Consider the following 53792-nt stretch of genomic DNA (forward strand, 5'->3'; position numbering starts at 1 on the left):
CGGATGGTGCGATGGTGTCCCAGCCGCGGGGATCGCCGTCGGCGATATGATCGTCACCTTCCCAAGGACGGTTTGCACTGCCCTTGCGGCCGGCATGGCCGATCTGGATCCCCGCGACCGCGCCGGCCTTTTCGATACCGGCGACGATCGGCGCAAAGGCCTCTGCCTGGTCATCATTCCAAAGACCGGTGCAGCCCGGCGTGATCCGGCCCTCCGGGGAGACGGCGGTGGCTTCGACGTTGACGAGGCCGGCGCCGCCGCGCGCCAAGCTTGTGAGATGGACGCTGTGCCAGTCGTTGGGAAGGCCATCGATCGCGGAATATTGGCACATGGGGGAAATTGCGATCCGGTTTCGGAGCGTCACGCCTTTCAGCGTGTATTGGTCGAATAAGCTGGGCAAGGGGATCTCCTTAAGATGAATATCGATCTCCCGCACGGCTCCTCCGACGCCGGCCGGCGCAGGCGTTACTCCGTGCGGTCGATCCCTCGGATACTTAGACGGCGCGGTAACGGGGCGCAGGTTCACCGGTCTGCGTCGCGGCGAAGAGCGCGGATCGGGCTTCGTCGAACTTATCCCATAGAGTGGCGTCGGCAACGGATGGCAGCGTAATGTCTTCGCCCTTGTCGAAACCGGCCAGGGCCGCATCGACCAGGTTTTCGGATGTCATAACCGTCGCCTGCTTGAGCGATGCCAGCGGCACGCCTGACAAATCCCAGAGTTCGGTCGCCGTGGCTGCCGGCATGACGAGTTGCAGACGGACATTGGTCTCAGCCAGTTCCTGCTGCAGGCCCCGGCTGAAATTCATCACATAGCCCTTGGTGCCGCTGTAGATCGCGCTGATGGGCAGGGCGTGGAAGGACAGGACGGAAGCGACATTGATGATCGCGCCGTCGTTGCGGTCGAGGAATGCGGGCAGAATGGCACGCGTCAGGCGCGAGAGCGCGGTGACGTTGAGTGCGATCATCGCTGCCGCGTCTTCCTCCGAGGTCTGGGCCACCGGAGCCAGCGTTGAGTTGCCGGCGTTATTGACGAGGAGCGTGATCGCCGAATTCGCCTTCAGCATATTTTCGACACGGGTCACGTCGGCATCTTTCGTGAGGTCTGCTTCCACGACCTCGACTGTCGTGCCGTGGGCAGCGTCCAGTTTGGCCGAGAGCGCCTTCAGACGATCGGCGCGCCGGGCTACGAGGATGAGGTCATAGCCCCGTTCGGCAAGGCGTTGGGCGTACACAGCGCCGATGCCGGCAGAGGCGCCGGTGACGACGGCAACAGGCTTAAGCGATACAGACATGTCAAATTCCTATTTGGTTGAGTGCTCAAGTTTAAGTATGGCTAGATCTGACCCTTGTCAATGGCTGAGTGCTCAACTATTTTGGCGAGATGGGTAAGAAACTTTCGATTGGCAATCTTGGAGAGGAACTGCGTGGGGGCAGGCTGAGCCCGCCCGAACTCCTGTCCGAACTTGTGTGCACAAACACCGCTCTTCGACGCGCGTCACGGCGACTAGGCCAGCTCTATGACGATGCGGTAGCGCCAACCGGCCTGAAGGCCACCCAGGTCGGGCTTCTGACCCAGATAGCTGCGTTGCGCGAAGGCGGCCATCAATGGCCTACCCTGCAATCCCTGGCCGAGCGCCTCGCCGTCAGCATCTCCGCGTTGACCCACGCACTTCGCCCGCTGGTCCGGGACGGACTGGTCGGGCTCATGCCGGACGAACACGATGGCCGCACGAAGCATGCGACGCTGACGACGTCTGGTGAGCATCGTCTGCACGAGGCCTTGGTCTTGTGGGCTGACGCTAACCAACGCGTTGAGGTGGTCCTGGGTCGTTCCGCTTCTGCGCTTCGCGCGCTGGCCGATGATGTCGCTTCTCCGGAGTTCCTGGAAGCTTACGAGGCGCGGCGCGTGCTGAGAGGCTGACCCCCGCCCTTGTCGCCGAATCGCATCAGAGAAATCCGATCCAGCGTCCCGCCACAAGTGCGGCGATCCATGTCACCGCCGACAGAGCCGCCGAAACCTTTATGGCAGGGCGCAGAATGCCGGCCGTGATTGCCGTTCGCCAACCCTGCCCAGTATGCACCACGAGCACGTTGAGTAATCCGAAGGCAATCAGCCCGAGCTTGGCGAGGAAGGCGGGATTGCCGGCATATTCGACCGCCCGGACGCTGAACAGGCAGAAGCCGGTGACAAGAGCCGCGGCAAGGCCGATGCCGGCGCAGCGGGAGAGAAACAGCGCAACGATCTCGACCGGCACCCTGCGGAAGAAGCCGGCGAGCCTGAGATCAAGCGGCAGGATGGCGCCGACGAGAAGGCCGATCGCCAGGATATGGGCGGCGTTGACGAACATGTAGAGCGTTCCGGAGCGCCGGAGCGCGGCCGCAGGTGCCGTGGCTGACAGCCATTCGAGAATGTCGATCACAGCTCGGTTGGCCCGGGTCAGTTCGTCTTGATGCGGTCGGGATAGATATCGTAGCGCTTTTCGCCGATGGTGAGGCGCACCGCCTTCAGCCGCTTCTCCTTTGGATCCTGCGAACGGTTTCCAAGCGCCACGACCTTATCGCCGGGCTTGGCGACACCTTCGACGAAGCCGGAGCGTTCCGTCTGGCGCGGATTGCCGAGCTCGACCAGCCAGACGCCGTCATTGGCGGTGGCGACGTCAAGGGTCGGATGCGGCCCGCCCATGGAGATCTTCTCGATGGTGCCGGCAAGCTCGATCTGATCCGCCTCGGCCCAGGACCAGCCATGATGGGCAATGGCGCCGGTGGCGAAAGCCGTCGACAGCATGGCCGCAGCGATGATGCGCTGTGCTGAGATTCTGAACATGATGTCCTCCCTACCCTATGGGCAGGCAGGTGGAGCATGCCGGCTGGAAGAAAAGGGATTTCACCAAATCTTGAAGAAAGATGCGCGATCTTCAGGCCAGCAGCCGGGTGACTTCGGCGCTGTGTTTTGGAGCGACGGCATCGGCGATGGTCGTCGAGAACAGCACCTTGCGGGTGGCGTCGGCGACCTTGGCGAAGACGTGGCGGATCTGGCAGTTCTGTTCGCCGTCGCAATCGTCGCACTGGCGATAGGCGGTGATCGAGAGACACGGAAGCGGGGCGATCGGGCCGTCGATGATGCGCAGGATCTCACCGAAAGTGATCGTGTGGGCGGGCTTGAGGAGGAGATAACCGCCCTGCTTGCCGCGGCGGCTGGCGACGACGCCGTGATGTTTCAGGTCGAGCAGGATCTGTTCGAGAAACTTCTTCGGGATCTTCTGTTGCGCCGCGATATCGGAAATCATCACCGGTTCTCCGGCATCGGCGTCAGCCAAGACCGTGAGCGCCCGCAGCGCATATTTCGCCTTTTGCGTAATCATTTTTGACCATCGACACACACAGGCAGCGCGAATTTCCGCACTGCTACGGAAGTACTTTCACCTCTATGGCACAACCAGCATGAACCGAATTTGAACGCGCTGGAGAAAGCCTTGAGAGACAAGCGTTTTGGCCTTGTTTTTTGCTCTCGGCCAAGCTCTCTTAATCTATGCCAAAACCGCGCCTTCCGCACCATTTTCGGCATCACTTCAGATTTCGGATTGACAGGCTGCGTGTAACTCTACTATTTCTATAGACATTCAAGCTGCCGATGTGGATTTTCATCCGCATGCGGCTGCTTTTCTGCATCGCGGCAGCTTCGGAGAGATATTTGCTCCTCCGGCCGCAGCTTTCGAAATCCCTTTTTCTGTCCGATCCCCGTATGAACTGCGATACTCCCGTCAACGAAGGACAGGATTCTCATGACTGCTATCAATCCAATTTTGGAAGAAGGGCCGATTGCGGAAGCCAAGGCGCTGAATGACAGGCTGGCGGGCCTCGACCTTGCCGGACGTCTGTCGCTGGTCTCCGGCCTCGGCGGCCGCGTGGTGTTCACGACGTCACTCGGCATCGAGGACCAGGTGATCACCGCCGAGATCGGCACGCACCGCCTGCCGATCGATGTCGCGACGCTGCAGACCGGCCGGCTGTTTCCCGAAACGCTGGCGCTGATCGACGAGACCGAGAACCAGTACGACATCCGCATCCACCGCTTCGAGCCGGAGAAGGCCGATATTGACGCCTATGCGGCGCAATACGGCCTCAACGGTTTCTACGAGAGCGTCGAAGCTCGGCATGCCTGTTGCGGCGTGCGCAAGCTGAAGCCGCTTGCCCGCGCGCTGGAGGGTGCTGCGATCTGGATCACTGGCCTGCGCCGCGGCCAATCGGCCAACCGCGCGGAAACGCCCTTTGCCGAGTATGATGCCGAACGCCACCTGTTGAAGGTCAATCCGCTCGCCGATTGGGACCTGGAGGCGATCAAGGCCTTCGTTTCCGCAAACGGCGTGCCGGTCAATCCGCTGCATCAGCGCGGCTATCCCTCGATCGGCTGCGAGCCCTGCACGCGGGCGATCAAGCCCGGCGAGCCGGAACGTGCCGGCCGGTGGTGGTGGGAGCAGGACGAAACGCGCGAATGCGGCCTGCATGTCGCCGAAGAGGCCGCGGCGATCGCCGCACAGTAAATCACCCCACGGCTTTCCCAAAAATCAAGGCGCGGCGACCGCCGCAGCCTTGGGAAAGCCAACATTCCCAGGGAAAGCAACATTCTTGGGGAAGCCACATCAAGGAATTGTTTGCGGTGAGCCGCAAACGACCGACCGACAGTCTGGAGTAAGACATGCCCGATAGCCGTCTCGATACGGAACTCAGCAATCCCCAGAGCGCCAAGGCGCCGCTCGACCCGCATCTGAAGGCGCTGGAAAACGAATCCATCCATATCTTCCGCGAGGTTGCAGCCGAATTCGAGCGTCCCGTCATGCTCTATTCGATCGGCAAGGATTCCTCGGTGCTGCTGCATCTGGCGCGCAAGGCCTTCTATCCCGGCCGCGTGCCTTTCCCGCTGCTGCATGTGAATACCGGCTGGAAGTTCAGGGAGATGATCGCCTTCCGCGACGAGACCGCGAAGAAATACGATCTCGATCTGATCGAGCACATCAATCCGCGCGGTGCTGCCGAAAACATCACGCCCTTTACCCATGGATCGGCGGCCTTCACCGACATCATGAAGACCGAAGGCCTGCGCCAGGCGCTCGATGCCGGCCAGTTCGACGCCGCTTTCGGCGGCGCGCGGCGCGACGAGGAAGCCAGCCGCGCCAAGGAGCGCATCTATTCCTTCCGCACGCCCGACCATCGCTGGGATCCGCGCAACCAGCGGCCGGAACTCTGGAACATCTATAACGGCATGATCCGCAAGGGCGAGAGCGTGCGCGCCTTCCCGCTGTCGAACTGGACCGAAGTCGATATCTGGCGCTACATCCAGGCCGAGGACATTCCGCTGGTGCCGCTCTACTACGCCAAGAAGCGTCCGTTCGTGGAGCGCGACGGCATGATGATCCTCGCCGAAGACCCGCGCCTGGAGCTGCTGCCCGGCGAGGTCCGCCAGGAAGGCATGATCCGTTTCCGCACCCTCGGCGACTTCCCGCTGACCGGCGCCATCCGCTCCCAGGCCACCACCCTCGAAGAGGTGATCGCCGAACTCGAAATTGCAACTGTGTCCGAACGCCAGGGCCGCGCCATCGATCGCGACCAGTCCGGCTCCATGGAAAAGAAGAAGCGTGAAGGATATTTCTGAGATGACCGCAGCCCAAACCGCCGTCTCGGCCGCCACCGTCGTCAACCTGCCCGCCGCCGAGCAGCAGAAAGCTCTGCGCGACTCGCGCCCGCTGCGCCTGATCACCTGCGGCAGCGTCGATGACGGCAAGTCGACCCTGATCGGCCGCCTGCTCTGGGACACCAAGGCGGTCAAGGAAGACCAGGCCGCCACCCTGCAGCGCGATTCCACCGGCAAGCAGAACGATCTCGGCCTGCCCGATTTCGCGCTGCTGCTCGACGGCCTGCAGGCCGAACGCGAACAGGGCATCACCATCGATGTCGCCTATCGCTACTTCTCGACCGACAAGCGCTCCTTCATCGTCGCCGATACGCCCGGCCACGAGCAGTATACCCGCAACATGGCGACCGGCGCCTCGACCGCCGATCTCGCCATCCTGCTGGTCGACGCGCGTTTCGGCATTCTCGAGCAGACGCGCCGCCACGCGACGATCGCCTCGCTGCTAGGGATCAAGCAGTTCGTGCTCGCCGTCAACAAGATCGACCTGACGGGCTACGACCGCGCCGGCTTCGACAAGATCAGCCACGAGTTCCGGGAATTTGCCCTGTCGCTCGGCGTCAAGCAGATCACCGCCATTCCGATGTCTGCGCTGAAGGGCGAAAACGTCGTCTATCCCGGCCAGGCCGCCATGCCCTGGTACAGCGGCCCGACGCTGGTGGAGACGCTGGAGCTTGCGACCGTGCGCTCGTCGCAGACGGTCGGCTTCCGTCTTTCCGTGCAGCGCGTCTCGCGTCCCGGCGAAAGCTTCCGCGGCTATCAGGGCACGGTTGCCGGCGGCTCGGTCAAACCAGGCGACAGCGTCATGATCCTGCCGTCGGGCATGGTCGCCAACGTCTCCAAGATCGTCACCTTCGATCTCGTGCGCAATGCCGCCGTTGCCGGCGACGCGATCACGCTGGTGCTCGACCGCCAGGTGGATGTGGCGCGCGGCGACATGATCGTCTCGATCGACGCCCAGCCGCAGGTCGGCCTTGCCTTCGACGCGCAGATCGTCGCACTCCAGCCCGAGGGCATCGAGCCCGGCAAGCGCTACTGGCTGAAGAGCGGCAGCCGCCGCCAGCGTGTGCAGGTGCAGCCGCTCAGCCAGCTGGAGCTGAAGACCGGCAGCTGGAACGCCGCCCAGCGGCTCTACATGAACGCCATCGGCAAGGTCCGGCTCGTCTTCGACGAAGCGGCGATCTTCGATCCTTATGAGCAGAACCGGCTTTCCGGTTCCTTCATCCTGATCGATCCGGAGACCAACAATACGGTCGCCGGCGGCATGGTGACCGGCAAGCGCACCGAACTCGGCGGCCTCCACAATGGCGAAGCCCGCGTCATCCTCTCGCTTCCGGCCGATCTTGCCGAGCAGATCATGGCAAGCGAACTCTTCGCCAGCCGCAGCCATGAGGCCGAGGTACGGCGCATGACGGCCGCCGAAGCGGCTGATCTCTGGTCGAGCGCCGCAAGCGATATCTGATGAGGGATAGGGGCCAGCAAGATTGGCCCCTTACCGAGGCCGAATCCTCTGGCTGCGGCTGGCGGACTCCCTGCCGAACGGCGAAGAACCGATCAGAACCTGAGACTTTGCGATAGGGGCTTCCCCAGCTCAATTTTCTGTGTCGGCCTCTGCGGCCGCTAAAAAATTCAGAGTTTGCAGAAAACGGACTTTTCCAATTCACGATTCGCTGTTTTCCGCTTGCCCGCGGGCCAATGTGGGGCCATTCTTAAATCGGATCCAGGCGGTGCGGTAAGACGAGAGGTCAGGCCTTGCAGCGCTCAATCTCGACCTCGATGCACTAACTCGGCGCCTTTTCTCGACTGATCCCCGAGCGAGGAGGTTGTCCAATGTCCACGAGCCATGTCGACCATCCGCTACAACCGGGCGACCGGGTCCCGAACGTTGTGTTTGATGCGATCTCGAGCGAGGGGAAGATCGCACTTGATGATTTTCGTGGCCGCAGCCCATTGCTGATCGGTTTGTTTCGGGGCCTGCATTGCCCGTTCTGCCGGCGCCATGTCGCGGCCATGGCATATCTCAACCCGATGCTGCGTGAGAAAGGCGTCCAATCCCTGGCGGTGGTAAACACCCCGGTCGAACGCGCGCGGCTCTATTTCCGCTACCATCCGATACCCGATCTTCTTGCCGCTTCCGACCCGATAAGGGCTTCGCACCAAGCCTTCGGCCTACGCGAGGTCGGGATCGACACGGTCATGGCAATACGGATCGATCTGCCGGGCGAGTTGCCCGAGCCTATGAGCGTGATGGCAATGGACGAATTCATCAACGAGAAGGAAGGATATCAAATTACGGAAGCCGATCAGCAGATGATGACTGCCGACCACGGGCAGCTTGTCGGTCAGTTCCTCATCGACCGGGAGGGCATCGTACGCTGGAGCTTCACTGAAGTCCTGGAGGCTGGGCTCCAGACATTCAAGGCACTGAATTCCCAGGAATTGATGTCGGCAGCTTCCCAAGTCGTGCATTGACAACGATCTGGAGCTGAAGACCGGCAGCTGGAACGCCGCCCAGCGGCTCTACATGAACGCCATCGGCAAAGTCCGGCTCGTCTTCGACGAAGCGGCGATCATCGACCCCTATGAGCAGAACCGCAATTCCGGCTCCTTCATCCTGATCGACCCGGAGACCAACAACACGGTCGCCGGCATCTCTTCCGGGGTAATGGGTGGTGCCCTGCGCCGTTCGCTTCAAGCGTTGGAAACGCCCGGTTCCATCAACGCGTCATCGCACGAATCGCCGATGCTCCCAGGTTTGGACCGGCTGTTTTGCCGTTGCTCGACTTATCCACGTCGATGACCTTCCTCACCTTCTGCGATAACTCTTCGAGCGTCGCCATCACTCGGTTGACCTGCGATAGCGCGGCGGCCGGATCGTATCTTGTGACGAGATATTCCCTGTTGGAGGACAGCGTCGCCAAGTGTTCCTCCGTTCGCTTTCGGAAGATTAAACCCGCTTCCTTCGCCCATCGCGATCGCTCGCCAATGTCGTGGTGAAGGCCGCGGATCATCTTAGGGTCACGCCCTTTGGCGAGCAGAAACGCATTCAGGTAGAGCTCGATCGAGTGGAGGGCCAGAAACCGGCGCGGAGCGTGCGACAGCGATTTGCCCCGAGGAGAGCATTCCCCAAGCAAAGTCGCGGCCGTTCGGTAATGCGATGCCAGTTCCAGAATATCGTGAGCGCTTGCTTCATGCCCAGGGTATACTGCATCCAAGACAAGAACCTCCCATTGGTTCCAACGTATGGATGCAGATTGGCAGGATGCAGATCGGAGTCAATATCGCCAAAAGGGGTTAGGCCGGGCTGTCTGAGCGAGTTAAATAGGTCTGGACACTTTTCAAGAAAACCTAATGATTTCGCGTTACCATCTGGTGTCCAGGCACACCGTAACCTATTGATAAAACGACGTATGTGCTCCGGCAGTATGACGGTGGCTGCTCAGCACCCGCCCCCGTCCTTCGAGGCTTCGGCCCTTGGCCTCCGCACCTCGGGGATGAGGGCTGATCGCGGTGCCGTGTGGCTGGTGGCTGAACGCGTGCTTCTGGCTGCAGGGCTGATCGGTCCCGTGAGACCGTAAGAGGGCAGCCATCGCTTCTGGCGCTTTGCGACCCAGCCAACTGACCTGACTATTTCCCGAGAGCGGTTGTCAGCGCATCGACGACGACGCGGACGGAGGGGACGTCTTTGATGTCAGAATGGACAACCAGCCAGACCTCTCGAGTCAAAGCCTGTTCGTTCTCAATGCGCTGGAGACCGCTGGACTCCGGGACGGCGAAATCGGGGAGCATGACGACACCGGCGCCAAGTCTTGCGGTTGCGGCCTGAAACTCCAGAACGGATGATCTGACGGCGATCGGCCGGCCGGCGGCCAGCTCGATCAGTCGCAATTGTTGCGGCGAGGCGCTCATGGTTTCGTCGTAACCGATGAAGGTCCAGTCCGACGGTGGAACCGTTTCGAGATAGGTCTGTGATGCGTAGAGATGGAAGCTTGTCTCGCCGAGCTTGACGATGGCGTAATCGCCGTCCTCGGGGCGCGACATGCGCACGGCGATATCCGCCTCTCGTCGGTTCAGGGACGCCAGGCGCTTTTCTCCGACGAGCGTGATCTGAACACCCGGATGGTCTCGCCTGACGGCCGCGATCGGATTTGCCAGGAGCACGCTTGAGAGAGCGGGAGGCGCGCTGATCCTCACATGGCCATGCAATTCCGTGGCGCTGCTTCGACCAAGCTGCTCGATTGCCGCAGTCTGCGCCGCGACAAGAGCTGCGTGCCTGGCGACCTGCTCTCCGTCCGAGGTTAAAATGATGCGCCGCCCGCGGCGGTCTACGAGCTTGCGCCCCAGGCTGGCTTCCAGCGACGAAACCCGCCGACTGATCGTGGCATGTTCGACGCCGAGTTGCTTTGCGGCGCCAAGCAACGTTCCCGACTGCGCGAGCGCCAGGAAATGCCGAAGGTCGTCCCAATCGATCTTTGTGAATTCTCTCCCAATCATTGTGAAACAGTAGGGAATTTTCACACATCAGGCCACCGGTTAATTTGTGCCCATGAAGGAGCACGAGATGACTGACCAAATCATATGGCTGGACGCCCCCGGTGACGTCACCCAGTTCCGCGTTGAGCATCACCGTTGTCAGCCTCCCGGTGATGGCGAGATAACGATCCGTCATCAGGCGATCGGAACCAACTTTCTCGACGTCTATCACCGCAAGGGCATCTACCCCATGCCCTCCTACCCCGCGGTGATCGGTGCCGAGGCGGCAGGCATCGTCGACGATGTCGGTCCTGGCGTCTCCATCTTCCAAAAAGGTGACCGCGTTGCCTATGCAGGGCCTCCGGTTGGCGCCTATCGCTCTACCAGGAATATTGCCGCTGAAAGGGCGATAAAACTTCCTGATGCCGTTTCAGCGAAAACGGCAGCGAGTTCGCTGCTCAAAGGCATGACCGCCTACATGCTGTTGAAAAAGACCTACAATGTGCGCGCAGGCACTCAGGTTCTGATCCATGCCGCTGCGGGTGGGCTTGGGAGCATCCTCGTTCGCTGGGCGAGATCGCTCGATGCCACCGTGATCGGGACGGTCAGCTCTTCGGAAAAGGCCGCACTCGCCGCATCTTATGGGGCCGATCACCTTATTGTTGGACGAGGCGCCGATATCGTCGCCGAGGTGAAGCGGCTCACGAACGGACTCGGGGTCGACGTCGCCTATGACGGGATCGGCGGCGACACACTTCTCAAAAGCATACGCTCTGTCCGGCCATTCGGCATGGCCGTCACCATCGGTCAGGCGGCCGGAGCTATTCCACCGGTACCTGTCGAGGAACTTCGTCCGGGCAAGGCGCTCTGCCATCCGAGCATCATGGCCTGGTGCACCGACGTCGGACAATATCGCGAGGCGGCTCTGGCTGCCGTCGGGGCGATGGAAACAGGGATCGTTTCGCAGATCGGTGCTGAGTATTGTTTGGCCGATGTTGCCAAGGCCCACGAAGAGATGGAATCGGGACGCTCGGCGGGCAGTATTCTGCTGATACCTTGATTGCTCAGAGAAAGAGCGCCGGCAGAGTCTATGGATCGCTGTCGGCGCTTCCGTCCTCGGGGCGGGTTTCGACGACGCTTGGACGGCACCATTTATCCATAAAATGGCATTATGTTATGTATTTCAGATATCTACAGCCATAGAACCTGTTGAGATAGGGTGCCCGCCATTGAGGTGGGCTCTCGGCACAGGCCGACCGCCCTCCCGCAAAATGACGCCTTGCACCGCAGTCGGCGTCAAATGAAAGGGAAAGGTTTGAAGCTCTATGTCCGCACATGAAAAGCCACTTATCGCGATTGCCGGCGCAACGAGCAAACAGGGGCGCAGCGTCGCCGCGACACTCCTTCAGAGCCAACGTTTCCGGGTGCGTGCTTTAACCCGGACGAAGGATTCGCCCGAAGCGTTACGTCTAGAGGAAGGCGGCGCTGAAATCGTGGCCGTCCCTCTCGAACTTGGCCGTCAAAAGGACCTCGTCGCTGCCTTCCAAGGCGCCGATGGCGCATTTCTGATGACGCCGCCGATTGCCCCGCCAGCAACCATCGAGGCTCCTCTCGGCCGGCAACTGGCGGATGCCGCCGTCGAGGCCGGCGTCGGGCATATTGTTTTCAGCACGCTTGAGGATGTCGACAAGATTACCGGTGGGACGAAGTATGCGCCGCATTTTACCGACAAAGCGCGCGTCGCAGATTATATTCGCGGCCTGCAGATCTCTCATTCCTTCGTCATGCTGGCATTCTTCTACACGAATCTTCTCGAATATTACGTGCCTCGCCTGGAGGGTGATACGCTGCTCCTGCCGGTTTATCTGCCTGAAGATTTCCGAGCGCCCTTTGTCGATCCGCTGACGGCGACCGGGCCGGTCGTCCTCGAAATTTTCTCAAACCCCGAGCGCTATAACGGCAAAACGCTGCCGATCGTTGGCGACATCATTTCTCCGCGCGAGATGGTCGAAACCTTTCAGCGCGTGACCGGCCTCAAGGCCGAATATCGAAACGCTTTCACCCGGGATGGCCTGCTGCACTATTTTCCAGAGTTTGCGGCCAACGAACTTCTCGTTCGAGAGCTTCTGGGAATGGTCGAATATGCTGTCGAATATGGCTATTTCGGCAAGGAGCACAACCTCGATTGGAGCCGTCGCCTGAACCCCGACACGCTCAACTGGGAACAATATCTCAGGACGACGGGGTGGCGTGGCGATAAGCGATTCTTCGGACTTTGAGGCATGTCGCGCAAAACTGTGCAGCGGTTTTGCGATAACGATATCTTTAAAAACAAAGACTTACGAGGGCCTGATTCCCGGCAATTTGGAAACCTCGGCGACAAGAAAGTCGACGAGAAGACGGACACGGGCAATGGCCGCACGCTCCGGAACGATCAGCAAGCTAAGAGGAACCGGCGAAGGACGATAGTCGCCAAGCACGACCTCGAGCCTGCCGTCATCCAGAAGATCGTGGACCAGCCAGAGGTGTGTAGGACCAATGCCGCGTCCGGCGGCAAGGGCTTCGCGCGCCGCAAGCCCGTGATCGACGCGCAGCTTTCCACTGACCGGGATTATCAGGCTCGTGCCATCGGGAGAGGAAAGAACGACCCGATCGCTCCCCGCCACATTGGACATCACGACGGTTTCGTAGCGTGACAGATCGGCAGGGTGCTGCGGCCGTCCGTGAACGGACAAATAAGTCGGAGCGCCCACCAGCAGCCGATGGCTTTCTCCGAGCGCATGAAGTTTCATCGCGCTGTCCGCGAGAGGTCCAAGACGAAGTGCCACGTCAACACCTTCGCGAACCAGGTCGATGCGCTCGTCCGTCAGGTTGAGGTCGACTCTGATGTCCGGATGCTTGTCCTGGAATTCAAAGATGAGGCGCGTGACGTGCATCACACCGAGCGCAGCCGTACAAGAAAGTCGAACAGCACCGGCAGGCGCCTGACGGGCATCTCTCGCTTCTTCAGCGGCCTGTTCGACCAGGCGCAGTATCTGAAGGCAGTTCGCATAATAGCGACTACCTTCGTCCGTAAGGGTCACGCGACGCGTGGTTCGGCTGAGAAGCGGGACGCCAACAGCCTCCTCAAGTTCATTGAGGTGTCGCGTCACGGTGGATTGACCGATACCTAGCTCTCTTGCGACCATCGACAGGTTGCCGCGTTCGGCGACGCGGACAAATGTGCGCATTCTGTCGAGAGACAGTCCTGTGTTATCCATTTTTCAGCACAGTGATCATCATTCCCTCCGTATAGGGAATAATCTGATCTGTGCCTAGTTCGCGCCTACGACAGGTCCGTCGCATTTCATTCGGCAGATCGGACCGGCTTAGCGCGTCGAGCCGCGCGGGATGATCGAGAAGCCGCAGTTGACCTTGTCTTCGCCTGGCGGTTCGTCGCGGATGGCGCGCAGCAGCATGTCGGCGACGCGATAGCCGATATCGTAACGCGGTAAGTGCACCGTCGTCAGCGTCGGCTCGGTGAAGGAAGAGAATTCCAAATCGTTGAAACCGCAGATGCCGACATCCTCCGGCACGCGGATACCGCGCGCTTTGCATTCGATGAGGACGCCAAGCGCCAGTTCGTCGCTCTGGGCAAAGGCGGCATCAATATCGGGCACGCGCTGCAACAGCCGGGAAAACAACTCCCTGCCGAGGCCGATGCGGCTTGCCGCATCCCCGCCGATGACGAGATCCGGGTTGAAACGCCCGGCTTCCCGCATCGCAGCCTCATAACCCTGTATGCGGCGGCGCGAGCGGACATCCCCGCCGCGGCCGATGAAGCCGATCCTTTCATAGCCCCTCGACAACAGGAAGCGGGTGGGTTCGGCGCCGGCGGCATGATGATCGAGGCCGACGACCAGCTTTTCCGGCTCCTGGCTGAGATCGGTGATATGGGCGATCGGACAGGCAGCATTGCCGATCAGCGGCAGAAGATCACTATAGGATTCGGCGCCGGCAATGATCACCCCGGCCGGCTTCTGTGTCAGGAAGGATTTCAGCAGGCCGGCCTCGCCCTTGGCATGGTGCAGCGTACTGGAATATTGAACGGTGAACTCGGCGTCGCGGAAGCGAGTCTCGATACCGATCATCAGGTCGGCGAAGCCGTATTGGTGCAAAGCGGGCGTGATGACGCCGACGACGCCGTTATGGCGGCCGGCGAGCGCGCGAGCGGCGAGATTGGGGATATAACCCATCTCGCTCACCGTACGCAGGATGGTCTCGCGCAGATCCTCCGAGACGATTTCAGGATTGCGAAGCGCGCGCGAAATGGTGATGGGGCTGACCCCCACCTTTTTCGCCACATCGCTCAACTTCACATGCGCGCCGCGCCTGGCCTTCCGCCCCGGCCCCACTGACTTGCCCATCATCCCTCATATGCTGCACGCGAGACTCACCTGCCTTCGATTCGCGATTTTCACTTTCTGAAGAAGAAATAATTTAGAGTCTACTAACATTTTGTATGAGCAACAGGTTCCGGGGAAACAACGTCCAGAAACAGCAGCAGGATTGTCCGTCGGCAAATTACGGGCATCTGCGGCGATCGGATCACCACTCCCTGGAATAAGTCCATTTATTTTCGAATGAAAATGTCGCGGAGGATACTCGGGCGCGGCAAAACCGGCCGGAATTTCCGGAAGCGTCAGCCAGCCCGAAAGCATCGGAGCGAAGATTAAATCCCCGTCATATCTTACAAATCGGCAATATAAACATGATCAATATTTAATTTGTAAATCCGCTGGCCGCGATCATATGAATCCCGAGCGCGAATTCTTCCATTCGCCCGGTCGCCGTCCCCCCGACGACTGCGCTGCGATGAAAGCAATTGGCGCCAAACGCCATCCGACGCCAGGTCCCAGGACATGGAACCACGACGCCATCCAAAACCAACGCTCTCGCAAGGGACCACCGTCCAAGGGATCACCGCCATGTCACCTATCCTCCACAAACATCGCACCGCAGCTCTTGTCGGGGCCGCCATCATCGCCGGCGCCGCATGCCTGCCCTTTACGATCAATTCGTCCAGCGCCTTTGCCGCGCCTTCGGATGCCGGCGGCGTTCTCGCCCCCAGCGGTTCCTTCGCCTCCATCGTCGATGCCGACAAGCCTGCCGTCGTCACCATCACCACGACAATGAAGGCGACCAATGTCAGCGCCGATCAGCAGGAGTCGCCGATGGACGAGCAGTTCCGTCAGTTCTTCGAGGATCAGGGCATCCCGCTGCCGCGCCAGGCGCCGAAAAACCGGCCCTCGCAGCAGGCGATGGCGCTCGGCTCGGGCTTCATCATCAGCCCCGACGGCGTGATCGTCACCAACAACCATGTCATCGACAATGCCGTCGACATCAAGGTGACGCTCGATGACGGCACGGAACTGCCGGCCAAGCTGATCGGCACCGACCCGAAATCCGATGTCGCCGTGTTGAAGATAGAGGCGGGCAAGCCGCTGCAGACCATTGCCTGGGGTGATTCCGACAGGTTGAAGCTCGGCGACCAGATCCTGGCGATCGGCAACCCCTTCGGCATCGGCACGACGGTGACGGCGGGCATCGTCTCGGCGCGTGGCCGCGACCTGCACAGCGGGCCTTATGACGATTTCATCCAGATCGACGCGCCGATCAACCACGGCAACTCAGGCGGGCCGCTGGTCGACCGCAGCGGCAATGTCGTCGGCATCAATACCGCCATCTATTCGCCGAACGGCGGCAGCGTCGGCGTCGGCTTCGCCATTCCTTCCGACGAGGCCAAGGCAATCGTCGCCAAGCTGCAGAAGGACGGCTCAATCGATCACGGCTATCTCGGCGTGCAGATCCAGCCGGTCACCAAGGATGTCGCCGATGCCGTCGGCCTCGATAAGGCAGGCGGCGCGCTGGTTGCCGCCGTCACCGCCGATACGCCCGCAGCACGTGCGGGCGTGAAGCCCGGCGATATCGTCACTTCGGTCGGCAGCGAGACCGTCAAGACCCCGAAGGACCTGTCGCGGCTGGTGGCCGACCTTTCGCCGGGCGCCAAGGAAGCCCTCAGCATCTGGCGCGACGGCAAGACGATCAATCTCGACGTCACCGTCGGCACCAATGAGGCCGGCCAGAAACAAGCCGCAGCCGAAAGCCCCGACACTCAAGGCCAGAGCAGCGGCCAGCCGAGCCTCGGCATCGGCCTTGCCGACCTCACGCCCGACGTGCGCCAGCAGCTCAACCTGCCGCGCTCGATCAGCGGCGCGGTGGTCGCCAACGTCAACCCGGACAAATCGGCCGCCGCCGCCGGCATTCAGTCCGGCGATGTCATCGTCTCGGTGAACGACAGACCGGTCCACAATGCCCGCGACGTCAAGACCGCGATTGCGGAGGCCGGCAAATCAGGCCGCAAATCGGTGCTGCTGCTCGTCGAACGCGACGGCAACAAAACCTTTGTCGCCGTGCCCTTTACCGCGGCCTAAGATGGCCGCGACGGCAACAAGACCTTCGTCGCCGTGCCGTTTGGGGCTGCGTGAGGTCGCCTGAGCTGTGCCATGAAATGAGAAGCCTGCCTGGAGCGGGCTTTTCGACGGACCGGCAGCCCGCTCCGTTCCATTTCCGCTCAGGGAGATTTCAGCTTCGTCGCCTTGGCGCGAATGCGGGATTTGCCTTTTTGGCGGTTTGCCTCTTGCTGCTTGATCGCATCGGATTGGCTGCGTTGCGCGGCCTCCAATTGCTGCCGCGTCGGCAGATCATGCTCGTAAGTGGGAGCGCTGAATGCCGTCGCGTTGTCGAAGGGACCTTTATGCGTGCGGGCCACGCCATAGGCCTGGTCATCAGGGCTATCAATCCCCTGCTCCGCCGACGGTGACCGGGCGTGACGGGCCTGGCTTATCAGATCGTCGGCAGTCGGGCTGACCGATGCGCTTTTGCGCACGGCGGTGATCTTGCGTTTCCCGATCCCGTCCCTTTGATCGGCGTGATTGCGAGGCATGTCTTCTTCCTTGTTCGTCATGTCATCGCGACGATCGACCGGGCTAGCCGGGGGACGTCGCTGCAAGATCCGTTCAGGGGATCTCGAACACGCGTTCAGGCAGTCTGGTCTTGGGAAAACGGTAGCCCAATGGCCGTAGCGATGCGGTCGTGGGCCCAGGCGCCGTATAGCGCGCGATCCGATAGGCTTTCGTCGGGGCGCCGCCGTCATCCTGCCATCTTGCAAAAGAGCCATCCTCCATCGCCTGAGGAAGCGGACCGGAACTCAGCTGCGTTGCCAGATACATTTTCAGAGCCGATTTCAGCGCGGCCTCATCGACGATGCCCGTCTGGAAACAATGAATGAGAAAACTCGTCGCGCTGATCTCAGCATCATCGGCCGCGTAAGTTTCGCCGCCGCGAAAGCCGGCCTTTCGCAGAATGCGATCGAGCATCCTCAAATTGTCGATATCGAAGAATTGATCAGATGTGGAAGACATGGCGTCCTCCTTCGTTGGGGCTAGGGTTTACTGGCGCTAGTATTCACTGGCGCGCCCCAAGCAGCGGTGCCCGTATCGTGCCCGCCGATGGATCAGCTTGCGCTCTTTGCCACCTGACCGCAACCTCATTCGCCAATAGCCATTGATGTAGCCATTGATAAAGCCGTGGCGGAACCCATTTTAGATAGAGGAGGATACGCATCATGCAGTTCAACGATGAAGCGACCCTCACAAAGCCGTCAGCAATGGCGGTGGAAAGACGTGCGCTCGTCAATCACCTGAGAGAAGCGATCGCGCGCCTAACGCACGGGCTGGCAGCAGCAGGTTTGGTCGAATTCGTGCCGCCTCTGCTGGAGATCAACAAAGTTCTCCACGATATGACGGACGAAATCTCCCGTGCCGATTCTCTCTATTCGGATGAGGTCATCACGGGCACGATGCGCTTGATCAAGACATCGGAAGCCTTGCTTGAAAGCCGGGTCATCGTGCAGACCATCCATTAAGACCTGCAGACGGCCGGACAGGCCGGCAGGCTGATCGCCATCGTGCATCCATTATCATCGCCAGGCCCGAGGTCCTCACATCGGCTCGTGCCCACTTCCAAGGACAACCGCAATGGCACTTATTTTTCCCAACAGAAGCCGTAGCTTCGACGAAGCCAGAAAAGGTGTCCGCTTCACCGGCTATGACGGCATGTTCGAGGTCAGATTTCTGGTCGAAGACGCGGCCCTCGGCAGCGCGATCACGCGAGACTCTTCCGAGGCCGCCTACCTCAATGCCTTCGATGCCGCGCGCTCCTCGATTCAGGAAGCCGCATCGAGAGTCTATCAGCATCGGCGTGGCAACAACTTCACGCTCAGGGCCGAAGATTTTCGCTAATCGCTGGAAAGCATCGCGCCGGCAAGCTGAAACGGCCATCGTCCTGGTGTTGCCGGATGACTGGGGAAGCAAAACTCATGGTCTCGACCCGATACCGCCCGAAAGACCTGAAGCTGGCACGTCGCCATGTCGTGAAGGCCGCGCGCCGCGTTGCCGATCAGGAAACGGTGGTCAGGAGACTGTCGCTCAAGGGCAGTCCCGCGGGACCGGCCTACGCGCTGTTGGGCAGGCTCTATGACGATCAACGGCGGAAATTCGATCGGCTGAAACTGATCGAAGCGATGGTTGAGGTAAAAGCGCAATCCTGTCCGGAGGCGCCCAGCCGCCCGGACATGCCCGCGCCGCGCTGTGCGATCGTGCGCCTCTTTGCGATCTCAGCCGGACCGCCACTTCGCCACGACTTGTAGCGCCGACGATTGGAGCCCATATCTGCTATGGCGGCAGTTTGTGAACGGGCGCTGCCACCAGGGGTCGTCAGAGTTCCCCAGCCCCAACCAAGGGAGGGCATGATGCCTTCCACGGTAAACATTCATTCCTGGAAAAGCCTGGCCCGGCATATCGGCAAGTTCAGATATCTCGACTTTCTGGTGAAATTGACGCCGGCAATCAGCCTGGCCTTTATCGTTTATATCGTTTTCAAGGGCGTCTTCTGGTAGGCACCGGAACGACCAATGACGGACAGACACGCCGTTGTGCCTGAAGACGGCTCTCTCCCCGATATCCTTCGGCATTCCGATTGAGATGGTATCGGGGCGGCAAGTGGTTTAACATGCGGCCGTTCAGACCCGCCGCGCCTTGATCCTTGATTCGTAAGGCGGCGCTGCTGCATGATATATGGAACTCCAGACAGACACCCCAGCTAAACGCTGTCCGATACCAGCCTTTCCCATAGGGGCGCGGATTGCTTGATGCATCTTACCGACGTGGCCTGCTGAACCGGCACCGCGTTGAATGCCACGCGACCACCCATAGGGAAAACGATGACAGACGCACCCGAGAATGAAGCGCTTTTCAACATCACCGGACACTATGTGCAGGAATTGAAGGCCGTTCTTCAAAGCGAGAGCATTGTCGAAGGCACCGACTACGAAAACAGCGCCTTCAACGAGAAACGACGGGCGGAAGGACTGCACCTGCTGCGCTTCCACAAGACCGGCACGGCAGCGCAGGCGACGCAGATCTGGGAAAAACATATGACGGCCCGGGCGCATCGATAGGGCGGACGAAGCCAAGTCTTCGACGGACACCGAGTTGAGATTGCCGGTTCTCCGATCCCCGATCCGGAGACGATAGGTGCTGGTCTGCGCCGACATGGACTGATGGCCAGCCCAACATTTCCAAGGAAGGAAAAATCATGACCAATGACAAAGCGAATAAGGTCCAGCCCGCCAAAGCGGCTACGACTGACGGCCCCTACGATGTCATCTACTTCGCGAAAAAACACCGCATTTCCAACGAGGATGCCAGGACCATCATCGAAAAACACGGCGCCAATCGCAAAGAAGCAGACAAGGCCGGCCGCCGCATCAGCGTCTGACCGAAGACAACCTCGGAGGCGCCGCCTCTTATCGCAATCCGGCCTGCGGCAGCCTCCGATGCCACGATGCAACATCAGCGGACGAATTAACCCTACTGGCTTACCTTAATATCAGCGCGCGCTTGAATACGTGGCGGCCTATGCCATCGTATTCTTACGATAGTCATTCTGGTCCCCGCGAGCGACGCTCCACCGGGACCAAGGCTTGGTTCTTCCGGGGATCGGGCAACTGACGCATAGGGCGCAGCAACATCAAATGGAGGGTATGCCATGAACAACGTATTGGAATTTCGTGCCAAATGCCCGCATGCCGAAAGCCTTTCCGACTGCCGGGAAGCACTTGAACCCGCCGTCATGAAGATCGTCAGCGACGCCGTCGGCAGGGGATACACGGCCGCGGAAGCCGCCATGGTGGTTGCCGATATCGCCGACGATTACATCCTGATGCTGTCGCGCCAACTGCGGCACTGATAGGCGACCCCCGCGCAGCTGTGCCGTCGTGAGCCATTTCACATGCGGACGTCGACACAAACACACACACCTGCGTCTTCGAAGGGCTGAATCTCCAGACGCCGATGACGAACGACAGACGGCTTCGCCCGCTGGCGATCGCCGAGATGCAAAGCCTCATCCGTCATCCCGTTGATATCAGTGGACCGCGCAGCAACTGCAGGGGTAGCAGTGGGTACAGGAGACGAAACCTACCGCGCGATCCGCGGGCAAAACCCCCGATATTGGTGGAAGTTCCCGGCAGAGATCCGACACCACACCCCCCGGGAAAACCGACAGAGGGATAATAGACAACCTGTCCGGGCAAGACGGCAGCCGTCATACGGACAGGCTCCGGCCGGGCGAAAATCGACGGCCACATCCCGCGCCAACAAAAACCCCGCCGGAGTGGGGCTTTCAGCGGAGCGAAGCGGAACGAGCCGAACAACCGGCTCATGTGCAAGCAAGATCGCCCATTTCAAACCCAGGCAACAATACCTCTTTCGCGAGCGTTTGCGGCACTGCTCTGTTCCGCTCAATCTTTGAATCATTGCTGTAATGCCGCGTGAAACAATCAGATGTGCCGTCCCCTTCTCACGTTAAAGCGGCTCAGCCTTGATGAAAGCTGAACCGCTCCAAACTTTGTTTTACGCACTTCCCGACGGAAACCGCTTCGCAGTTTTCCCGAAATTCTCTAACGCCACCTTGGCTGCCGTGGCGGAGCATTGGCCTGGATTTCATGGAGCGGCGCCCGAGACCCGAGAAGTTTCTTCAGCTTCTTCTCCTCCGCCGGGCCGATCCCAAACTTGCGGCAATGCTCGGCAACATCGTGCTCTCGCGGGCCGGGAATGCGAACTTGGCGATTGCTCATGGTTTTCATGACCGTTTCCTCCTGAGAGGAGAACCAACAGGCGGCCGATTTGTTCGTTAGCGATGCCTAAAATTTAGGGTTTGGTTGGTTGGATTTGGCAACGTAGCTCCGCCGATCAAAAAACGGCTGATTGAGGCATGCTGCGAGTGCGATGGAGGTTCGAAGCCGCGGACAATCGGCGCCCTCAACTCAATTGATCTTCAACCAATGTCGCAACGCCGCCACCGCGCCATCGCTCACATAGGCAATAATGCCACCGATCGTCAGGCCGGCAAAGGCGATCAGCCCGGAGATGCCATAGCCGATCGATTTCATCCGTTTCCAGTCTTCAAGCGCCGGCGCGACCATCTCCTGGTTCTTCTCGACGGTCTCTTTGAGGCTCCTGATCTCCTGGCGGATCTGCGCATCCGCGCCGCCGCTGATCGCCACGCTGGTATCGAGATGGGCGATCTGTCTGGCTTGCTCATCGAGCCGCGCGTGGATCACGGCGCGGCTGTCGTGCGCGTTGGTCTTTTCGTCGCTGACCTCCCTGCGCAGAAGCGCGACATTGTCCTCGATGCCTGTCAGCCTGCCCTCGACACGCCCGAGCGCGCGGAGGATATCGTCATTGGATGTCATCGCTCTCGGTGCTCACCTAGGGATAAAATTTCAACTTTTCGGACTGGGGAATGCCATTGGCGACACGGTCGATCACAGCGCCGTAGGGATGAACGCCATCCGGCGTGACGCTCGGGCGCACGATGGAGCCGACCGGTAGCACCGTGGCGCGCGGGATCGAGATGGTAATCGTATTGCCGGAGATGCTGGCGATCAAGGTGGTCGACAGGCGTGCAATGCCATCCGGCCCGGCATAGGTGTTGATCTCCTGCTCCGGCGCGAAAATGCTGGCATCCGCCACTTCGATCGTCGTGTAGGTCGCAACCCCGTCCGTTCCCGACTGCACCGTCACCACGGTGCTCGGCAGCTCCAGCATGCCCGGCCAGACGCCATCCCGGAAGCCGGAAACCCATGCCGCGTAGGTGTCGATCGACTCGTCGCAGCAAGCATTCGTTTTCGCAAGAATGTCGTTACGAAGGCGCCATTTGCCGGAAGCATCCGTGCCATCCGCCGGCCAGGTGTTGTTGGTTGAAAAGCTTTGATACTCCGCCCGGAGATAGAGGTCGTTGGCGCTGATCGTGCCTGTTGCCGGCGTGGTCGCAGATCCCGCGAAATTGTAGGTGAAACTGTTCGGCCCGGTGACCGTGATGACCACATTGCCGTTATATTCTGTCTGCGTGGCGCCGGAGATCGAAACCGTCTGCCCCGTCACCAATCCGTTGATGCCGGAGGCGATCGTTGCGGTGACGACGGTACCGACCGATGTCAGGGTGACTGTGCGGGTGGAAGCCGTGCGGCCGAGCGGCGGGAAGGCGACGATCTTGACGCCGGAATAACGCGCCCGAAGCCTGGTGACCAGGCTTCGATAGTTGGTGTTGAAGTAAACAGTGTAGGTCGCGGCCGTGTCGTTCTGCCCCATCTGGTTGGCGATGACGGTGAACGGCTTCTTATTGTTGTTGAAGGCGGTGATCTCATCGAGAATGGCCCAGCGCCGGGTGGCGATCGCAGAACCGGTGCCGGTGAGCTCGCGCACGGAACCGTTCCCCGGCATACCGATCATCAGATGCGGAATGCGGCCGATGCCGCCGTCCTTGTCGAGCCAGCGGCGAAACCAGCCGAGATTGCCGCGCGCGTCGGCCGCTGCGGAAAACTGCTGGCGCGCTTCACCCAGGCTGTCGACGACAGCAAGAGCGACCGGCCTTCCATCCCAATCGCCCTTGGCGACCATGAAGTCCGGGCCATAATATTGCGGCTGTGTCTGAGTGGCGTAGTTGGTGTCGAGCGCTGCCGTGCTGTCGGCGAGCGGCGTGTCCTTGAAGGCCAGGAGAGTGGCGAGATCGCCGGCGCCCCAGACGCGCTCGCCGCGATGTTTCTGGAAGCGGTAGACCGGCCAGATCTTGTCGCCGACGGCGGTGTGATAAAACAGCCAGATCTCGATTTCGCTTTCCGGATCGACATCGGGAATGGTCAGTTCATCCGTCCAGGCGCCGTTTGTCTGGTCGGCCACCGTCACCGTGTTCAGGCCGGCGAAGGTGCATTGGTAGAAGATGCCGGCGGCTCTGATGAACATCGCATCCGCCACCACGGAATTGCCGGGCGCGCCGATCGTGCCGGTGACGACCGTTTCCTGCGGCGCGTTGCCGCCTTCCGTCGAGGCGAAGCCCGAGAGGTGGAAGCGGAATGTTCTGGTCTTATACTGCGGCGTGTTGACGACGATTTTGCTGCATACATAATTCGTGCCGGATGCCGCGGTGACGATCGTGCCCGACGGCATGCGGTTGCGGGTCGCAAAGAACATGTAGCGATCGGAATCTCCGGCCCCGCCGCCGCTCAGCATCGGATTCGTCAGGGCAAGCGAGATGGCGTTCATCATGGGCGTGTTCCATATCTGCTGGTGAGGTCGTCATAGAACTGGATGGTGCGCCCCTGGCGGGCGTTGGCGCGGTTGAGCGCTTGCCGCTCGCGGGCGAGGATGGCGATGACGGGCTCGCCTTCCACGACGGGCGCATGCGCCTCCTGTCTGCGCAGATCGTCGGGCAAAGACGGCAGCGCAATGCCGGCCGCCGCCTGCCCCTTCATCACCGCTGCCCTGTTCACGCGCTCAGTGGTGGAGCAGCCACTGACGATCAGCAGCAGTGACAGCGCAAGCGTGGTTCTTTTCCCGCTGAAGCTCATAGGATTGGATCTCGGTTTCGAGTGTGTCTCTGGCGGACTGCTCGGCGCGTTCGGTGGCCGCCAGGCGCTTGCAGTGCTCTTCGCTGGCGAGCGACGCCGCATTGCGCTGGCGCTCCATCTCGGCGGCCCTCGCATCGGCAGCAGCCTTCTCGGCCAGCAGCACATAGCCGGCGCGCGCCTCGCGAACCGCCGAGGGATAGCCGATCGCAACGGCATAGAGGTGATAGAGCATCAGGCCGGCGGCGATGCCGGCGCCCATCTTGAGCGTGTCGAGGATAGAGAACATCAGATGCCCTCGAGGCAGAAGGCGCGTTCTTTCTGCCGGCGCCTGACAAGGCCCGGAAAGACGATGCCGGCCGCGCGGTTCCACTTCAGGAGGGCTTCGCAGCCTTCGGCGGTTTTGCCTTGGTTGATGAGTTTGACGACGCTGGAGCCGCACGCGGCCTTGACGCCGACATTATAGGCAAAAGAGGTCGGCGCCACGAAGCGCGCATCCGGCAGCGGAACCTTGACGCAAAGCTCGATACCGGCGGCGTGCCTCGCTTAGGTGACAGCTATTAGAAGCGCATTCATCGGTCGCACAACAGCAGTCAGAATATCCCCAGACCGTTCTCACGCATGTAGGCTATTTGCTCTCGAATGGCTTCCGGCGATGGGTAGAGCAACCTGTAGCTTTCGGGATTGTCGGGTGAGGCTTTGATTGCCGCAATCGCATCTCTTTCAATCGTGCCGCGTTTAACCGCGAAACGGTACCACGTTGCCGCATTCATAGCGAAGAGTCCGCAGACGACTACAGCGGCCAATGAGGTGAAGAGCCGTCTGTGTTCTACCTTCTCAAGCCACATGAGTAATACGGGAAGCGCACCAAGAACAGCGAATACGGCGTATCGATTTGCGGGGGCTGTAAAGTTCTCTGCCCGGCCGACAGCCGCCATGAAACAAGAACCGAAGCCAAATAGGGACACACCAATCAGGGCTGCGCGCCTTGGGGAGGGCGACCGCCACAATTCGATCAAAAGACCGATCAGCGCTCCGACGATCAGCGCGCCAATCAACGATCCTAAGCCCTCTGCCACACCTTCGAAAGCTTTGCGGCGTAAAATTAACTCTCCGAACGGCCTGCCCATAATGTCAAGCCCGACGGCGACGATATGCGTTAACTTGGGCAATTGGACCGCCGCACCAGGCGCCGAACCAAATCCAGATACAACATATACGACCAGAGAAATTATAAGTGCCGAGATGAATGCCGCAGCCATCGCATAGCGTTTGTTCAGTATGCAATGGGCCGCCGCGATAACGGGAACAAGGAAGCCGTTGAGGGACCAAAAGGCCGCCGTTCCCCCTACCGCCAAAGCTAGACTGGCCGCACCCGTTGAAGTCCGCTGCAACAGCCACATGGTGAGAACCGCAACAAAACACAGACCAATGAAGCCGACCTGGAACGACCAACTCAGATTTTCCAGATGCCTACCCCAAAACATCAGAGAAATTACGATAGGCATCGCTACCCACATTTGAAGGCGAGCCATACGGGCAATCAGGATCGCCGAAGTGAGCTGAAATACCCATATAAATAGTATGCTCAGTTTCCCTGTCCCGTTCGCTATAACGGTGTCCAGCCCGTAGAGCAGGCGCGGGAAAGTGATCATATGCTCATTGTGCAATGACCAAAGCTTGCCCCAAGATCTGCTTAGACTGGCAACCTCCCACGCATCCCAGAACGGCATTGGGCCGTAGGCGATAGAGCTCATCCATGCGGTGGACAGGATTGTCGCCCCAGCTAAAGCAACCGCGGCACTCGTCAAAGGATCAGTTAATGCACGCATATCAACCCCAGGAAACCCGCAACGCGGGCTTAAGTCACTCAACCCCTAATAATCAGTTCGTTCGCTTTGGTAGCGCATATCTGGTGGTGATGTCATCGTAGAATTGAACGGTGCGCCCCTGGCGGGCGTTGGCGCGGTCGAGCGCCTGCCGCTCGCGGGCGAGGATGGCGATGACGGGCTCGCCTTCCACGACGGGCGCATGCGCCTCCTGTCTGCGCAGATCGTCGGGCAAAGACGGCAGCGCTACGCCGGCCACCGCCTGCCCCTTCACCACCGCCGCCTTGCGCAAGCGCTCAGTGGCGGAGTAGCCACTGACGATCAGCAGCAGTGACAGCGCAAGCGCGGTTCTTTTCCCGCTGAAGCTCATTGGATTGGATCTCGGTTTCGAGTGTTTCTCTGGCCGCCTGCTCGGCCACCTCCGCGGCCAGAAGGCGCTTGCGGTGCTCTTCGCTGGCGAGCGACGCCGCATTGCGCTGGCGCTCCATCTCAGCCGCCCTGGCGTCGGCTGAGGTCCTCTCGGCCAGGATTACATAACCGGCGCGCGCCTCGCGAACCGCCGAGGGATAGCCGATCGAGACGGCATAAAGGTGATAGAGCATCAGGCCGGCGGCGATGCCGGCGCCCATTTTGACTGCGTCGAGGATAGAGAACATCAGATGCCCTCGAGGCAGAAGGCGCGCTCCTTCTGCCGGCGCCTGACAAGGCCCGGAAAGACGATGCCGGCGGCGCGGTTCCACTTCAGGAGGGCTTCGCAGCCTTCGGCGGTTTTGCCTTGGTTGAGTTTGACGACGCTGGAGCCGCACGCGGCCTTGACGCCGACATTATAGGCAAACGAGGTCAGCGCCACGAAGCGGGCATCGGGGAGCGGAACCTTGACGCAGGTCTCAATCCCAGCGGCGTAGCTTTGGAGTTCGACTGAGAGAAGAGCCTTGCACTGCTCAACGGTTTTACGGTCGCGCGGCTTCACCCCGTTTGTGCTGCCGTAGCAGATAGTCCATGGCGGCCCTTGGGTGGCAGGATCCGGATAGGCGTTCTGGCGAAGGCCTTCGAATGACCCCACCAGCGCCACGGCCATTGCAGCAGCGGCGCTGCCCTTCTTGAGCCTATTTGCCATCTTCGAATTCCTTTTGCTTGGTGACCCGAGCCCAGATGCCGAGAAGGCCGAAAATCCCCGAGAGGAACCGGAGGGCAAAACGGACGGAGATGCTCCAGTCGTCGGAAAGATCGACGAGGAGGCCGACGAAGGGCTCGATAAGGATGATCAGCGATGCCGTCATCCACAGCTGGACGGAGCGGGCATGGCGAAGCACCCGCTTCCAGTCGGAGACGAGTTGCATGGGAAGCTCCAGATCGTGATGGAAAAGAAATACGCCCACCGAAGCGAGCCGTTGCCAAGTGTTGCAGTTCCGCACTCGACTCATCGCTGGAGCGGTGTTTCAGTAACGCAGCCTAAATTTGGGAGTTGGCGATGTACTACGAGTGGAACGAAGCCAAAGCGAGACGACTGTATCTGATCAAGTTCGCCTCGGTCTGGCTGGCTGCTATCTCGCTGGCATTTCTTCCCGTCTGGTGGCTAGTCCAGGAAACCACGTTCTAGCCCGTCAAGGCGCGGCCGTGCCGCGTATGACAGCCATCGCCATCGATAACCGCTGATTTGAAGGATGGGTTTCGCGTGCTTTCTACGCAGGACGGCAAATTTGCCGACGACTCCATGGATTTGGACGAGGGACCGGACGTCGTCGCCGGGCATTCCCAAACTTCTAGGAGGTTTGACCCTTCGATTGCTCAGAGAGGGCGGAATATCGGCTTGGACTCCATCAGGGGGATCTGCGCGACATCTATTGCGGTCTATCATTTCATAGCCTGGAAGGGCCTCGTGCTGACAAGCGTTGGAACGTTCGGCGTTTACATCTTTTTCATTCTGTCGGCGCTGACCATGTTCATGGTCTACGGTCAGACCTTCTCGACGAATATCGCGCGTGGTGATCTGCTGGATTTTTTCCAGAACAGGGCCGCTCGCATTCTTCCCTTGCTGTTGGTGATGTCGGCTATAGCTGCCTGGAACTACAACAATGAGGGAGTGTTGGCGAAAGCAGTTCTGACGGGATCGGGGGTTTTTAGCCTTGGGCTTCCGGGACATCTTTCGGCATCGACCGGGGCTTGGTCTCTGGGGATCGAGATCGTATTTTACATAGCTTTCCCAGTCTTGGCGCTGATGCTCGCAAGTGTAAGCTTGCGAGCTGTCGTGGTTGTCACCATCGCGGCAATTGTCGCTCAGCAAGTCAACCTCTCTTTGTTGCCAGGAGAGGCAGCTGGGGTCATAACGCGTTGGGTTTACTACACGGTACCCTTAACTTTCGCTCCCTTTTTTGCGCTCGGCATACTCGCGCACCGCATCAAACTAAGAGCAAGCATCGCGAACTTTGCCGGGGCGATGGTCGGGTTCTTGATCATCTGCGCCTACAGCTCCGTTATCCCCTTCGACATGTTCCGTTCAAGCGTGTCGTACGTTCTGTTGACCGGCATATCTTTCATCACGGTCACCCTGGCGTTTAACTCTATTGTCCCCCCGCGGTTGGTGCGTTGGTCGGTTCTAGGTGGAGAACTGAGTTATTCGATCTACCTGACACACTGGATCGCTTATTTCTCAGTGCAGAAGGTTTTTGAACATGCTCCCAAAATCCTTCTGCCGATCGAGTTTGTTGCGTTCATCGCGCTGACGTTGGGCATATCCTACGCAACGTACTTCCTAATCGAGAAGCCTTGCCGAGATCGGTTCAGGGCGAAGCGCTGACAAATCGAGCAGTTCAGCCATAGGAGATGCGCCGACTGTCCGCTTTCTTCATGCAATCGACTGGCAAAGTCCCGCCATGTGCTAACAATGCCGGTTGCCATTCCCATGGTTTCCATTGAATGTAAGTTCCTTCTTTAAATCACACGGCTACAGCCTCGGCGCGGCTTCGAAAAGGGCGTCGATCTGCTCTTCCGAAAAGCCCATGGCGGCAAATCCGGCCGCTATCATGGGTTCAGTACGAACAAATGTTCCGCTGAAGAACCCGTTTCCAATCAGAGACGAGTTTCATGGACTTCCTTCCAGAACATCGGGATTTAACACTGGATATCTTAGGTATGATACACTAACCACAATCGGTAATTGCGCATCGCGGTGGGAGAGCACTGATGTTTGAAACTGAGCAGGAAGAATTTTGGGCCGGCGAATTTGGGGATAACTATATTTCCCGTAATCGAGGGCCGGAGGTCGTTGCAGCAAAGACCGCCATGTTTGCTAAGATCTTGCGCTACACCGATCGAGTTCAATCAGTCAGGGAGTTAGGAGCCAACATTGGGTTGAACATCCTGGCGTTACGAAATCTCCTTCCAAACGCCGAGTTTCAGGCCATCGAAATCAACGGTCGCGCTTTCGAGCAATTGAACGTCATCCCCGGCATTACCGCAGCCAATGCTTCCTTGTTTGATCCCATCGATTGGGCGCCAACGGATATGGCATTCACTGCCGGGGTTCTGATCCATTTGAATCCTGGCATGCTGCCGATAGCCTACAAGCGACTATATGAATCCAGTCGCCGCTATGTCCTTGTTGTCGAATATTACGACCCAAAGCCCACTGAAGTATCGTATCGCGGCCATAGCGGCCGTCTGTGGAAGCGCGATTTCGCAGGGGAGATCATGGATCTATACCCCAATCTCCGTCTTGTGGATTACGGCTTCATCTATCACCGGGATACCAATTCCCCGGCAGACGACCCGACATGGTTCTTGATGGAGAAGCGCTAAAGTGCGGCGGCGGCCGTGAAGAACTCGTCGATCTGCGGATCGGTAAAGCCCATGGCTGCAAAGCCGGCGGCCATCATTGGTTCTGTCCGGACGAAAGTGCCACTATACTCGTCGGCAATTTGCACCGCTTTCGACTGCGTGGCGATCCAGGCTTCGACCTGATCGAGAAGGCCAAATGCAAACAGTTGCAGCTTGAATTGGCGAGCAGAAGCGCTTGCGACTGGCAGCGGTGGCTGGGGCGCGTACTCAGCTACATCGCCATGAACTCACTTCCGCAGCCCGTTATTGTCAATGAATTCTTGCCATTGCTCATCCCTGATCTGGATTGCTTCAGTCGGAATGTTGTTGCCGTGAATGTCGGACGAATAGAATGCAGCGAGGAAGCCGTTATTGTCGAAGACAGCAAATTTCATCTTTCAATATCCTATTGCAGCCCAGTAGTAGGATTGAGTGGCAACGCCAACAGAGCCGCCGTTGTTGACGAAGCGCGGACGAACGTTGAAGCTAGACAGAGTTGCGACGTCGCAAGCGAACGCCAGAGAGCTGACGCCCGACCCTCCAATCGTCGCCCCGTTCGCAACAACCAGAGCGGCACGAAAAGCGGTCGGGAGAGTAATCGGCAGAGTAACTGTATGATCGCGCCCCGGATTAGTGCCTGTGCCGTACTGGACGATATGGCCGTCCGGCAGCTTGAAATATCCTGTGACGCCCTTCGTGAAGGTCGCCCGAGCGACGCCCATGTCTGCGTTCGCGAGATTGTGAAGAAATTAGTACCATCGCAAACGATCTCAGCCGTCGTTCCGTCCGGTACGATCAGGGTCGTCGCGCCGTTGATAGTCTCCGATGCAACAGGATCAATGGTAACCGCACCGCCATCGGCAACGACAGTCACCGGCCATCCCGCCCCCAAGGTGGTAGCGGCTGTAAGCGTGAGAGTAGCAGCGGCAGTGAACCGAAGGACGGTCCCCGCATCAGCGGCAACCGCAGTATAGCTGGCGTTCTTGGTAGCATATTTGACGCCGCCGCTGACAGCACCGGTAACAGTGAGGCCGGACGCAGACCAGTTCGCTATTTCCACGCCGCTAGCTACCAATGCGCCAACGCCGCCCCCCTTGAGATAGATACCAGTCGACGGATTTGAGGCGAACCCTTCGCCCGGTGCTGCAGCGGAGCCGTCGGCCGCCTTGATCGGCGAAACCATTGGCGCCGAACCATCACGCGGCAGCGAGTTGGTGATTTCGTTGCCGAGGTCGGTTGTCAGAGCATTCCACGGCACGGGGTCGATGACCTGGCCGACGAAAGGTGTCGTGCCGGCGGGGTTGGAATAGACGCCAGTTGATGGGTTTCTGGGCATTCATGTGTTTCGGCGTGCAAATTTGACCCCCCTCAGATTTCATCTGACCATCCGGCTTTTGACGGCGGATGGAGCGGGAGTTGAAGCGAGTGGATGCGATTGCGCGTGTTCGACAGGCCTTCCATGTGCAGGGCTGGTCGGTGAAGAAGATCGTCCGGGAACTCCATGTGTCGCGCAACACGGTTCGCAAGATACTGCGCTCCGACGAGACCGATTTTTCCTATGAACGCGAGCGACAACCGCTGCCAAGGATCGGAGCGTGGAAGGCCGAGATCGAGCGGTTTCTGACGACCAACGAGAGCAAACCGTCGCGTGAACGGCTGACGCTGATCCGGATTTACGAGGAGGTTCGGGCACTCGGCTACGATGGCAGCTATGATGCCATCCGGCGATATTCCAAGACCTGGGCGAAGAACCGGGGAGCCGTGACGGCGGAAGCCTATGTGCCCCTCTACTACGCTCCAGATGAGGCTTACCAGTTCGATTGGAGTCACGAGATCATTCTGATCAACGGCGTGACGACGACCGTCAAGGTCGCCCATGTCCGGCTCTGCCACAGCCGGATGATGTTCGTCCGGGCCTATATCCGCGAGAGCCAGGAGATGGTCTTCGATGCCCATGACAAGGCCTTCGCCTTCTTCCGTGGCGCCTGCACGCGCGGCATCTACGATAACATGAAGACTGCGGTCGAGGCGGTGTTCGTCGGCAAGGAGCGACAATACAATCGCCGCTTCCTGCAGATGTGCAGCCACTATCTGGTCCATCCCGTTGCCTGCACGCCCGCATCCGGATGGGAGAAGGGACAGGTCGAGAACCAGGTCGGTCTCGTGCGCGAGCGCTTCTTCACTCCACGCCTACGGGTCAAAAGCCTGGAGGAGCTGAACGTCTGGCTGCTCGACAAATGCATCGCCTACGCCCAAGGCACGCCGCCATCCCGAGCAGACCGAGCGGATGATCTGGCAGATGTTCGAGGAGGAGCGCGGCAGCCTGGTGCATTACGTTGGACCGTTCGATGGCTTCCACTGCGTTCCCGCCTCGGTGTCAAAGACCTGCACAGTCCGCTTCGACATCAACAAATACTCCGCCCTCTCGACTGCGGTCGGCCGCCCTGTTGAGGTTCACGCCTATGCCGAGAAGATCGCCATCAGGCAGGACGGCGTGAACGTCGGTGAGCATCCTCGTTGCTTTGGCCGTGGCGAGACGATCTACGATCCCTGGCATTGTGTCCCCGTTCTGGCTCGCAAACCCGGTGCTTTGCGCAATGGTGCTCCGTTCCGGGAATGGGTCTTACGCGCAGCGATGGAGAAAGTGCGCCGGCGGCTGAAGAGCGTCCATGATGGTGATCGGCAAATGGTTACCATCCTCGGCTGTGTTCCCACCGATGGGTTAGCGGCTGTCGATGATGCCTGCCAGGAGGCTTTGGATCACGGCGTCTGTTCAGCCTCGGTGATCATCAACATTCTGGCCCGCAGCCGTGATCCGGCTCCGGCCGCAACTCTGCAAACCCCGGATGCGCTGCGTCTGAGCCATGAACCGGTCGCCGATTGCGCACGCTATGACAGCCTCAGGAGGGCAAGCGGATGGAACGCACGCAAGTGCTTGAACTCATGAGCACGCTGAAGCTCTATGGAATGCGCAGCGCCTACGACGAGATCATGGGCAACGGCATCAAACGGCAGCACGAACCGCCGCGCATCGTCGGCGATCTCTTGCAATCGGAGATCGCCGAGAAGCAGGCACGCCCCATTCGCTACCAGCTCAGCATCGCCAAGCTGCCGCTCGCCAAGGACATCGACGACTTCGACTTCGCCGATACGCCCGTCAATGAATCCCTGGTGCGGGAGCTGGCCTCCGGCACCTTCGTCGCCGATCAACGCAATGTCGTTCTCGTCGGCGGCACGGGAACCGGGAAGAGCCATCTGGCCATCGCGATTGCCCGTGCTCTCATCCGCAACGGAATGCGCGGCCGCTTCTTCAACGTCGTCGGTCTGGTCAATCGATTGGAAACGGAAACGCGCAGCGGCAAGCAAGGGTGGACGGCCGACTATCTCAACCGTCTCGACTTCATCATCCTTGACGAACTCGGCTATCTGCCATTTGCCCAGGCAAGCGGTCAGCTCCTGTTCCATCTGATCAGCAGGCTCTACGAGCGCACGTCGATTATCGTCACCACGAACCTGGCGTTCGGCGAATGGCCGACGGTGTTCGGCGACGCCAAAATGACGACAGCATTTCTGGACCGTCTGACCCATCATTGCGAGATTGTCGAAACCGGAAACGAGTCCTGGCGCTTCAAGAACCGCTCTCAAAGCTAAAGCCGAAGAAAGACATAACCCGCACTTGGCCTACCCTCTGCAACCCCGGCCAGCGCCGGGCAGGCCAAGCGCTGATCGACATCATCAGGGGGTCAAAATTGGACGCCGATAAGGGGTGAATTTTGGATGCTGATTGACATCCCAGGGCTTGACCCGAGGATCTATGCCCGCTGCCAATGGAGACCAACGTAGATCCTCGGGTCAAGCCCGAGGACGACGGAGCAAGAGGTGGGCCGTGTGGCAAATCCGCAAGCCTTAGCCAATGGCGCATACGGCCGGAGAGCGGCGCCGACTTGGTCGACATCCCCCTGGATTCAAATCTCGCAGCTTGGATTTACGGTAGTCATAAACGACCTGCCAGGGGGTGATCAAGCGCTTCTGACTGCGACGCGCGGTAATTTAATCCACCCAATCCAACCCAATCGGCAGCCGAACGCCACCCGCTTTGCGCGCCTTCAGGTCCGGCGTATAATGAGCAAGCTGCTGATCCAACGTTGGAGAAGCTCAGTGAAAAACACGAGACTTTTTCTTTGCCTTGCCGCTTTTCTCAGCGTCACGCTCGCCGGAAACCCGGCTGATGCCGACGAACTGGTTCACTTCGAAAGCGCGCCCGTCAAGCTAAGCCCATTTCGAATAAGCAAGGCTAGGGAACAGGGAGAAATTCTTTCTCAACCGCAGGGTACGCCATTGCTGGGATATCTATCCCGCCCCGGGGGTGATGGCCCCTTCCCGGCGGTCGTCCTCCTGCATGGATGCGAGGGCATGCGGTTGAGCGTCAAGGACCTTTGGCCGAAACGGCTGGTCGCATGGGGCTATGTCGTGCTGGTCGTCGATAGCTTCACCACCCGCCACATCGAGGACCCGTGTCAAAGCCATCTCCCCGATCGCGTCTTCGACGCCTATGGCGCTTTGAATTTCTTATCGAAACAAAGCTTTGTCGATATCAGGCGCGTTGCCCTGATGGGCTTTTCAACGGGCGGCACCGCGACGCTGGAGGGAACAAAAATCGAAGGCAACGAACAGCTGATGGACCGCAAGTTCACCGCAGCGGTTGCCTACTATCCCCTCTGCGCGGCAACGCAGGGCGATGCGACGGTGCCGATCCTGATTTTAACCGGCGACCGAGACAATTGGAGCCCGGCCGACCGATGCCGGAAGAGGCTTGCCAAGCTGAGTGACGCCAGCCCACCCATCGAGCTCAATATCTACAAGGGTACCTATCACGATTTCGACGCCCCGGAGTTCAAGGTGGGAAGGCGGGTGCTGGGTCACATCGAAAAATACAATCCGGACGCCGCAGGAAAGTCCATCCGCAGCGTTCGCACATTCCTTCAAACCTACCTGTCGAACTAAAGCCCGAAGTCTGTCTGCTGTGGCATCCGATGAGCACTCATTGCAGCATTCGGTATATCGCCTATTCTGCGCCCCACGTGATCCCTCGGCATCTGAAGGCATAGGATGATGCGTATCTTTATTTTGCTGATCGGTTTTCCGGGCGTTGGAAAACTGACGATCGCAAGGGAGTTGCAAAGCCTGTCCTCGGCGAAAGTCATCGACAATCACTGGTTCAACAACCCGGTTCTGCGTCTCCTGGACGATGATGGAACGGGCCACCTTCCTGAAGGAATATGGGATTATACGGGACGAATTCGGCAAACCGTGTTGGATGCAATTGCCGAATACACCGGCCCTTCCGCCAACTTCATCTTCACGCATGCCGGCCGGGATGGTGATCAGCGCAGTCTTCGCACCTACCAGCAGTTCGACGATGCCGCTCAACGCTGCGGGGCTGTCCTGGTACCCGTGAGACTGCTCTGCGACGAAGATGAGCTGGCACGCCGTATCTCCATGCCCGCGCGCCGCAACGATCTGAAAGCGACCGATGCGCAAGCCTCCAGGGAGAGAAGCCGGCGGGACAAGGTTTTTGATCCGAAGCATCCCAACACCCTGGTCTTGGACGTCACATCCACGCCGCCGCCAGAGAGTGCAGCCGCAATTTGGCAGCACGCTCTAAAGTCACTTACCAACAGCATCGAGACCGCCCCGTCAAACGTTTAGTTGAATGTCCACGGAAGGCAATTCGAAGCAACCAGCTACGTGGGTGTCATGGGAGTCGATACTCAAGGCGCCGTCCGACACCTAACCCGCAGGAACTGAACATTGACACAACCCGCAGCCGATAAGGTCCGCTTCGAATTTGTTACGCAATGTCCAAGGGATGATGGCTGCGGCGTTTTCGTCTTGCAGATGTTGACGGGCAAACCCTACGACCAAATTGCCAGCATGATCGATTGGGGCGTTCAGACCAATCATTACACAACCTGGAAAGAACTGCGCGGCGTCCTGAGCGAGTTGGGCTGGCAGACTGGCGGATTACGCAAAGCGGAGAGCTGGGGCGATGTTTGCGGGGTAGCGGTAGTCCATGTCGAAGGAGACCACTTCATCCTCTATGACGCCGATAACGGCATCTTCTATGATCCTGGGCAACCAGATGGCCCCGATCTGCATAGCCGCCTCGTTCCTATGAACTACCTTGCGGTGCAATGCCCGTGGCTGGTGGAGGCCAGCTTGGATCCTCGGCTCAAGCCCGAGGAAGACGGAGGGTGAGGTCGAGACCTTCATCCCCAAACCTGCCTCCGGCGGGAGATCCTCGCCGGCTATCTCAGTCACATCCCATCGAATCAAAATACCGGATCGTGTCAGCGGTTGCGTGCCTAGCGCAGTTCACCAAGCACGACATAGGTTCTTGCGCGCAGTCCGATCTTCACAAAGCCTGCAGATTGACCGCTGGCGCAGTCGTGCGGCGCAAAACCCTTCGGCAACATCTCCTCGACCGATGAGGAAATCTCGTGCCTTGCCAAGACATCAAGCTTTTGGAACCGTTTGAACGGGGCGAGCTCGATTGTTTCCTTCCCAACGAGCACGAATGCAAAATGGCCCTCATCCGCAACGTAGTCGTTCGCGACGAGATACATGTTCACTCTGGCGGCGAACGCGTCTTTGGAAGACAGTCGGTCTTGGTAAGGCTGAAGCAGGCAAACCGCCTGAGCATCAAAGGACGATAGATCCGACAACTTCGCTGCTTGGCCAATTGGGATGTTCTTAAAAGTCGCATCACCCAAGGAGCCGGCATTGGCCCACGGCCCGTAAACAATCCATGCCAGCGACGCCAATAAACCAATAAATCTCACGAAGTTCATCCGCGCCCGTACCTCCTGCGTCGACACTCGATACAACCCTGTGTTGGCAACACAGTCAACAAGCCCCTTCGCACCCCCACCCTCCGTCATCCCAGGCCCGAGCCTGGGATCCATACCTGCGGCCGATGGCGGGGCAAGGATCATCGCGGTTTGGCGATATCCGCTTCGAATCCATAGGCTCTTTGAACGAGGGCGACGCGGATTTCATAGCGCCTATACCAGTCAGTCCGGCCCCGGCGTTGCGCCTCGACGTGATCGACAACCGCTTTCCAGGCCCGGATGCTTTCCTCGTCCCGCCAATAAGAGTTGATGATGCCGAAACCGTCGGCACGGCGGGCGCTTTCGAAACCCAAGAAGCCGGGTTGCTGCTTCGCCAGCTCCACCATCGCAGCGCCGACGTCGCCATAGCCGTCTTCGACCTCGGTTCGTTGCGATGAGAAGCAGACGACGTAATAGGGTGGCGCAGGCAAGCTAGCGATCGACATGCCAACCTCTCGTTGCTGATCCACACGGATCATTGCACCATGCGCCGTCAGGTCAATCCCTGCTGCACACCAGCTTCCAGAAGCTCTCGGCGATTTCGGTCATGCGCGCCCGCGGCCTCATCAGGACGATCTGCACGTCGACGGCCCACTCCTCAGACCCGGCGAAGGCGAGCCGGCCGCCGGGCCCTGTCTCGTCCTTTGCAAGGCTCAGCGGAATCCAGGCAACGCCCTTTGCCTCGATCGCCAGCGCCTTCAGGGCCATGGCGAGGTGTGAGGTGAACACCGTGTCGAGACGTAGCGACTGCATGCGCTGGGAAAGGTTTGCGGCCAGGATGCGCCCCATGCCGGACTTTTCTTCGAAGGCGAGAAGCGGAACGCCCGTCGCGCCGGTGAGGCTGTAAAGCGGCTCTCCGTCCTTCTTTCGGGCGCAGACCGGGACGAGCCGGTCGGCATCGAGCACGACATGGCGGTAGTTTTGCATGTCCAGCCGGATGCCGCTGTTTTCCTGGTAATGACACAGCAGGAACTGGGCCCGCCCTTCCAGCATGATCTTCTCGCATTCGTTCATATTGTCCGAGAGCAGCCGGATGGGCATGGCGGCGGCGCTGTGCCCCAACCCTTGAATCCAGGAGGGCAAAAAGATGAAGGAGAGCGCGTGGGTGGCCGCGAATGTGACGGTCGATGTCGCCGCCTTGATCTGCGCGAGATCGCGGGCGGCGCGTTCAAGCCTTGCGGTGATATCGCTCGCCGCCTCCAGCATCAGCTCTCCCGCCGGCGTCAGCTTCAGCCGGTGTGTCGAGCGATCGACCAATTCCCACCCGCACCATTCTTCCAGCGCCTTGATGCGACGTCCGAAGGCGGGCTGGGTGATGTTGCGCCGTTCCGCCGCTCTCGAGAAGTTCAGCGTTTCGGCAAGAGCCTGGAGGTCGGCGAGCCATGCGGTCTCCACGGAAGGTTTCCTTTGACGGTTGCAGTGCCATGTAAACACTGAAAAGACGGTATAGCGCCTGACAAATCAATGTTTCTTTGCGGTTCTCTGCCTGTTTGCGCAAAGTGATGATGCCGAAACGGCACTGATAGAACCCGCATCGGCATTGGACGCGCCGACCGCCGCGCATCAAAATGAAACCATCGTCATCAGCCGCCGTCGGCGAAGGGAATGGAGCCCGTCATGCGCATCATCGACATCTGCGAGGTCACGAAGCCGATCGCTTCGCCGATCCGCAACGCCTATATCGATTTCAGCAAGATGACCGCCAGCCTGGTTGCCGTCGTCACCGATGTCGTCAGGGATGGGCGCCGCGTCGTCGGATATGGCTTCAACTCCAACGGCCGCTACGGCCAGGGCGGCTTGATCCGCGAGCGCTTCAGGGACCGCATCCTCGAAGCAGCACCCGAAAGCCTGATGAACGACGCCGGCAGCAATCTCGATCCGCACAGGGTCTGGGCGAGGATGATGACCAACGAGAAGCCCGGCGGCCACGGCGAGCGCTCGGTCGCCGTCGGCACCATCGACATGGCGGTCTGGGACGCGGTGGCCAAGATCGAGGGCAAGCCGCTGTTTCGTCTTCTCGCCGAGATGAAAGGCCGGGAGGCCAACCCGAAGGTCTTCGTCTATGCCGCCGGCGGATACTACTACCCCGGCAAGGACAACAGCGCTCTGCGGGCGGAGATGCGGAGCTATCTCGACCGCGGCTATACCGTCGTCAAGATGAAGATCGGCGGCGCGTCGATCGACGAGGACCGGGGCCGCATCGAAGCCGTGCTGGAGGAGATCGGTTCGCAGGCGCAGCTTGCGGTCGACGCCAACGGGCGCTTCGATCTGGAGACCGGCATCGCCTATGCGAAGGTGCTGCGCGACTATCCGCTGTTCTGGTACGAGGAGATCGGCGATCCGCTGGACTACGCTCTGCAGGCCGCCATCTCCGAATTTTACGACGCACCGATGGCGACCGGCGAGAACCTGTTCTCCCATCAGGATGCCCGCAACCTGCTGCGTTACGGCGGCATGCGGCCGGACCGCGATTACCTGCAGTTCGACTGCGCCCTTTCCTACGGCTTGGTCGAATATTTGCGCACACTCGACGTGCTGCGTCAGTTCGGCTGGTCGCCGTCGCGCTGCATCCCGCATGGCGGCCACCAGATGTCGCTCAACATTGCCGCCGGGCTCGGCCTCGGCGGCAACGAAAGCTATCCCGATCTGTTCCAGCCCTATGGCGGCTTCCCCGATGGCGTCGAGGTGATCGATGGCCATATCCTGATGCCCGAGCTACCGGGTATCGGCTTCGAAGGCAAGTCGGAGCTGATCAAGGTCATGCGCGAATTGGCTGAATGAAAATATGCCCGCCCTGCCACAGGATATGAAGCGAACCATCTTTGCGCCCAGCCGGCTTGATGGCAGACCAATCCGGGCGTAATCCAGAACACAGCCCCTCTCCTTCCGACACCAATCCGAGACGACCCCATGGCGCACTCCCTCAACACAGCCCCATCGCCCGCCGGCGGCCCCAATCAGCCGAAACTCGATACGGATGACATCTGGCAGGCTCGCGTCGATCTTGCCGCCTGTTTCCGGATGGCGGCGCGGCTCGGCATGGAGGAAGGGATCTGCAACCACTTCTCGGCCGTCGTTCCCGGTTACGACGACCTGTTCATCGTCAACCCTTACGGCTACGCGTTTGCCGAGCTGACGGCCTCGATGCTGCTGATCTGCGATTTTCACGGCAACGTCGTGTCGGGCAGCGGCCAGCCCGAGGCCACCGCCTTTTACATCCACGCCCGGATTCACAAGAACGTTCCCCGTGCCAGGGCGGCGTTCCACACCCATATGCCTTATGCCACCGCCCTTTCGATGACGGAGGGCGATCCGCTGATCTTTGCCGGGCAGACCGCCTTGAAATTCTACGGGCGCACGGCCGTCGACCGCAACTATAACGGCCTGGCGCTCGACGCGCGCGAGGGCGACCGGATCGCGGCTGCGATCGGCGATGCCGACATCGTCTTCATGAAGCATCACGGGGTGATGGTCTGCGCACCGAATATCGCCGAGGCCTGGGACGACCTCTATTATCTCGAGCGCGCCTGCGAGGTGCAGACGCTTGCGCTCTCGACCGGGCGCCAGGTCCTTGCCGTCGCGCCGGAGATCGCGCAAGCGGCGTATCGGCAGATGCGCGAAGGCGACCCGGAATCGGCCAGGCTGCATCTGGAGTCGGTCAAGCGCGCGCTCGATCGCAGCGAGCCCGAATACAAGCGCTGACACCGCCCGCGCAACCCCGCTGATCCCAATCGTTTTCGGCACTGACTTCACCGCCTTGTGCAAGCTTTCAAAAAGCGGTTAGCTTGAAATCGTTGGGAGTGCTCGTTCCTGCCCGGCAAGGCAGGAGAGCATTCGAGGGAAATCCCGTGGGCTGGTCCAAACCCTTAAGACTGCATCTCGGCGTCCTGGTCGTCGCATCGCTGCTGTGCACGTCGACGCCGATCATCTGGATGGCATTCAGCCACGGAAGCGACGCTGCGGTCAGCGCCGGCGCGAAGCAGATGCGCGAGATGAGCCTGCGGCTGATCGAGGGATATCGCAATACGCTGCAGGGAGGCATCGAGGCGGTCGCACTCGCATCGACCCTGCCGCAGCTTGCCTCCCCGCCGCCTCGGGATATCGACGCGAAACAGCAATTCTTTCTGGAGGTCCTGCGAAACGTCCCCAACGCGACGAGCATCTACACCGGCTATTCCGACGGCTCATACCTGCAGGCCATCAACACCGAAAGGCAGGACGTCCGCCGGACCCTCGCAACCCCGGATGGCACGGCTTTCGCGATCCGGACGATCGCCGGGAGACAGAGCGCCGACGTCATCTCGACGCTTCGCTTTCTCGACAGCCAGGCAAGAGAGATCGGCGAGCGCGACGTCGAAGTTGCATCCTTCGATCCTCGGCAACGCCCGTGGTATCAATCCGTCGTCCAGGACGGTTTGCCTGTCTCCGTCGGCCCCTATATCACCGGCACGCTCAATGTTCCGACGCTGACGATCGCCGCGCCGATGCGGAACGATGGTCAGGTGGTCGTCGGCATCAACATTCACCTGCAGACCATCAGCCGCCTGCTGGACACGCGCGAGATTTCGCCGCATGCCCGTGCTTACATCATCGATGGCAGCGGTGATCTCGTCGCGCATTCCGACCCCGATATCATGAACAGGATCATCGGATTGTGGTCGAGGACATCGGGGGGCTTTGCCGCGAGTGCAAACAGCTTCGACGCGAGCCTTAAAACCGTGGCGAGGTTGCGGCAGGATCCGGCCTTTGCCGCCGGCGGCCTGGCGCGGGTCGATTTCGATGGCGAAAGCCATCTCGTGCAGCTCGCCCCTGTCAGCGTCTCCGGCCTGTTCCAGGGAAGCGTGGCCGCAATCGTCGTGCCGCTGGAGGACCTGGTGGCCGAGGCCAATCGGCTGCTCCTGCACAATCTCCTCATCGCCAGCGCCTTCGTGATAGCAGGTGTCGCCGCATCGGTGCTGCTGTCGCGCATGGTCAGCCGCTCCCTCTATCGTCTCGCCGACGAGGCGCGCAGGATCGGCGATCTCGACATCGGCGAAAAGCCCATGTCGCATTCCTGGATATCGGAGATCAACACGCTGGCGAGCGCGCTGGCGGCCAGCCGTCATGCCATCAGTCAGTTTGCCCTCTACGTTCCGCGTGAAGTCGTCCGGCGGATCATCGATCCCGAGGCAAGAACGCTCGTCAAGGCGAAGCGGCAGGATGTGACGGTGCTGTTCACCGACATCAGAGACTTCACCACCATCTCCGAGCTCAACTCACCCGAGGATGTGGTCGATACGCTGTCGGCCTATTTCGAACTCCTGAACACCATCGCCGAGCGCCATGGCGGCACCGTCGTGCAATATCTCGGCGATTCCATTTTCGTCATGTGGAACGCCCCTGTTCCAGATGCCGGACATGCCGAAAACGGCTGCCGATGCGCGCTTGCCATGAAAGCGGCGGTGGACGGCCTGAACGAAGCCAATCGCTTGAACGGCCGCCCCGAACTCTTCACCCGCTTTGGCTTGCACACCGGCCCGGCGGTCGTCGGCAGCTTCGGCGCAATCTCGCGTCAGCAGTACACGGCCATGGGCGATACGATCAATGTCGCCTCACGCCTGGAAGGATTGAACAAGGACTTCAACACCTCGATCCTGGTCAGTGCAGCCATACACGACACTGTGGCCGACCGCTTCGAGCTTCGCCCGCTCGGCCTGGTGCAGATCAAGGGACGGGCCGAGAAGGTCGATATATGGGAGCTTGTCGGGGGTATCGGCGAATGAAGCATGGCGCGAGCCTTCAGGGCTGAAGGCGATACCGACGATGCCTGCCGCTTCCGGACTTTGGTCGACGTCGGATGGACGCTGTTCGATGCCGCTCTATCGGAGTATTTTACCCTGAGCCTGGCGGTTGGAGGGTGCAGTGTTTGTGAAACGCAGTCACAAGTTTCTGCTCTTTTTCGCGGTCGCATCCTGTCAGATGACTTTCGCGCCACGCTTGGGTGCGGCGGACGACACCGTTACAATCGACAGCGGAACGCTGAAGGGTGAGAGGTCGGGCTCAGTCGTCAGCTTCAAAGGCATTCCTTATGCGGCGCCACCGGTCGGTGATCTGAGATGGCGCAATCCCCGACCGATGAAGCCCTGGAGCGGGACGAGGGATGCCCGCGATTTCGGTCCGTCCTGCATGCAGACCGACGACCTGCCGAAGTCGGAGGATTGTTTGACGCTCAATGTCTGGACACCCGCCAAGCGCTCCAAAACACCCCTCCCGGTGATGGTCTGGATTTACGGCGGCGCTCTTGTTCATGGAAACACCCCTCAATATCCCGGTGGTCAGCTGGCCGCCCGCAGAGTCGTGTTCGTCAGCATGAACTACCGCATGGGGCGGCTCGGCTATTTTGCCCATCCGGCGCTGATAAAGGAATCCCCCGACGAGCCCGTCGGCAACTATGGCTACATGGATCAGCTTGCAGCCTTGAAATGGGTCCAGCAAAATATCGAAGCCTTCGGCGGCGATCCGAAGAAAGTGACGATCTTCGGCGAGTCGGCCGGTGGCGGCTCGGTGATGGCGCACATGATATCGCCGTTATCACGGGGGCTTTTCCGCGGCGCCATTCTCCAGTCACCGGGTCTCCCGACCGCGCGTGCGCAGAGCACTCCCTTGTCACCGTTGAAAGAAGCAGAGAAAACCGCGTTGGACTATGCGGCTTCTCTTGGCATCAATGGTCGCGATGCCGACGCTCTCAAGGCCCTTCGGGCGCTGCCTGCGGAAAAACTGACCGAAGGCGCATCGGCACCAGAGGTGATGGCGGGAATGTCGACAGGCAAGCCGGTCATCGGCATCTCCGGCTCGATTCTTGACGGACGGTTTTTGCTCGAAACGCCGGAAGCGGCTTTTGCGGCAGGCCGTCAAGCGCCGGTTCCGGTCATCGTCGGGGCAAATAGTCGTGATCTCGGTATCGGTGAGGCCGCGACGAAAGACGATCTCTTCGCCCTGTTCGGCAACCATGCGGCCGAAGCCCGGACGCTCTATGATCCCACAGGCCAAGAGGCCCTCGATGAGTTGACGCAACAGGTTCTGGCCGACAAAACGCTTGTCGAACCGTCTCGCCATCTCGCTGACGAGATGATCCGCGCGGGTCAACTGACGTGGTGGTATCGTTTCTCCTATGTCGCCGAGGCTCTCCGCAACGATCCGACATGGAAAGGCACTCTGCACGGCTTCGAAATTCCCTATACGCTCAACATCCCAAACGCCCTGGTGAAAGACAAGGTTACACCGGCCGACTGGGCCATGGCCACATTGGCGAGTGCCTACTGGGTTCAATTTGCAACGAGCGGTGACCCCAATGGCGGCTCATGGCCAAGATGGCCTCACCACGACCCATCCGTCGGCAGGGTCTTCGACTTCACCAATCGCGGCGCGACGTTCGGAGCCGATACGCTGAAACCCAGGCTCGACCTCTGGCAAAGATACTGGGAGGAAAAGAAATGACGGGGTTGGTGCCTGTCGCCTGGTGTGTTGCCTTCCCCATGCGGCCGCTTCCCGAACATGTGGCGACTGACGGAAGATGAGCAGACAGTCAGCGCTGCACCTGCGACCATAGCCAATCCTGAAGCTTATCCACCGCTTCCGACTTCCGGTAGCGCGGCTTCACCAGATAGAAGCCCGCCCGCGCTCTGAGCACGCCATCGAAGACCTGCCGCAGCCTGCCTGCCTCGATATCGGTCGAGACGAAGGCCCGGGTCGCCATGGCGATGCCCTGTCCGGCGATCGCGGCTTCGATCGCGTGCGATGTCTGCGAGAAGCTGATGCCGCGAAACAGCGTGGGATCGCCGCCGCCGAGGAAGCGGTCGATATATTCCGGCCAGAAATTGTGCACGTCGTGCAGCAGGGTGTGGCGCGTGAGTTCACCGGCATTGTGCGGCTCGCGGCCTGCCGGGACGAGGCCCGGATTGCAGACCGCAATGATGTCCTGCTCGAACAGCAGCTCGGCGGCAAGGCCGGGACCGAAGGGCGGCGTGCCGTAGCGGACAGCGAGATCGACGCCATCCGTCTGGAAGCTGGAGATTCGATCGGTGGCGAGGATGTGCAGGTCGTGGCCGGGATGTTTGGCGGTAAAGTCCGGCAGGCGCGGTATCAGCCATTTCGAGGCGAAGGTCGGCGTCGTGCTGACGGTCAGTTTCACCGGCTGCGGCTTCAGGTTGGCGGTGGCATTGGCAAGCAGTTCGAAGGCGCGCCTGACGTCGGCGACATAGCTGCGCCCCTCGCCCGTCAGCGCCAAGGATTTCGGCAGGCGCTCGAACAAGGTCACCCCGAGTTCCGCCTCCAGCCCGCGCACATGCTGGGCGACCGCGCCCTGCGTCACGCCGAGTTCTTCGGCGGCGAGCCGGAAGTTCAGATGCCGCGCCGCCACATCGAAGGCCCTGAGAGCGTTGAGGGATGGGAGATTGCCGATGGACATTCGATAGTTTTTCTACAGGGATATTTCAGGAAAACTGGTTCGCTCTCATTGAAGGCGCATGGTATTCGAAGGATCAAGGCCCGGCAATGGGCGTAAAATCGAGCAGGGATGGCGACGATGGCAGTAGAAAAGGTAGCGATCATCACGGCTGGCGGCAGCGGCATGGGTGCGGAGGCGGCAAGGCGGCTGGCGGCCGACGGTTTCAAGGTCGCCATCCTCTCCTCGTCCGGCAAGGGCGAGGCGCTGGCCAACGAACTTGGCGGCATCGGCGTGACCGGCTCGAACCAGTCCAACGACGACCTGAAGCGGTTGGTCGACGCCTGCATGGAAAAGTGGGGCCGGATCGACGCCCTCGTCAACAGCGCCGGTCACGGGCCCCGTGCACCGATCACCGAGATCACCGACGAACAGTGGCATACCGGCCTCGACATCTATCTGATGAATGTCATCCGTTCGGTTCGCCTGGTCACGCCGATCATGCAGGCGCAGAAGTCGGGCGCGATCGTCAATATCTCCACCGCCTGGGTGGCCGAACCGTCGGCAATGTTCCCGACCTCGGCCGTCTTCCGCGCCGGGCTTGCCGCCTACACCAAGATTTACGCCGATACCTTTGCGGGCGACGGCATTCGTATCAACAACGTGTTGCCGGGCTGGATCGACAGCTTGCCGGCGACGGAGGAGCGCCGCGACAGCGTGCCGATGAAGCGCTACGGCACCAGCGCCGAAGTGGCCGCGACGATTTCCTTCCTCGTTTCCGAAGGGGCGGGTTATATCACCGGCCAGAGCCTCAAGATTGACGGCGGCCTGACCCGGTCTGTCTGATCGGGATCGCTTTCAACGCTGGGGGAGAACAGCGATGTGCTGCTGGATCGTCAAAGACGGCGAGACAAGGAATGCCAAGGCGGAGGCGGCACGGTGACCCTCGCCGAGGTCGATGCATCGGCCTGGGCCGAACTCGAAGGCGCGACTGCCGATCCGCAGTCGGCCTTCCGCTACCTGAACCTGTGTTCGGTCGATGCCGGCGGCCGGCCGCAGGCCCGCATGGTCGTGCTGCGGCGCGCGGATGCGGCGCGGCGCATCCTGGAAATCCATACCGATGTCAGAAGCCCGAAATGGCAGGAAATATCGGCCAACCCTTCGGTCGCCATCCTCGGCTTCGGCCCGCAGTTAAAAGTGCAGCTTCGCCTTCAGGGATCGGCCGAACTCTATGGACCGGCAAGCCAACGCGCGGCCGAGGCCTGGAGCCTGCTGCCGCCATCGACACGCAGCACCTATATGGGCGGGCCGCCGGGCGACGACATCGAGGAGCGGCCTGCGAGCGACGGTACGGTCGCAGATGCCGACGGACGGGCCTTCTTCGGCGTGCTGATATTCCGGGCCGAGACGCTCGACTGGTTCCAGCTGCGCCATGCCGACAACCGGCGCGCGGTCTTTGCCTATGACAATCTCGGCGCCCTCACCTCCTCGCGCTGGGTCCACCCCTGACCCGATCGGATTCCGCCCGGCGAGCTGGGCGATCAGGCAGGGACGTAGGTCAAGCGGATCACATTCTCGTCGATCCGATCATGGGCCACAAGGCGAAGCGGCGGCCGCGGTGCGGCGAAATAGGGCGTGCCGTGACCAAGCACGACGGGGTGCAGATAGATCTGATACTCATCGATCAAGCCGAGTTCGGTCAGGCTTCGCGCCAGGTTCGGGCCGGCAACTTCGATCTCCCCGTCGCGCTCGGCCTTCAACTTCCGGATCGCGCCCTCGAGATCGCCCTCAAGAAGCGTGGCGTTGGGGCCGACCGACTCCAGCGAGCGCGAGACCACCCATTTCGGCTGCTTCCGCCACGCTTGCGCGAAGGCTTGTTCGTCTGCCCCCCATTCAGGCTGATCGTCGTCCCAGTAACGCATGATCTCATACATCCGGCGGCCGTAGACACTGCCCGCCAGCCGCTCGGTCCCCTCGATGAAGTGGCGAAAGAGCGTCGGGCTTGGCCCAAATTCCGTATGATCGACGTAGCCGTCCAGCGACTGGTTCATTCCGAACACGAGCTTAGCCATGCCACTTCCTTTCCTTAAAGGGCACATCCGCGCATGCGGTAAAATAGCTCGACTGATTTCAAATTGCAATTGGTTTGCGATCCGCACGAACGCTCGCCTCGCTCTCAGGACGGCTATGCCCAGGGTCGGGAACCGCTGAAGCATAGCGGCGGGTTTGCAGTTGTGCCTTACGACGAAGGAGTGGCGACGTTGACGCAATGACGCGCGTGTTACTGAGCATTGGCCCGCTTGGAAATTGCTCGTGAGAACCCCGCGATCAAGTTGGCGGCTGAACCCAAATTGCGCGAAGCACTCGCGGGCCTTGGCCACCCGGCTAGCGCAACACCGGTCGCCTCGATATGGATCGTAACAGCGAGAGCCTAAAACCTTTCTGAGTCAGTCGGACTATGCCCGTGACTGCTTCGAGCCGTCGTCAATTTTGCGGGGCAGTTAAAACCACGCGCCCCCGGCGGGGTCGAAAGTCCAACACTTGCCGACCAGGCGACGTACCTCAGGCTGCACAAAACCGATGAGATTTGTGATCAAGCCAGGATCGGCTTTCATCTCCCATGACAGTTCGATACGCTGATTGCAGAGTGCAATTTCGCTGCTGTCCTTATGAGGGAAAAATTCCGCAATCTCTTGGGATTCAATCAGCACGTCGCTCTCGCTGGCCAATTGAACGTCCAGTTCAACCGGTGCACCGAATTTCAAGTGGTCCGGAGCGACCTGCCTAAGGGGTTCACGGTACTGGGCAAGCGCGGCTTGTAGCGCAGTCAAATCGTCAAAGCCGTCACGGAAAAGGATTAGCAAAGAGAGAAGTTGCATTCATGAACCTCGGTACAAAATTCGAAAATTCCAATAACGATAACGGTCTGTTTGCAGGCCGGTCAGCCGCCCTGCCGTCGAAGCCGCAAGTGAATCACGGTTTACAACGCGCCCTGAGGCGAATGGTATCGACCAACTGGCCCTCCGTTCGATGCCCATAGACACCAACCATCATAATCGATGCCACAATAGTGGTGTTATCATCGATGTGATCATGCTCCGCCTGACCTTTCGATGCTTTAGGGACGGCCCGCCACCAGGGTCTCTCACGCAGAGATTTCTACGCCCGATTTCTGGGCCGGTTCGCTCGCTCTGGAAAGAATGAGTTACAGAGGCGCAGCATAATCCGAATCCTGTTTGGCGTACTCTGCAATTCATTATCAATGCCATCCCGATGTTTTTGGACTCGCCTATCGGCGTCCTCCGGAGATTTTCCAATCTCAACAAGGTCATTCTTTCCTTTTTGGTACAGAAAGTCCGCCTCTAGGGTGTGAAGGGCTTCGGCGACCGTATCACCTGTTTTCCCGTAGGTTTCGGCCAGTTTCATATGGACGGCCGTACAATAGAAGAATTGATATTTGGGAAAACGACGCTTGTGTTCTTGCGCGGTCGAAACGGTTGGCAAGATAATCAGAAATACTGCAATCAACCGAAATTTCATGTCGACTCTCGACGGACACCGGACGCGATCGATATCACATGCTCAGCGCCCCGTGCCCGAACTTGTCGGTTGAACCTTAACTTTCGGTTGCGACTGATGACCGCTTCGGGGCCGATAGCGGCCCCGCGATCATCAATGACTGCGTAGCTGTGCTTTTGCGAGAGCTTCGTCCCGGCCGGAATGCGCCAAGGCCGGACATTGCCGGCATTGCAAAACCGTCTATTCTGCGACGTTGCAAAAGTCAGGAAAACAACTGTCGCTTTTATCGGGAATTTCGCGACAAAAGAGAACCTCACTATGGAATCGATTATCGCGATTGGGACCATAAAAGATGTTGAGCCGTGGGCGGAACTTCGCGTTGCGCTGTGGCCGCATCACTCGCTCGAATATCATCGCGCTGAGTTGGGCCGGGCGTTGCTTTCAGAAAGTGGAGACGCCGTCGCGTTCATCGCTCGAAATGCTGCGAATGAAGCTGTCGGGTTTGCTGAGGCCACTTTGCGACATGATTATGTGAATGGATGCAGCAGCTCGCCCGTTCTATTCCTCGAAGGGATTTATATCAGGCCCGTTGACAGGCGAAAGGGTATCGCACGGCTGCTTTGCGATGCCGTTGCCGATTGGGGTAAGTCGCTTGGGTGTGTTGAGTTTGGCTCTGACGCGCCCATAGAGAATTCAGCCAGCCATGCGCTCCATACCGCTTTAGGCTTTGAGGAGACCCAACGCGTCGTGTTCTTCCGAAAGCCACTATAGGCCGGAGTTGCCCTTCCACGAGATGGTTCGCCGCACAAATCCCGACTTATGCGATACTCCGGTCTTTCCCGCGTTCGAGGATGCTCGCCGCAAAACTCTAAAACTTGGAGTTTCGCGGCGGATTTTTGCGACGGCCCATGACCGCTTCGGGCCGGAAGCAGCCGACGCGTCGCGCTGGTTGCGGTCGTCTGCGCGCGGAACGTTGGTCAAACAAAAGCTCCGGCCCCATCAGCGTCGGCCGATCAACGGCCGGCGAAACGGCGTCTCGCGGCGTCGGTGACGGGTGTATAGAGGGCGACGCGTGTGCCCTCGGGATCGGAAATCTGCATCGTCCGGTTGCCCCATGGCAAATCCTTGGGTGCGTGCACGACCGTGACCTGGTCCTTGAGCCGCGCGAATTCCGCATCGACGTCCGAGACCATGAACTCGAGAATGGCTGTCCTGTTGGCGCCGGGCTCCGCACTGCCCTCGCTGAACAAGGCCACGGTTTGCGCGCTGCCGATTGCGAGGCTCGCGCCGGGAGTGACGATCTCGGCGAAGACGGGTGCAAGCCAGTCGGCGCGGCAGCCGGTTACCAGCTCATAAAAGGCCACCATGCCTGTGATATCCGCGGCAATGAGGCGGGTGGATGCGAACTTCATGATCTTCTCCTTGGCTGTGCGGCCGTCTCTTTCCTTGCTTTTGTGCCATAGCCGTGCTGACAGCGTTGTGGCAGCAGGAGTCATCAGGCATGCGAAAAGCGGATCGGCTTTTTCAGATCATCCAGATTCTTCGACGGTCGAGCCGCCCGGTGACCTCGTCCGAGCTTGCGGGGGAACTCGAGGTCGCGCGGCGAACCGTCTACCGCGATATCGCACACCTGATGGCCCAGCGTGTTCCGATCGAGGGCGAAGCGGGGTTCGGCTACGTCCTCGATCGCCGATATGACATGCCGCCCCTGATGCTGACGCCCGACGAGATCGAAGCCGTCGTGCTCGGCGTTCAAATGGTGGCAAGGTTGAATGACGCGGCCATGCGGAATGCCGCCGGCGATGTGATGGCGAAGATCACATCGGTCATGCCGCAGGATCTTCTTCCCTATATTGCCCAACCTGCCGTCGGCATCAAACCGGATGATGTCGTCGGCGGCGATGCGACACGCGATACGCGTCCGCTGAGGTTGGCGATCAGGGAGGGCCGCAAGCTCGAACTCGACTATCGCGCGGCGGATGGAACGATCACCCGCCGCATCGTCTGGCCTGTGCTTCTCGGCTATGACAACACGCACAGCCTGTTGATCGCGTGGTGCCAATCGAAACAAGCCTTCCGCCATTTCCGCACCGAACGGATTCTCAAAGTCGAGATTCTCAATGAAGCCATCGGCATGTCCCGGAGCAAGCTGAGGCAGCAATGGCAGCAGTGGCGCGATGCCGAAATGCGGAAATCCCGTGGGGCGCAGTGATCGTTGCGCGTATCTATGACCTTTTCCCAGTCCCCCAATTGTGTCGTTTGCGCATCACTTTCCGTAAGGTTGTAAAAACCCGCTTGGCAACGGCAATCTCATTCGCTACAAAATGGTCACCGTTTCAGATCGAACACAAGGGAGGCGTTGCATGACACTAGCAATCATCGAAGTCTTCCCGTGCGGAATGTCCCGACAGTAGGTCATTTCCATTCGCGGCCCGCCTTAAGCGCGCGCCATGCGGTTTCACTTCCCTCACAGCCCAATTTGATCTGACGGGATCAGTTTGTCTCCCGTTTGGGCTGTGCCATCCAACTCTCTATTTTGAGGACCGGCCGCCGAAACGGGGCCGAGCGATTAAAATGACTCGCAAGAAGCTCGATTTCCGCGCCGATGCTTATCGCCATGTGCTCGGCTTTGTTTTCCATCATTGGCGCCACCGGCCTGTCCTGGTGGGCGCGATCATCGTGCTGGTGATTGCAAGCACGCTGGCCGAAGTCATGGTGCCGGTTTTCTCCGGCCGGATCGTCGATGCCATTGCCGGCGGCAATGCGGCGGATGGTGCGCTCAGCGCCTTCGTCATCGTCGTGGCGCTCGGCCTGACCAGCGTGGCGCTGCGCTGGTTCATCTTCAACGGCATCATCCGGCTGACGCTGCGCACCATGGCGGATGTGGTCAATGACGGCTTCCACAAGGTGCAGCGGTTCTCCACCGACTGGCACGCCAACAGCTTTGCCGGTTCGACGGTGCGCAAGATCACCCGCGGCATGTGGGCGCTCGACGCGCTCAACGACCTGCTGCTAGTCGCCCTGCTGCCGTCCATCGTCATGCTGGTCGGCGCCAGCATCGTGCTCGGCAGCTATTGGCCGGTCATGGGCCTGATCGTCGCTGTCGGGTCGCTCGTCTATATCGGCGTGACCGTGGCGCTTTCCATGGGTTTCGTGTCGCCGGCGGCAAGGCTTGCCAATGCCTGGGACACCAAGCTCGGCGGTGCGCTGGCCGATGCCATCAGCTGCAATGCGGTGGTCAAGGCCTTCGGCGCCGAGAGCCGCGAAGAGCGGCGGCTGGGCCATGTGCTCGCCAGATGGGACAGCCGCACGCGGCGGACGTGGAAGCGCGGCACATTGAGCGGCACGATCCAGGGCTTCATGATGGTTTCCATGCAGGCCGGCATTTTGGGAACGGGCCTGGTGATGTGGCAAAAGGGGCTGGCGACACCCGGCGACATCACCTTCGTGCTGGCGATGTTCTTCGTTCTGCAAGGCTATCTGCGCAATGTCGGCCAGGACATCCGCAACCTGCAGCGTGCCGTCAACGATATGGAAGAGCTGGTGCTGCTCGACAAGATGCCGCTTGGCATCGAGGACAGGCCGAACGCCACGCCGATCAGGATTGGCGAGGGCGAGATCGTCTTCGATCGCGTCACCTTCCAGTATGGCGCGCATCCCACTCCGCTTTATGAGGACTTTTCGGTCACCATCAAGCCGGGTGAGCGCGTGGGCCTGGTGGGGCATTCGGGTTCGGGCAAGACGACCTTCGTCAAGCTCATCCAGCGCCTCTTCGACGTGAAGTCGGGTTCGATCCGCATCGACGGGCAGGATATATCAGGGGTCAGGCAATCCAGCCTGCGCGGCCAGATCGCCATCGTGCAGCAGGAGCCCATCCTGTTCCACCGCACGCTGGCGGAAAACATCGCCTATTCCAGGCCGAACGCCTCGCGGCGCGAGATCGAGCAGGCGGCGAAACAGGCGAGCGCCCACGACTTCATCATGGACCTGCCCAAGGGCTATGAGACGATGGTGGGGGAACGCGGCGTCAAACTGTCGGGCGGCGAACGGCAGCGTGTCGCCATTGCCCGGGCCTTCCTGGCCGATGCACCGGTGCTGATCCTGGACGAGGCGACCTCGAGCCTCGACAGCGAGAGCGAAGTGCAGATCCAGCAGGCGATGGAACGGCTGATGCACGGCCGCACCACGCTTGTCATCGCCCATCGGCTGTCGACGGTCAGGGCGCTGGACCGGCTGCTGGTCTTCGACAAGGGCAAGATTGTCGAAGAGGGCGACCATCAGGCGCTGATCCGGCTCAAGGACGGCATCTATCGCCGGCTGTTCGAGCGGCAGGCGCTGGAACTGACCAAGGGCCTGGTGGCCTGAACCGAAACGCCAGGGCGATGCTCTGGCGTTTCCTTTCTGCATTGGTGTCGGCGTGCGCCATCACTGCGCACGCGGGCATTGGACGATCAGCGAAAACCGCCGCTGGCGGCCAAGCGCTCGCCGGTCAGCCAGCGGGCATCGTCGGAAGCGAGGAAGACCGCGACGCCGGCGATATCGTCCGGCTGGCCGGTACGGCCGAGCGGCGTCTGGGCCACCAAGGTCTGCTCGAAATCCGAGCCGATGACGCCGGCGGTGTGCGTACCTTCGGTCTCCACGATCCCGGGCAGGATGGCGTTGACCCGGATCTTGCGCGGGCCGAGCTCCTTGGCAAGCACGCTGTTGATGCCCTCCACGGCGCCCTTCGTGCCCGTGTAGACCGAAGAGGCCGGCGGCGCCAGGCTGGTGACCACCGACGAGATGTTGATGATGCTGCCGCCCTCGCCGAGATGCTTGGCCGCTGCCTGGGAGGTCAGCAGAACGCCGAGAACATTCACGTCGAAGATGCGCCGATACTGCTCCTCGGTCACCTCTTCGATCGGCGCGAATTCATAGACGCCGGAGTTGTTGACCAGCACGTCGAGCTTGCCGAACTGCTTGACCGCAGCATCAACGAGCCCCTGTGCCTGTTCGGCTTTCGAAACATCGCCCTGGACCGCGATGGCCTTGCCGCCGGCCGCGTGGATCGCCTCAACCACGGCGTCCGCTCCGGCCTTGCTCGAAGCGTAATTCACCACCACCTGTGCACCCTCTGCCGCAAAAGCCTTGGCAATCGCAGCGCCGATCC

60 protein-coding genes and 5 pseudogenes (2 of these 65 running past the window's edge) are annotated in these 53792 nt (G+C 60.2%); 32 read left to right on the forward strand and 33 right to left on the reverse strand.

Going from position 1 to position 53792, the window contains the following annotated elements; genetic code table 11:
* Together EEQ99_RS11270 and EEQ99_RS11275 are read right to left on the reverse strand one after the other, a co-directional pair.
* Positions 1 to 400: the 5' portion of an NADH:flavin oxidoreductase/NADH oxidase gene (locus EEQ99_RS11270; protein WP_063476607.1), read on the reverse strand. The gene continues 698 nt to the left of window position 1, outside the view; 400 of the gene's 1098 nt are visible here — the first part of the coding sequence; its start codon is at positions 398 to 400; its stop codon lies beyond the left edge, outside the window.
* A gap of 94 nt (positions 401 to 494) precedes the next feature.
* A complete protein-coding gene (locus tag EEQ99_RS11275; RefSeq protein WP_127430429.1) occupies positions 495 to 1292 on the reverse strand; it encodes an SDR family NAD(P)-dependent oxidoreductase in 798 nt (265 codons plus the stop codon).
* An 89-nt stretch (positions 1293 to 1381) separates the two neighbouring features.
* Here EEQ99_RS11275 and EEQ99_RS11280 point away from each other — a divergent pair, with 89 nt between their 5' ends.
* Positions 1382 to 1921: a MarR family winged helix-turn-helix transcriptional regulator gene (locus tag EEQ99_RS11280; protein WP_063476605.1), complete on the forward strand. Its 540-nt coding sequence runs from the start codon at positions 1382 to 1384 to the stop codon at positions 1919 to 1921.
* A gap of 25 nt (positions 1922 to 1946) precedes the next feature.
* On the opposite strand, the gene EEQ99_RS11285 is transcribed toward EEQ99_RS11280, so the two are convergent.
* From EEQ99_RS11285 to EEQ99_RS11295, 3 genes are all read right to left on the reverse strand, one after another.
* Positions 1947 to 2420, reverse strand: a complete 474-nt coding sequence (locus EEQ99_RS11285; protein WP_097630600.1) for a DUF6644 family protein — start codon at positions 2418 to 2420, stop codon at positions 1947 to 1949.
* 17 nt (positions 2421 to 2437) lie between these two features.
* Positions 2438 to 2824: a DUF6152 family protein gene (locus tag EEQ99_RS11290; RefSeq protein ID WP_025554871.1), complete on the reverse strand. Its 387-nt coding sequence runs from the start codon at positions 2822 to 2824 to the stop codon at positions 2438 to 2440.
* A 91-nt stretch (positions 2825 to 2915) separates the two neighbouring features.
* Positions 2916 to 3362: an RrF2 family transcriptional regulator gene (locus tag EEQ99_RS11295; RefSeq protein ID WP_047614168.1), complete on the reverse strand. Its 447-nt coding sequence runs from the start codon at positions 3360 to 3362 to the stop codon at positions 2916 to 2918.
* A gap of 420 nt (positions 3363 to 3782) precedes the next feature.
* Between EEQ99_RS11295 and EEQ99_RS11300 the strand changes: the two genes are divergently transcribed.
* The 5 genes and pseudogenes from EEQ99_RS11300 to EEQ99_RS11320 all read left to right on the forward strand — a co-directional run.
* Positions 3783 to 4541, forward strand: a complete 759-nt coding sequence (locus EEQ99_RS11300) for a phosphoadenylyl-sulfate reductase (RefSeq protein ID WP_047614167.1) — start codon at positions 3783 to 3785, stop codon at positions 4539 to 4541.
* A gap of 155 nt (positions 4542 to 4696) precedes the next feature.
* Complete coding sequence (cysD, locus tag EEQ99_RS11305; protein ID WP_047614166.1) at positions 4697 to 5650, forward strand: sulfate adenylyltransferase subunit CysD; 954 nt, start codon at positions 4697 to 4699, stop codon at positions 5648 to 5650.
* Position 5651: 1 nt separating this feature from the next.
* On the forward strand, positions 5652 to 7148 hold the full coding sequence (cysN, locus tag EEQ99_RS11310; RefSeq protein ID WP_063476603.1) for a sulfate adenylyltransferase subunit CysN: 1497 nt from the start codon (positions 5652 to 5654) through the stop codon (positions 7146 to 7148).
* A 368-nt stretch (positions 7149 to 7516) separates the two neighbouring features.
* Complete coding sequence (locus EEQ99_RS11315; RefSeq protein ID WP_063476602.1) at positions 7517 to 8158, forward strand: peroxiredoxin-like family protein; 642 nt, start codon at positions 7517 to 7519, stop codon at positions 8156 to 8158.
* Positions 8159 to 8165: 7 nt separating this feature from the next.
* Positions 8166 to 8336 (forward strand): annotated as a pseudogene (locus tag EEQ99_RS11320) (elongation factor 1-alpha C-terminal domain-related protein); the annotation flags it as partial.
* Between the two features lie 977 nt (positions 8337 to 9313).
* Here the strand turns inward: EEQ99_RS11320 and EEQ99_RS11330 are convergent.
* On the reverse strand, positions 9314 to 10180 hold the full coding sequence (locus EEQ99_RS11330; protein WP_188947077.1) for a LysR family transcriptional regulator: 867 nt from the start codon (positions 10178 to 10180) through the stop codon (positions 9314 to 9316).
* Positions 10181 to 10247: 67 nt separating this feature from the next.
* On the opposite strand from EEQ99_RS11330, the gene EEQ99_RS11335 reads away from it, so the two are divergent.
* Both EEQ99_RS11335 and EEQ99_RS11340 read left to right on the forward strand, forming a co-directional pair.
* Positions 10248 to 11219, forward strand: a complete 972-nt coding sequence (locus EEQ99_RS11335) for a quinone oxidoreductase family protein (RefSeq protein WP_047614487.1) — start codon at positions 10248 to 10250, stop codon at positions 11217 to 11219.
* 265 nt (positions 11220 to 11484) lie between these two features.
* Positions 11485 to 12438, forward strand: coding sequence for an NmrA/HSCARG family protein (locus EEQ99_RS11340; protein WP_127430431.1), 954 nt, complete (start codon positions 11485 to 11487; stop codon positions 12436 to 12438).
* A gap of 60 nt (positions 12439 to 12498) precedes the next feature.
* Here the strand turns inward: EEQ99_RS11340 and EEQ99_RS11345 are convergent, their stop codons facing one another.
* Together EEQ99_RS11345 and EEQ99_RS11350 are read right to left on the reverse strand one after the other, a co-directional pair.
* Positions 12499 to 13419, reverse strand: coding sequence for a LysR family transcriptional regulator (locus tag EEQ99_RS11345; RefSeq protein WP_047614154.1), 921 nt, complete (start codon positions 13417 to 13419; stop codon positions 12499 to 12501).
* Between the two features lie 108 nt (positions 13420 to 13527).
* Positions 13528 to 14565 carry a LacI family DNA-binding transcriptional regulator gene (locus EEQ99_RS11350; protein WP_048338313.1) on the reverse strand — a complete coding sequence of 346 codons (1038 nt, stop codon included), beginning with the start codon at positions 14563 to 14565 and terminating at the stop codon, positions 13528 to 13530.
* A gap of 561 nt (positions 14566 to 15126) precedes the next feature.
* Here EEQ99_RS11350 and EEQ99_RS11355 point away from each other — a divergent pair.
* A complete protein-coding gene (locus EEQ99_RS11355; protein ID WP_063476597.1) occupies positions 15127 to 16632 on the forward strand; it encodes a DegQ family serine endoprotease in 1506 nt (501 codons plus the stop codon).
* 140 nt (positions 16633 to 16772) lie between these two features.
* Here the strand turns inward: EEQ99_RS11355 and EEQ99_RS11360 are convergent, their stop codons facing one another.
* Together EEQ99_RS11360 and EEQ99_RS11365 are read right to left on the reverse strand one after the other, a co-directional pair.
* A complete protein-coding gene (locus EEQ99_RS11360) occupies positions 16773 to 17165 on the reverse strand; it encodes a hypothetical protein (RefSeq protein ID WP_097630590.1) in 393 nt (130 codons plus the stop codon).
* 52 nt (positions 17166 to 17217) lie between these two features.
* On the reverse strand, positions 17218 to 17622 hold the full coding sequence (locus tag EEQ99_RS11365) for a hypothetical protein (protein ID WP_028757658.1): 405 nt from the start codon (positions 17620 to 17622) through the stop codon (positions 17218 to 17220).
* A gap of 203 nt (positions 17623 to 17825) precedes the next feature.
* On the opposite strand from EEQ99_RS11365, the gene EEQ99_RS11370 reads away from it, so the two are divergent.
* From EEQ99_RS11370 to EEQ99_RS11395, 7 genes are all read left to right on the forward strand, one after another.
* Positions 17826 to 18125 carry a hypothetical protein gene (locus EEQ99_RS11370; protein WP_028757657.1) on the forward strand — a complete coding sequence of 100 codons (300 nt, stop codon included), beginning with the start codon at positions 17826 to 17828 and terminating at the stop codon, positions 18123 to 18125.
* Positions 18126 to 18237: 112 nt separating this feature from the next.
* Entirely contained in the window at positions 18238 to 18501 is a 264-nt protein-coding gene (locus EEQ99_RS11375; RefSeq protein WP_047614145.1) for a DUF1488 family protein, read from the forward strand.
* 77 nt (positions 18502 to 18578) lie between these two features.
* Positions 18579 to 18908 carry a hypothetical protein gene (locus EEQ99_RS11380; protein ID WP_244604793.1) on the forward strand — a complete coding sequence of 110 codons (330 nt, stop codon included), beginning with the start codon at positions 18579 to 18581 and terminating at the stop codon, positions 18906 to 18908.
* 102 nt (positions 18909 to 19010) lie between these two features.
* Positions 19011 to 19157: a hypothetical protein gene (locus tag EEQ99_RS34565; RefSeq protein WP_164735923.1), complete on the forward strand. Its 147-nt coding sequence runs from the start codon at positions 19011 to 19013 to the stop codon at positions 19155 to 19157.
* Between the two features lie 324 nt (positions 19158 to 19481).
* Entirely contained in the window at positions 19482 to 19718 is a 237-nt protein-coding gene (locus tag EEQ99_RS11385) for a hypothetical protein (protein WP_018241121.1), read from the forward strand.
* A gap of 137 nt (positions 19719 to 19855) precedes the next feature.
* Positions 19856 to 20038, forward strand: coding sequence for a hypothetical protein (locus tag EEQ99_RS11390; protein WP_047614140.1), 183 nt, complete (start codon positions 19856 to 19858; stop codon positions 20036 to 20038).
* Positions 20039 to 20308: 270 nt separating this feature from the next.
* Positions 20309 to 20509 (forward strand): hypothetical protein, encoded by a 201-nt coding sequence (locus tag EEQ99_RS11395; RefSeq protein WP_047614138.1) that lies wholly within the window; start codon positions 20309 to 20311, stop codon positions 20507 to 20509.
* Positions 20510 to 21221: 712 nt separating this feature from the next.
* Here EEQ99_RS11395 and EEQ99_RS11400 read toward each other — a convergent pair.
* The 11 genes and pseudogenes from EEQ99_RS11400 to EEQ99_RS11450 form a co-directional block, all read right to left on the reverse strand.
* On the reverse strand, positions 21222 to 21407 hold the full coding sequence (locus tag EEQ99_RS11400) for a hypothetical protein (protein WP_018241117.1): 186 nt from the start codon (positions 21405 to 21407) through the stop codon (positions 21222 to 21224).
* Between the two features lie 180 nt (positions 21408 to 21587).
* On the reverse strand, positions 21588 to 22016 hold the full coding sequence (locus tag EEQ99_RS11405) for a DUF1515 domain-containing protein (protein WP_127430432.1): 429 nt from the start codon (positions 22014 to 22016) through the stop codon (positions 21588 to 21590).
* 16 nt (positions 22017 to 22032) lie between these two features.
* On the reverse strand, positions 22033 to 23868 hold the full coding sequence (locus EEQ99_RS11410; RefSeq protein WP_127430433.1) for a hypothetical protein: 1836 nt from the start codon (positions 23866 to 23868) through the stop codon (positions 22033 to 22035).
* Positions 23865 to 24077, reverse strand: coding sequence for a hypothetical protein (locus EEQ99_RS11415; RefSeq protein ID WP_127430606.1), 213 nt, complete (start codon positions 24075 to 24077; stop codon positions 23865 to 23867). Before EEQ99_RS11415 ends, EEQ99_RS11410 begins: the two co-directional genes overlap by 4 nt.
* Before the next feature lie 19 nt (positions 24078 to 24096).
* Positions 24097 to 24456, reverse strand: coding sequence for a hypothetical protein (locus EEQ99_RS11420; protein ID WP_127430434.1), 360 nt, complete (start codon positions 24454 to 24456; stop codon positions 24097 to 24099).
* A pseudogene (locus tag EEQ99_RS11425) lies at positions 24456 to 24698 on the reverse strand (lysozyme); the annotation flags it as partial. The gene EEQ99_RS11420 and the pseudogene EEQ99_RS11425, both read right to left, overlap by 1 nt.
* Before the next feature lie 62 nt (positions 24699 to 24760).
* Positions 24761 to 25999: a hypothetical protein gene (locus EEQ99_RS11430; RefSeq protein WP_127430435.1), complete on the reverse strand. Its 1239-nt coding sequence runs from the start codon at positions 25997 to 25999 to the stop codon at positions 24761 to 24763.
* 52 nt (positions 26000 to 26051) lie between these two features.
* A complete protein-coding gene (locus tag EEQ99_RS11435; RefSeq protein WP_127430607.1) occupies positions 26052 to 26273 on the reverse strand; it encodes a hypothetical protein in 222 nt (73 codons plus the stop codon).
* A 19-nt stretch (positions 26274 to 26292) separates the two neighbouring features.
* Entirely contained in the window at positions 26293 to 26652 is a 360-nt protein-coding gene (locus EEQ99_RS11440) for a hypothetical protein (protein ID WP_127430436.1), read from the reverse strand.
* Positions 26652 to 27113, reverse strand: coding sequence for a lysozyme (locus EEQ99_RS11445; protein ID WP_047614125.1), 462 nt, complete (start codon positions 27111 to 27113; stop codon positions 26652 to 26654). The genes EEQ99_RS11440 and EEQ99_RS11445 overlap by 1 nt, the downstream gene beginning before the upstream one ends.
* The gene (locus EEQ99_RS11450; protein ID WP_047614123.1) at positions 27103 to 27336 is read right to left on the reverse strand and encodes a DUF7940 domain-containing protein; all 234 of its coding nucleotides are present in this window, start codon (positions 27334 to 27336) and stop codon (positions 27103 to 27105) included. Before EEQ99_RS11450 ends, EEQ99_RS11445 begins: the two co-directional genes overlap by 11 nt.
* A 335-nt stretch (positions 27337 to 27671) precedes the next feature.
* Between EEQ99_RS11450 and EEQ99_RS11455 the strand changes: the two genes are divergently transcribed.
* Together EEQ99_RS11455 and EEQ99_RS11460 are read left to right on the forward strand one after the other, a co-directional pair.
* Positions 27672 to 28793 carry an acyltransferase family protein gene (locus tag EEQ99_RS11455; RefSeq protein ID WP_127430437.1) on the forward strand — a complete coding sequence of 374 codons (1122 nt, stop codon included), beginning with the start codon at positions 27672 to 27674 and terminating at the stop codon, positions 28791 to 28793.
* A gap of 386 nt (positions 28794 to 29179) precedes the next feature.
* Positions 29180 to 29794: a pseudaminic acid biosynthesis-associated methylase gene (locus EEQ99_RS11460; RefSeq protein ID WP_047614120.1), complete on the forward strand. Its 615-nt coding sequence runs from the start codon at positions 29180 to 29182 to the stop codon at positions 29792 to 29794.
* On the opposite strand, the pseudogene EEQ99_RS35600 reads toward EEQ99_RS11460, so the two are convergent.
* The 3 genes and pseudogenes from EEQ99_RS35600 to EEQ99_RS35120 all read right to left on the reverse strand — a co-directional run.
* A pseudogene (locus tag EEQ99_RS35600) lies at positions 29791 to 30027 on the reverse strand (hypothetical protein); the annotation flags it as partial. The gene EEQ99_RS11460 and the pseudogene EEQ99_RS35600 sit on opposite strands and share 4 nt — an antisense overlap.
* Before the next feature lie 33 nt (positions 30028 to 30060).
* Complete coding sequence (locus EEQ99_RS35115; RefSeq protein WP_244604794.1) at positions 30061 to 30207, reverse strand: hypothetical protein; 147 nt, start codon at positions 30205 to 30207, stop codon at positions 30061 to 30063.
* 344 nt (positions 30208 to 30551) lie between these two features.
* Positions 30552 to 31148, reverse strand: a pseudogene (locus tag EEQ99_RS35120) (hypothetical protein); the annotation flags it as partial.
* 80 nt (positions 31149 to 31228) lie between these two features.
* Between EEQ99_RS35120 and istA the strand changes: the two are divergent.
* From istA to EEQ99_RS11495, 5 genes and pseudogenes are all read left to right on the forward strand, one after another.
* Positions 31229 to 32759: pseudogene (istA, locus tag EEQ99_RS11470) on the forward strand (IS21 family transposase).
* The gene (gene istB / locus EEQ99_RS11475) at positions 32729 to 33463 is read left to right on the forward strand and encodes an IS21-like element helper ATPase IstB (protein ID WP_047614110.1); all 735 of its coding nucleotides are present in this window, start codon (positions 32729 to 32731) and stop codon (positions 33461 to 33463) included. Before istA ends, istB begins: the two are co-directional and overlap by 31 nt.
* A gap of 471 nt (positions 33464 to 33934) precedes the next feature.
* Positions 33935 to 34816, forward strand: coding sequence for a dienelactone hydrolase family protein (locus EEQ99_RS11485; RefSeq protein ID WP_127430439.1), 882 nt, complete (start codon positions 33935 to 33937; stop codon positions 34814 to 34816).
* A 108-nt stretch (positions 34817 to 34924) separates the two neighbouring features.
* A complete protein-coding gene (locus tag EEQ99_RS11490) occupies positions 34925 to 35521 on the forward strand; it encodes a P-loop NTPase family protein (RefSeq protein WP_063476702.1) in 597 nt (198 codons plus the stop codon).
* A 102-nt stretch (positions 35522 to 35623) separates the two neighbouring features.
* Positions 35624 to 36070 (forward strand): hypothetical protein, encoded by a 447-nt coding sequence (locus EEQ99_RS11495; RefSeq protein WP_244604795.1) that lies wholly within the window; start codon positions 35624 to 35626, stop codon positions 36068 to 36070.
* Between the two features lie 107 nt (positions 36071 to 36177).
* Here the strand turns inward: EEQ99_RS11495 and EEQ99_RS11500 are convergent, their stop codons facing one another.
* The 3 genes from EEQ99_RS11500 to EEQ99_RS11510 form a co-directional block, all read right to left on the reverse strand.
* Positions 36178 to 36663, reverse strand: a complete 486-nt coding sequence (locus EEQ99_RS11500) for a hypothetical protein (protein WP_127430440.1) — start codon at positions 36661 to 36663, stop codon at positions 36178 to 36180.
* A 140-nt stretch (positions 36664 to 36803) separates the two neighbouring features.
* Positions 36804 to 37148 carry an antibiotic biosynthesis monooxygenase family protein gene (locus EEQ99_RS11505; protein ID WP_047615534.1) on the reverse strand — a complete coding sequence of 115 codons (345 nt, stop codon included), beginning with the start codon at positions 37146 to 37148 and terminating at the stop codon, positions 36804 to 36806.
* A 52-nt stretch (positions 37149 to 37200) separates the two neighbouring features.
* On the reverse strand, positions 37201 to 38097 hold the full coding sequence (locus tag EEQ99_RS11510; RefSeq protein ID WP_127430441.1) for a LysR family transcriptional regulator: 897 nt from the start codon (positions 38095 to 38097) through the stop codon (positions 37201 to 37203).
* A gap of 222 nt (positions 38098 to 38319) precedes the next feature.
* Here EEQ99_RS11510 and EEQ99_RS11515 point away from each other — a divergent pair, with 222 nt between their 5' ends.
* From EEQ99_RS11515 to EEQ99_RS11530, 4 genes are all read left to right on the forward strand, one after another.
* Positions 38320 to 39483 (forward strand): mandelate racemase/muconate lactonizing enzyme family protein, encoded by a 1164-nt coding sequence (locus EEQ99_RS11515; protein WP_127430442.1) that lies wholly within the window; start codon positions 38320 to 38322, stop codon positions 39481 to 39483.
* Positions 39484 to 39612: 129 nt separating this feature from the next.
* The gene (locus EEQ99_RS11520) at positions 39613 to 40404 is read left to right on the forward strand and encodes an aldolase (RefSeq protein ID WP_047615530.1); all 792 of its coding nucleotides are present in this window, start codon (positions 39613 to 39615) and stop codon (positions 40402 to 40404) included.
* Positions 40405 to 40550: 146 nt separating this feature from the next.
* Positions 40551 to 42464, forward strand: a complete 1914-nt coding sequence (locus EEQ99_RS11525; RefSeq protein WP_127430443.1) for an adenylate/guanylate cyclase domain-containing protein — start codon at positions 40551 to 40553, stop codon at positions 42462 to 42464.
* Positions 42465 to 42603: 139 nt separating this feature from the next.
* Positions 42604 to 44178, forward strand: a complete 1575-nt coding sequence (locus EEQ99_RS11530) for a carboxylesterase/lipase family protein (RefSeq protein WP_127430444.1) — start codon at positions 42604 to 42606, stop codon at positions 44176 to 44178.
* A gap of 88 nt (positions 44179 to 44266) precedes the next feature.
* On the opposite strand, the gene EEQ99_RS11535 is transcribed toward EEQ99_RS11530, so the two are convergent.
* Positions 44267 to 45148 carry a LysR substrate-binding domain-containing protein gene (locus tag EEQ99_RS11535; protein WP_127430445.1) on the reverse strand — a complete coding sequence of 294 codons (882 nt, stop codon included), beginning with the start codon at positions 45146 to 45148 and terminating at the stop codon, positions 44267 to 44269.
* A 117-nt stretch (positions 45149 to 45265) separates the two neighbouring features.
* On the opposite strand from EEQ99_RS11535, the gene EEQ99_RS11540 reads away from it, so the two are divergent.
* Positions 45266 to 45970 carry an SDR family oxidoreductase gene (locus EEQ99_RS11540; RefSeq protein ID WP_063476699.1) on the forward strand — a complete coding sequence of 235 codons (705 nt, stop codon included), beginning with the start codon at positions 45266 to 45268 and terminating at the stop codon, positions 45968 to 45970.
* Between the two features lie 93 nt (positions 45971 to 46063).
* Positions 46064 to 46633 (forward strand): pyridoxamine 5'-phosphate oxidase family protein, encoded by a 570-nt coding sequence (locus EEQ99_RS11545; protein WP_097595795.1) that lies wholly within the window; start codon positions 46064 to 46066, stop codon positions 46631 to 46633.
* A gap of 32 nt (positions 46634 to 46665) precedes the next feature.
* Here the strand turns inward: EEQ99_RS11545 and EEQ99_RS11550 are convergent, their stop codons facing one another.
* The 3 genes from EEQ99_RS11550 to EEQ99_RS11560 form a co-directional block, all read right to left on the reverse strand.
* Entirely contained in the window at positions 46666 to 47196 is a 531-nt protein-coding gene (locus EEQ99_RS11550; RefSeq protein ID WP_097623268.1) for a dihydrofolate reductase family protein, read from the reverse strand.
* Positions 47197 to 47625: 429 nt separating this feature from the next.
* Positions 47626 to 48003: a hypothetical protein gene (locus EEQ99_RS11555; protein ID WP_097623269.1), complete on the reverse strand. Its 378-nt coding sequence runs from the start codon at positions 48001 to 48003 to the stop codon at positions 47626 to 47628.
* A 280-nt stretch (positions 48004 to 48283) separates the two neighbouring features.
* Positions 48284 to 48664: a hypothetical protein gene (locus EEQ99_RS11560; RefSeq protein ID WP_047614095.1), complete on the reverse strand. Its 381-nt coding sequence runs from the start codon at positions 48662 to 48664 to the stop codon at positions 48284 to 48286.
* Between the two features lie 297 nt (positions 48665 to 48961).
* On the opposite strand from EEQ99_RS11560, the gene aac(6') reads away from it, so the two are divergent.
* The gene (gene aac(6'), locus EEQ99_RS11565) at positions 48962 to 49414 is read left to right on the forward strand and encodes an aminoglycoside 6'-N-acetyltransferase (RefSeq protein ID WP_097623303.1); all 453 of its coding nucleotides are present in this window, start codon (positions 48962 to 48964) and stop codon (positions 49412 to 49414) included.
* A gap of 242 nt (positions 49415 to 49656) precedes the next feature.
* Here aac(6') and EEQ99_RS11570 read toward each other — a convergent pair whose 3' ends face one another.
* A complete protein-coding gene (locus EEQ99_RS11570; protein ID WP_047614465.1) occupies positions 49657 to 50055 on the reverse strand; it encodes a VOC family protein in 399 nt (132 codons plus the stop codon).
* An 89-nt stretch (positions 50056 to 50144) separates the two neighbouring features.
* Between EEQ99_RS11570 and EEQ99_RS11575 the strand changes: the two genes are divergently transcribed.
* Together EEQ99_RS11575 and EEQ99_RS11580 are read left to right on the forward strand one after the other, a co-directional pair.
* The gene (locus EEQ99_RS11575; protein WP_063476555.1) at positions 50145 to 50855 is read left to right on the forward strand and encodes a helix-turn-helix transcriptional regulator; all 711 of its coding nucleotides are present in this window, start codon (positions 50145 to 50147) and stop codon (positions 50853 to 50855) included.
* A 362-nt stretch (positions 50856 to 51217) separates the two neighbouring features.
* Positions 51218 to 53008, forward strand: coding sequence for an ABC transporter ATP-binding protein (locus EEQ99_RS11580; protein ID WP_097623270.1), 1791 nt, complete (start codon positions 51218 to 51220; stop codon positions 53006 to 53008).
* Positions 53009 to 53094: 86 nt separating this feature from the next.
* Here the strand turns inward: EEQ99_RS11580 and EEQ99_RS11585 are convergent, their stop codons facing one another.
* A protein-coding gene (locus tag EEQ99_RS11585; RefSeq protein ID WP_047614089.1) for a glucose 1-dehydrogenase crosses the window boundary here: on the reverse strand, positions 53095 to 53792 show its 3' portion. The gene runs 49 nt beyond the window's last position; the window shows 698 of its 747 coding nt (coding positions 50–747); the start codon falls outside the window, past its right edge; the stop codon is at positions 53095 to 53097.

The sequence above is a fragment of the Rhizobium anhuiense genome, assembly GCF_003985145.1.
Classification (GTDB): domain Bacteria; phylum Pseudomonadota; class Alphaproteobacteria; order Rhizobiales; family Rhizobiaceae; genus Rhizobium; species Rhizobium anhuiense.

Excerpts from the sequence above, each read along its gene's own strand:
- EEQ99_RS11575 (WP_063476555.1), top strand. The coding sequence starts at position 50,145 with ATGCGAAAAGCGGATCGGCTTTTTCAGATCATCCAGATTCTTCGACGG.
- EEQ99_RS11360 (WP_097630590.1), bottom strand. The coding sequence starts at position 17,165 with ATGACGAACAAGGAAGAAGACATGCCTCGCAATCACGCCGATCAAAGG.
- EEQ99_RS11390 (WP_047614140.1), top strand. The coding sequence starts at position 19,856 with ATGACCAATGACAAAGCGAATAAGGTCCAGCCCGCCAAAGCGGCTACG.
- EEQ99_RS11405 (WP_127430432.1), bottom strand. The coding sequence starts at position 22,016 with ATGACATCCAATGACGATATCCTCCGCGCGCTCGGGCGTGTCGAGGGC.
- EEQ99_RS11450 (WP_047614123.1), bottom strand. The coding sequence starts at position 27,336 with ATGCAACTCGTCTCCGACTGGAAGCGGGTGCTTCGCCATGCCCGCTCC.
- EEQ99_RS11295 (WP_047614168.1), bottom strand. The coding sequence starts at position 3,362 with ATGATTACGCAAAAGGCGAAATATGCGCTGCGGGCGCTCACGGTCTTG.
- EEQ99_RS11430 (WP_127430435.1), bottom strand. The coding sequence starts at position 25,999 with ATGCGTGCATTAACTGATCCTTTGACGAGTGCCGCGGTTGCTTTAGCT.
- EEQ99_RS11485 (WP_127430439.1), top strand. The coding sequence starts at position 33,935 with ATGAGCAAGCTGCTGATCCAACGTTGGAGAAGCTCAGTGAAAAACACG.
- EEQ99_RS11350 (WP_048338313.1), bottom strand. The coding sequence starts at position 14,565 with ATGGGCAAGTCAGTGGGGCCGGGGCGGAAGGCCAGGCGCGGCGCGCAT.
- EEQ99_RS11560 (WP_047614095.1), bottom strand. The coding sequence starts at position 48,664 with ATGAAATTTCGGTTGATTGCAGTATTTCTGATTATCTTGCCAACCGTT.
- EEQ99_RS11460 (WP_047614120.1), top strand. The coding sequence starts at position 29,180 with ATGTTTGAAACTGAGCAGGAAGAATTTTGGGCCGGCGAATTTGGGGAT.
- EEQ99_RS11445 (WP_047614125.1), bottom strand. The coding sequence starts at position 27,113 with ATGGCAAATAGGCTCAAGAAGGGCAGCGCCGCTGCTGCAATGGCCGTG.
- EEQ99_RS11515 (WP_127430442.1), top strand. The coding sequence starts at position 38,320 with ATGCGCATCATCGACATCTGCGAGGTCACGAAGCCGATCGCTTCGCCG.
- EEQ99_RS11540 (WP_063476699.1), top strand. The coding sequence starts at position 45,266 with ATGGCAGTAGAAAAGGTAGCGATCATCACGGCTGGCGGCAGCGGCATG.
- EEQ99_RS11345 (WP_047614154.1), bottom strand. The coding sequence starts at position 13,419 with ATGGATAACACAGGACTGTCTCTCGACAGAATGCGCACATTTGTCCGC.
- EEQ99_RS11330 (WP_188947077.1), bottom strand. The coding sequence starts at position 10,180 with ATGATTGGGAGAGAATTCACAAAGATCGATTGGGACGACCTTCGGCAT.
- EEQ99_RS11365 (WP_028757658.1), bottom strand. The coding sequence starts at position 17,622 with ATGTCTTCCACATCTGATCAATTCTTCGATATCGACAATTTGAGGATG.
- EEQ99_RS11370 (WP_028757657.1), top strand. The coding sequence starts at position 17,826 with ATGCAGTTCAACGATGAAGCGACCCTCACAAAGCCGTCAGCAATGGCG.
- EEQ99_RS11280 (WP_063476605.1), top strand. The coding sequence starts at position 1,382 with ATGGGTAAGAAACTTTCGATTGGCAATCTTGGAGAGGAACTGCGTGGG.
- EEQ99_RS34565 (WP_164735923.1), top strand. The coding sequence starts at position 19,011 with ATGCCTTCCACGGTAAACATTCATTCCTGGAAAAGCCTGGCCCGGCAT.
- EEQ99_RS11300 (WP_047614167.1), top strand. The coding sequence starts at position 3,783 with ATGACTGCTATCAATCCAATTTTGGAAGAAGGGCCGATTGCGGAAGCC.
- EEQ99_RS11500 (WP_127430440.1), bottom strand. The coding sequence starts at position 36,663 with ATGAACTTCGTGAGATTTATTGGTTTATTGGCGTCGCTGGCATGGATT.
- EEQ99_RS11535 (WP_127430445.1), bottom strand. The coding sequence starts at position 45,148 with ATGTCCATCGGCAATCTCCCATCCCTCAACGCTCTCAGGGCCTTCGAT.
- EEQ99_RS35115 (WP_244604794.1), bottom strand. The coding sequence starts at position 30,207 with ATGAAATTTGCTGTCTTCGACAATAACGGCTTCCTCGCTGCATTCTAT.
- EEQ99_RS11315 (WP_063476602.1), top strand. The coding sequence starts at position 7,517 with ATGTCCACGAGCCATGTCGACCATCCGCTACAACCGGGCGACCGGGTC.
- EEQ99_RS11375 (WP_047614145.1), top strand. The coding sequence starts at position 18,238 with ATGGCACTTATTTTTCCCAACAGAAGCCGTAGCTTCGACGAAGCCAGA.
- EEQ99_RS11555 (WP_097623269.1), bottom strand. The coding sequence starts at position 48,003 with ATGCAACTTCTCTCTTTGCTAATCCTTTTCCGTGACGGCTTTGACGAT.
- EEQ99_RS11440 (WP_127430436.1), bottom strand. The coding sequence starts at position 26,652 with ATGTTCTCTATCCTCGACGCAGTCAAAATGGGCGCCGGCATCGCCGCC.
- EEQ99_RS11520 (WP_047615530.1), top strand. The coding sequence starts at position 39,613 with ATGGCGCACTCCCTCAACACAGCCCCATCGCCCGCCGGCGGCCCCAAT.
- EEQ99_RS11570 (WP_047614465.1), bottom strand. The coding sequence starts at position 50,055 with ATGAAGTTCGCATCCACCCGCCTCATTGCCGCGGATATCACAGGCATG.
- EEQ99_RS11490 (WP_063476702.1), top strand. The coding sequence starts at position 34,925 with ATGCGTATCTTTATTTTGCTGATCGGTTTTCCGGGCGTTGGAAAACTG.
- EEQ99_RS11290 (WP_025554871.1), bottom strand. The coding sequence starts at position 2,824 with ATGTTCAGAATCTCAGCACAGCGCATCATCGCTGCGGCCATGCTGTCG.
- cysD (WP_047614166.1), top strand. The coding sequence starts at position 4,697 with ATGCCCGATAGCCGTCTCGATACGGAACTCAGCAATCCCCAGAGCGCC.
- EEQ99_RS11400 (WP_018241117.1), bottom strand. The coding sequence starts at position 21,407 with ATGAAAACCATGAGCAATCGCCAAGTTCGCATTCCCGGCCCGCGAGAG.
- EEQ99_RS11335 (WP_047614487.1), top strand. The coding sequence starts at position 10,248 with ATGACTGACCAAATCATATGGCTGGACGCCCCCGGTGACGTCACCCAG.
- EEQ99_RS11410 (WP_127430433.1), bottom strand. The coding sequence starts at position 23,868 with ATGATGAACGCCATCTCGCTTGCCCTGACGAATCCGATGCTGAGCGGC.
- EEQ99_RS11380 (WP_244604793.1), top strand. The coding sequence starts at position 18,579 with ATGGTCTCGACCCGATACCGCCCGAAAGACCTGAAGCTGGCACGTCGC.
- EEQ99_RS11580 (WP_097623270.1), top strand. The coding sequence starts at position 51,218 with ATGACTCGCAAGAAGCTCGATTTCCGCGCCGATGCTTATCGCCATGTG.
- EEQ99_RS11275 (WP_127430429.1), bottom strand. The coding sequence starts at position 1,292 with ATGTCTGTATCGCTTAAGCCTGTTGCCGTCGTCACCGGCGCCTCTGCC.
- EEQ99_RS11420 (WP_127430434.1), bottom strand. The coding sequence starts at position 24,456 with ATGTTCTCTATCCTCGACACGCTCAAGATGGGCGCCGGCATCGCCGCC.
- EEQ99_RS11340 (WP_127430431.1), top strand. The coding sequence starts at position 11,485 with ATGTCCGCACATGAAAAGCCACTTATCGCGATTGCCGGCGCAACGAGC.
- EEQ99_RS11550 (WP_097623268.1), bottom strand. The coding sequence starts at position 47,196 with ATGGCTAAGCTCGTGTTCGGAATGAACCAGTCGCTGGACGGCTACGTC.
- EEQ99_RS11385 (WP_018241121.1), top strand. The coding sequence starts at position 19,482 with ATGACAGACGCACCCGAGAATGAAGCGCTTTTCAACATCACCGGACAC.
- cysN (WP_063476603.1), top strand. The coding sequence starts at position 5,652 with ATGACCGCAGCCCAAACCGCCGTCTCGGCCGCCACCGTCGTCAACCTG.
- istB (WP_047614110.1), top strand. The coding sequence starts at position 32,729 with ATGGAACGCACGCAAGTGCTTGAACTCATGAGCACGCTGAAGCTCTAT.
- EEQ99_RS11355 (WP_063476597.1), top strand. The coding sequence starts at position 15,127 with ATGTCACCTATCCTCCACAAACATCGCACCGCAGCTCTTGTCGGGGCC.
- EEQ99_RS11505 (WP_047615534.1), bottom strand. The coding sequence starts at position 37,148 with ATGTCGATCGCTAGCTTGCCTGCGCCACCCTATTACGTCGTCTGCTTC.
- EEQ99_RS11395 (WP_047614138.1), top strand. The coding sequence starts at position 20,309 with ATGAACAACGTATTGGAATTTCGTGCCAAATGCCCGCATGCCGAAAGC.